Annotated in this window: 49 protein-coding genes and 2 tRNA genes (1 of these 51 running past the window's edge); 29 read left to right on the top strand and 22 right to left on the bottom strand. The window is 47.1% G+C overall.

The genetic code is table 11. From position 1 onward, the window contains the following. Window positions 1–1,423, bottom strand: partial view of a DNA repair protein RecN gene (gene recN, locus B5D26_RS11710; protein ID WP_078745915.1) — the 5' portion only. 284 nt of this gene lie to the left of the window's left edge; the window shows 1,423 of its 1,707 coding nt (coding positions 1–1,423); the start codon lies at window positions 1,421–1,423; the stop codon falls past the left edge of the window. Between the two features lie 206 nt (window positions 1,424–1,629). On the opposite strand from recN, the gene grpE reads away from it, so the two are divergent. The 8 genes from grpE (at window position 1,630) to greA (ending at window position 12,767) form a co-directional block, all read left to right on the top strand. Beyond that, window positions 1,630–2,205, top strand: a complete 576-nt coding sequence (grpE, locus tag B5D26_RS11705; RefSeq protein WP_078745914.1) for a nucleotide exchange factor GrpE — start codon at window positions 1,630–1,632, stop codon at window positions 2,203–2,205. Window positions 2,206–2,357: 152 nt separating this feature from the next. Continuing rightward, window positions 2,358–4,286: a molecular chaperone DnaK gene (gene dnaK, locus B5D26_RS11700; protein ID WP_078745913.1), complete on the top strand. Its 1,929-nt coding sequence runs from the start codon at window positions 2,358–2,360 to the stop codon at window positions 4,284–4,286. Window positions 4,287–4,458: 172 nt separating this feature from the next. Then, the gene (dnaJ, locus tag B5D26_RS11695; protein ID WP_078745912.1) at window positions 4,459–5,592 is read left to right on the top strand and encodes a molecular chaperone DnaJ; all 1,134 of its coding nucleotides are present in this window, start codon (window positions 4,459–4,461) and stop codon (window positions 5,590–5,592) included. 188 nt (window positions 5,593–5,780) lie between these two features. Further along, a complete protein-coding gene (gene cysE, locus B5D26_RS11690; protein WP_078745911.1) occupies window positions 5,781–6,608 on the top strand; it encodes a serine O-acetyltransferase in 828 nt (275 codons plus the stop codon). 36 nt (window positions 6,609–6,644) lie between these two features. Beyond that, window positions 6,645–7,448 carry a 4-hydroxy-tetrahydrodipicolinate reductase gene (gene dapB, locus B5D26_RS11685; protein ID WP_200810671.1) on the top strand — a complete coding sequence of 268 codons (804 nt, stop codon included), beginning with the start codon at window positions 6,645–6,647 and terminating at the stop codon, window positions 7,446–7,448. A 411-nt stretch (window positions 7,449–7,859) separates the two neighbouring features. Continuing rightward, on the top strand, window positions 7,860–9,005 hold the full coding sequence (gene carA / locus B5D26_RS11680) for a glutamine-hydrolyzing carbamoyl-phosphate synthase small subunit (RefSeq protein ID WP_078745910.1): 1,146 nt from the start codon (window positions 7,860–7,862) through the stop codon (window positions 9,003–9,005). A gap of 58 nt (window positions 9,006–9,063) precedes the next feature. Next, entirely contained in the window at window positions 9,064–12,288 is a 3,225-nt protein-coding gene (gene carB / locus B5D26_RS11675) for a carbamoyl-phosphate synthase large subunit (RefSeq protein WP_078745909.1), read from the top strand. 2 nt (window positions 12,289–12,290) lie between these two features. Then, window positions 12,291–12,767 carry a transcription elongation factor GreA gene (gene greA, locus B5D26_RS11670; protein WP_078745924.1) on the top strand — a complete coding sequence of 159 codons (477 nt, stop codon included), beginning with the start codon at window positions 12,291–12,293 and terminating at the stop codon, window positions 12,765–12,767. Window positions 12,768–12,895: 128 nt separating this feature from the next. On the opposite strand, the gene yhbY is transcribed toward greA, so the two are convergent. Then, window positions 12,896–13,219 (bottom strand): ribosome assembly RNA-binding protein YhbY, encoded by a 324-nt coding sequence (gene yhbY, locus B5D26_RS11665; RefSeq protein ID WP_078745908.1) that lies wholly within the window; start codon window positions 13,217–13,219, stop codon window positions 12,896–12,898. Window positions 13,220–13,708: 489 nt separating this feature from the next. Here yhbY and ftsH point away from each other — a divergent pair, with 489 nt between their 5' ends. From ftsH to pnp, 14 genes are all read left to right on the top strand, one after another. Continuing rightward, window positions 13,709–15,688 carry an ATP-dependent zinc metalloprotease FtsH gene (ftsH, locus tag B5D26_RS11660; RefSeq protein WP_078745907.1) on the top strand — a complete coding sequence of 660 codons (1,980 nt, stop codon included), beginning with the start codon at window positions 13,709–13,711 and terminating at the stop codon, window positions 15,686–15,688. A gap of 59 nt (window positions 15,689–15,747) precedes the next feature. Further along, window positions 15,748–16,596: a dihydropteroate synthase gene (gene folP / locus B5D26_RS11655; RefSeq protein ID WP_078745906.1), complete on the top strand. Its 849-nt coding sequence runs from the start codon at window positions 15,748–15,750 to the stop codon at window positions 16,594–16,596. A gap of 26 nt (window positions 16,597–16,622) precedes the next feature. After that, window positions 16,623–17,969, top strand: coding sequence for a phosphoglucosamine mutase (gene glmM, locus B5D26_RS11650; protein ID WP_078745905.1), 1,347 nt, complete (start codon window positions 16,623–16,625; stop codon window positions 17,967–17,969). Between the two features lie 95 nt (window positions 17,970–18,064). Further along, a complete protein-coding gene (tpiA, locus tag B5D26_RS11645) occupies window positions 18,065–18,811 on the top strand; it encodes a triose-phosphate isomerase (protein ID WP_078745904.1) in 747 nt (248 codons plus the stop codon). 21 nt (window positions 18,812–18,832) lie between these two features. Beyond that, window positions 18,833–19,192 carry a preprotein translocase subunit SecG gene (gene secG / locus B5D26_RS11640; protein ID WP_078745903.1) on the top strand — a complete coding sequence of 120 codons (360 nt, stop codon included), beginning with the start codon at window positions 18,833–18,835 and terminating at the stop codon, window positions 19,190–19,192. A gap of 47 nt (window positions 19,193–19,239) precedes the next feature. After that, window positions 19,240–19,326: transfer RNA gene (locus B5D26_RS11635), tRNA-Leu, on the top strand. Window positions 19,327–19,382: 56 nt separating this feature from the next. Then, window positions 19,383–19,459: transfer RNA gene (locus tag B5D26_RS11630), tRNA-Met, on the top strand. Between the two features lie 81 nt (window positions 19,460–19,540). After that, the gene (gene rimP, locus B5D26_RS11625) at window positions 19,541–20,002 is read left to right on the top strand and encodes a ribosome maturation factor RimP (RefSeq protein ID WP_078745902.1); all 462 of its coding nucleotides are present in this window, start codon (window positions 19,541–19,543) and stop codon (window positions 20,000–20,002) included. A 23-nt stretch (window positions 20,003–20,025) separates the two neighbouring features. Next, window positions 20,026–21,519 carry a transcription termination factor NusA gene (gene nusA / locus B5D26_RS11620; protein ID WP_078745901.1) on the top strand — a complete coding sequence of 498 codons (1,494 nt, stop codon included), beginning with the start codon at window positions 20,026–20,028 and terminating at the stop codon, window positions 21,517–21,519. Window positions 21,520–21,547: 28 nt separating this feature from the next. Beyond that, window positions 21,548–24,175, top strand: a complete 2,628-nt coding sequence (gene infB / locus B5D26_RS11615) for a translation initiation factor IF-2 (RefSeq protein ID WP_078745900.1) — start codon at window positions 21,548–21,550, stop codon at window positions 24,173–24,175. 24 nt (window positions 24,176–24,199) lie between these two features. Further along, complete coding sequence (gene rbfA / locus B5D26_RS11610; RefSeq protein WP_078745899.1) at window positions 24,200–24,619, top strand: 30S ribosome-binding factor RbfA; 420 nt, start codon at window positions 24,200–24,202, stop codon at window positions 24,617–24,619. Then, complete coding sequence (gene truB / locus B5D26_RS11605) at window positions 24,619–25,542, top strand: tRNA pseudouridine(55) synthase TruB (protein ID WP_078745898.1); 924 nt, start codon at window positions 24,619–24,621, stop codon at window positions 25,540–25,542. Before rbfA ends, truB begins: the two co-directional genes overlap by 1 nt. Before the next feature lie 66 nt (window positions 25,543–25,608). After that, a complete protein-coding gene (gene rpsO, locus B5D26_RS11600) occupies window positions 25,609–25,878 on the top strand; it encodes a 30S ribosomal protein S15 (RefSeq protein WP_078745897.1) in 270 nt (89 codons plus the stop codon). A gap of 116 nt (window positions 25,879–25,994) precedes the next feature. Further along, on the top strand, window positions 25,995–28,100 hold the full coding sequence (pnp, locus tag B5D26_RS11595; RefSeq protein ID WP_078745896.1) for a polyribonucleotide nucleotidyltransferase: 2,106 nt from the start codon (window positions 25,995–25,997) through the stop codon (window positions 28,098–28,100). 94 nt (window positions 28,101–28,194) lie between these two features. On the opposite strand, the gene B5D26_RS11590 is transcribed toward pnp, so the two are convergent. The 10 genes from B5D26_RS11590 to dksA all read right to left on the bottom strand — a co-directional run bounded on the left by B5D26_RS11590 (window position 28,195) and on the right by dksA (window position 40,567). Further along, window positions 28,195–29,376 (bottom strand): acetyl-CoA C-acetyltransferase, encoded by a 1,182-nt coding sequence (locus tag B5D26_RS11590; RefSeq protein WP_078745895.1) that lies wholly within the window; start codon window positions 29,374–29,376, stop codon window positions 28,195–28,197. A gap of 154 nt (window positions 29,377–29,530) precedes the next feature. Next, window positions 29,531–29,911 (bottom strand): aspartate 1-decarboxylase, encoded by a 381-nt coding sequence (gene panD, locus B5D26_RS11585; RefSeq protein ID WP_078745894.1) that lies wholly within the window; start codon window positions 29,909–29,911, stop codon window positions 29,531–29,533. A gap of 91 nt (window positions 29,912–30,002) precedes the next feature. Further along, window positions 30,003–30,860, bottom strand: coding sequence for a pantoate--beta-alanine ligase (gene panC / locus B5D26_RS11580; protein WP_078745893.1), 858 nt, complete (start codon window positions 30,858–30,860; stop codon window positions 30,003–30,005). Continuing rightward, entirely contained in the window at window positions 30,857–31,651 is a 795-nt protein-coding gene (panB, locus tag B5D26_RS11575; protein ID WP_078745892.1) for a 3-methyl-2-oxobutanoate hydroxymethyltransferase, read from the bottom strand. Before panB ends, panC begins: the two co-directional genes overlap by 4 nt. Window positions 31,652–31,759: 108 nt before the next feature. Then, window positions 31,760–32,251, bottom strand: coding sequence for a 2-amino-4-hydroxy-6-hydroxymethyldihydropteridine diphosphokinase (gene folK / locus B5D26_RS11570; protein WP_078745891.1), 492 nt, complete (start codon window positions 32,249–32,251; stop codon window positions 31,760–31,762). Continuing rightward, window positions 32,248–33,663 (bottom strand): polynucleotide adenylyltransferase PcnB, encoded by a 1,416-nt coding sequence (gene pcnB, locus B5D26_RS11565; protein ID WP_078745890.1) that lies wholly within the window; start codon window positions 33,661–33,663, stop codon window positions 32,248–32,250. The genes folK and pcnB overlap by 4 nt, the downstream gene beginning before the upstream one ends. Window positions 33,664–34,554: 891 nt before the next feature. Continuing rightward, window positions 34,555–35,991, bottom strand: coding sequence for a sigma-54-dependent transcriptional regulator (locus B5D26_RS11555; RefSeq protein WP_078745888.1), 1,437 nt, complete (start codon window positions 35,989–35,991; stop codon window positions 34,555–34,557). A gap of 2 nt (window positions 35,992–35,993) precedes the next feature. Beyond that, window positions 35,994–38,960: a sensor histidine kinase gene (locus tag B5D26_RS11550; RefSeq protein ID WP_078745887.1), complete on the bottom strand. Its 2,967-nt coding sequence runs from the start codon at window positions 38,958–38,960 to the stop codon at window positions 35,994–35,996. 200 nt (window positions 38,961–39,160) lie between these two features. After that, window positions 39,161–40,084 (bottom strand): tRNA glutamyl-Q(34) synthetase GluQRS, encoded by a 924-nt coding sequence (gene gluQRS / locus B5D26_RS11545; protein ID WP_078745886.1) that lies wholly within the window; start codon window positions 40,082–40,084, stop codon window positions 39,161–39,163. Window positions 40,085–40,129: 45 nt separating this feature from the next. Further along, on the bottom strand, window positions 40,130–40,567 hold the full coding sequence (gene dksA / locus B5D26_RS11540) for an RNA polymerase-binding protein DksA (RefSeq protein ID WP_078745885.1): 438 nt from the start codon (window positions 40,565–40,567) through the stop codon (window positions 40,130–40,132). A 289-nt stretch (window positions 40,568–40,856) separates the two neighbouring features. On the opposite strand from dksA, the gene B5D26_RS11535 reads away from it, so the two are divergent. Beyond that, window positions 40,857–42,035, top strand: coding sequence for a pyridoxal phosphate-dependent aminotransferase (locus B5D26_RS11535; protein WP_078745884.1), 1,179 nt, complete (start codon window positions 40,857–40,859; stop codon window positions 42,033–42,035). Window position 42,036: 1 nt separating this feature from the next. Beyond that, the gene (gene sfsA, locus B5D26_RS11530) at window positions 42,037–42,759 is read left to right on the top strand and encodes a DNA/RNA nuclease SfsA (protein ID WP_078745883.1); all 723 of its coding nucleotides are present in this window, start codon (window positions 42,037–42,039) and stop codon (window positions 42,757–42,759) included. Between the two features lie 5 nt (window positions 42,760–42,764). On the opposite strand, the gene B5D26_RS11525 is transcribed toward sfsA, so the two are convergent. The 8 genes from B5D26_RS11525 to B5D26_RS11490 form a co-directional block, all read right to left on the bottom strand. After that, window positions 42,765–43,097, bottom strand: coding sequence for a Rieske (2Fe-2S) protein (locus B5D26_RS11525; protein ID WP_078745882.1), 333 nt, complete (start codon window positions 43,095–43,097; stop codon window positions 42,765–42,767). Window positions 43,098–43,360: 263 nt separating this feature from the next. Further along, window positions 43,361–43,708 (bottom strand): pentapeptide repeat-containing protein, encoded by a 348-nt coding sequence (locus B5D26_RS11520; protein WP_078745881.1) that lies wholly within the window; start codon window positions 43,706–43,708, stop codon window positions 43,361–43,363. Window positions 43,709–43,748: 40 nt separating this feature from the next. Further along, window positions 43,749–45,317 (bottom strand): bifunctional aminoglycoside phosphotransferase/ATP-binding protein, encoded by a 1,569-nt coding sequence (locus B5D26_RS11515; protein ID WP_078745923.1) that lies wholly within the window; start codon window positions 45,315–45,317, stop codon window positions 43,749–43,751. Window positions 45,318–45,447: 130 nt separating this feature from the next. Next, window positions 45,448–46,731, bottom strand: a complete 1,284-nt coding sequence (gene hemL / locus B5D26_RS11510; RefSeq protein ID WP_078745880.1) for a glutamate-1-semialdehyde 2,1-aminomutase — start codon at window positions 46,729–46,731, stop codon at window positions 45,448–45,450. A 65-nt stretch (window positions 46,732–46,796) separates the two neighbouring features. Continuing rightward, entirely contained in the window at window positions 46,797–47,459 is a 663-nt protein-coding gene (thiE, locus tag B5D26_RS11505) for a thiamine phosphate synthase (RefSeq protein ID WP_078745879.1), read from the bottom strand. Next, window positions 47,459–48,280 (bottom strand): bifunctional hydroxymethylpyrimidine kinase/phosphomethylpyrimidine kinase, encoded by an 822-nt coding sequence (thiD, locus tag B5D26_RS11500; protein WP_078745878.1) that lies wholly within the window; start codon window positions 48,278–48,280, stop codon window positions 47,459–47,461. Before thiD ends, thiE begins: the two co-directional genes overlap by 1 nt. 23 nt (window positions 48,281–48,303) lie before the next feature. Beyond that, window positions 48,304–48,735: a protoporphyrinogen oxidase HemJ gene (gene hemJ, locus B5D26_RS11495; RefSeq protein ID WP_078745877.1), complete on the bottom strand. Its 432-nt coding sequence runs from the start codon at window positions 48,733–48,735 to the stop codon at window positions 48,304–48,306. Window positions 48,736–48,776: 41 nt separating this feature from the next. Next, on the bottom strand, window positions 48,777–50,537 hold the full coding sequence (locus B5D26_RS11490) for a chloride channel protein (RefSeq protein WP_139776665.1): 1,761 nt from the start codon (window positions 50,535–50,537) through the stop codon (window positions 48,777–48,779). 117 nt (window positions 50,538–50,654) lie between these two features. Here B5D26_RS11490 and argC point away from each other — a divergent pair, with 117 nt between their 5' ends. The 4 genes from argC (at window position 50,655) to erpA (ending at window position 53,404) form a co-directional block, all read left to right on the top strand. Continuing rightward, window positions 50,655–51,689: an N-acetyl-gamma-glutamyl-phosphate reductase gene (gene argC, locus B5D26_RS11485; RefSeq protein ID WP_078745922.1), complete on the top strand. Its 1,035-nt coding sequence runs from the start codon at window positions 50,655–50,657 to the stop codon at window positions 51,687–51,689. Window positions 51,690–51,721: 32 nt separating this feature from the next. After that, window positions 51,722–52,459 (top strand): DUF6776 family protein, encoded by a 738-nt coding sequence (locus B5D26_RS11480; protein WP_078745875.1) that lies wholly within the window; start codon window positions 51,722–51,724, stop codon window positions 52,457–52,459. A gap of 2 nt (window positions 52,460–52,461) precedes the next feature. Next, the gene (locus B5D26_RS11475) at window positions 52,462–52,983 is read left to right on the top strand and encodes a bactofilin family protein (protein ID WP_078745874.1); all 522 of its coding nucleotides are present in this window, start codon (window positions 52,462–52,464) and stop codon (window positions 52,981–52,983) included. A 70-nt stretch (window positions 52,984–53,053) separates the two neighbouring features. Continuing rightward, window positions 53,054–53,404, top strand: coding sequence for an iron-sulfur cluster insertion protein ErpA (gene erpA / locus B5D26_RS11470; protein WP_078745873.1), 351 nt, complete (start codon window positions 53,054–53,056; stop codon window positions 53,402–53,404). A gap of 30 nt (window positions 53,405–53,434) precedes the next feature. On the opposite strand, the gene B5D26_RS11465 is transcribed toward erpA, so the two are convergent. Continuing rightward, on the bottom strand, window positions 53,435–54,544 hold the full coding sequence (locus B5D26_RS11465; RefSeq protein ID WP_078745872.1) for an anhydro-N-acetylmuramic acid kinase: 1,110 nt from the start codon (window positions 54,542–54,544) through the stop codon (window positions 53,435–53,437). Beyond that, a complete protein-coding gene (locus tag B5D26_RS11460; protein WP_078745871.1) occupies window positions 54,544–55,833 on the bottom strand; it encodes a M23 family metallopeptidase in 1,290 nt (429 codons plus the stop codon). The genes B5D26_RS11465 and B5D26_RS11460 overlap by 1 nt, the downstream gene beginning before the upstream one ends. Before the next feature lie 126 nt (window positions 55,834–55,959). On the opposite strand from B5D26_RS11460, the gene tyrS reads away from it, so the two are divergent. Next, a complete protein-coding gene (tyrS, locus tag B5D26_RS11455; protein WP_078745870.1) occupies window positions 55,960–57,159 on the top strand; it encodes a tyrosine--tRNA ligase in 1,200 nt (399 codons plus the stop codon). The last annotated feature ends 512 nt before the right edge of the window (window positions 57,160–57,671 follow it).

The following is a 57,671-nucleotide window of genomic DNA, read 5'->3' as shown; positions in this document are numbered from 1 at the left end:
CGCTGATGCCGACATCTACTTCGTCAAAAACTAAGGTTGGAATGGCTGAGGTTTGTGCGGTGACCACTTGAATGGCAAGGCTGATACGCGATAGCTCGCCACCCGAGGCAATTTTGATCATAGGTTTAGGCGGTTGGCCGGGGTTGGTGCTGATTAGAAATTCAACATTGTCTAAACCATGGGCTTGAAACTGTTCTGAGTTCTGAATAGAAACTTCAAAGCGTGCGTTGCTCATGCCCAGTAGGCTGAGTTGTTCGTTGATATTTTGATTCAGCTGATAAGCCGCAGTTTTACGTTGTTGGCTTAGTTGTGCCGCCTGTTGGCGGAAGGCTTCAGTAAGCTGCTGAAGCTGTTCGGCAAGTTGTTCTATGTTTTGGCTGCCATTTTCGATGCTGTTGAGTTCTGCTCTTAATTTGAGGCTGTGCTGGTATAGTTCTTCCGGGGTGATGTGATGTTTACGCGCCAGTTGATAGATAGTTGATAGGCGCTCTTCTACAAACTGTAGGCGCTCAGGGTCTAGCTCGCAGCTTGAGACAAAGTGTTCGAGTTCCCGTGAAGCTTCTTCTATCTGAATCAAAGCATCACCTAACATCTGCCGAATGTCGTTCAAGCGAGCATCTTGTGACGGTAGGTGATTGATGCGATTGCAAGCTTGATTCAATAGCTGGCGAGCGCCGCCTTCGTCGCTATCACACAAATTAAAAGCCGCTTGGCCTTCTAGTATTAAGGTATCGACATTGGCAAGGTGTTGTTGCTCCTCTTCTAGGCTTTGTAGCTCTTGCTCCTCAAGGGCGAGCTGTTCTAGTTCCTCTACCTGATAACGCAGTAGCTCAATACGGGCTTGCTGTTTGTCATCTTGGTTTTTTAAGGTTTCTAATTGTCGGCGACAGTGTTGCCAGTTTTTGAAGAGGGCTTGCTGGTCTTGTACTTGTGGCTCTAAATGAGCGAAAGCGTCTAGTAAGCGCAGGTGACTTTCGCGCTGTAATAGTGATTGATGCTCATGCTGGCCGTGAATGTCAATTAAGTGGCTGCCAAGTTTCTTTAGAAGCTGTACAGAGCAAGGCTGGCCGTTGATCCAAGCTTTTGAGCGACCATTGTTGTGAATGACACGTCTGAGTTGGCACTCTTGAGTAGAGGCTGTCTGGTTGGGTTTGTGCTCACCTTCTTCTAGCTCGTTTTCCAGTAGCCAATGTTGTGCCTGTGGTAATTGGCTGATGTCGAATTGTGCCAAAATTTCAGCCTTGGCTGCACCGTGGCGTACGCTGTCTGCGTCGGCTCGGTCGCCTAATGCAAGACCAAGGGCGTCTAGCAGAATAGATTTACCTGCTCCTGTTTCCCCTGTAATGACGGTCATGCCTGAAGGCAGATCCAGCTCAAGTGCTTCAACAATGGCAAGGTTACGAATAGCTAAGTAGGTCAGCATAAATGCACCCTCATTCGGCGCGGTCAATAATAGATGTGTATTTATACAGTATTTATCCTGTATTCGACAATTGCCTCGCAATTTTTTTTATTTGTCTCTGTTTTTGTAGGGTTTGTTAAAAACAGAGGGTTGAAATAGCAGACGCTAACCCCATATCGGTTAGCAGTTGGTGATAACAGATCTTTTAGTGAGAGAGATAAAAGCGCATGACAACAGAAGAGCAGAAATTTCAGGAGCAGGTTGAGCAAGAAGTTAAACAAACTGCTGAACAGGCTGATGCCACTGTTGAAGAAGTTGACGTGAATGAAGCCGCCGAAGACAGCTTAGAAGCGCAGTTGGCTGCCGTGACTCTTCAACTTGAACAAGCAAAAGATCAGGCTTTACGCACTTATGCTGATGCGCAAAATATACGCCGTCGAGCAGAGCAAGACGTTGAAAAAGCGCATAAATTTGCTTTAGAAAAGTTCTCAAAAGAGCTGTTGCCTGTAATTGATAGTCTTGAGCGTGCCGTTGAAACCTTTGCACAGCATGAAGTTGCAGATGCTGTGAAAGAGGGTGTTGTAATGACTCTTGACCTGTTTGCGAGCACGTTAAGCAAATTCAATGTGGAATCGGTCAACCCAGTGGGTGAGCCGTTTGATCCGCAGCAGCATGAAGCGATGGCGATGGTGCCAAATCCAGATGTGGAACCAAACACTGTAATTGCCGTAATGCAGAAAGGTTATCTGCTCAATGGTCGTCTTGTACGTCCAGCAATGGTAATGGTTGCCAAGGCGCCTTAATTACCAAAAAGCAATTAAGAAAAAATTGATCAAGGCGCTTGAAACAAAAAAACAAGGCCTTATATAAGCAAACAAATAGCAAGTAACAGCGGCGAAAATATAAACAACGTCGCTGATATTGACAGAATTAGATTGAAAAATCGGAGAATATCATGGGTCGCGTTATCGGTATTGATTTAGGTACAACAAACTCTTGCGTAGCTATCATGGATGGCGGTAAGCCAAAAGTGATTGAAAATGCTGAGGGTGATCGTACCACCCCATCAATCATTGCATTTACAGATGATAACGAAATTCTGGTGGGTCAGTCTGCAAAGCGTCAGGCTGTGACCAACCCTAAAAATACACTGTTTGCTGTTAAGCGTTTGATCGGTCGTCGCTTTGAAGATGATGTAGTACAGAAAGACATCAAAATGGTGCCTTACACCATCACTAAAGCAGACAACGGTGACGCATGGGTTGAAGTGCGCGGCGACAGAAAAGCGCCACCACAGATCTCTGCTGAAGTGCTGAAAAAGATGAAGAAAACTGCAGAAGATTATCTGGGTGAGCCAGTGACTGAAGCGGTAATCACGGTGCCAGCTTACTTCAACGATTCTCAGCGTCAAGCCACTAAAGATGCGGGTAAAATTGCGGGTCTAGATGTTAAGCGTATCATCAACGAGCCAACCGCAGCCGCTCTGGCTTATGGTATGGACAAAGCCCGTGGTGACCGTACTGTAGCGGTTTACGACTTGGGTGGTGGTACTTTCGATATCTCTATCATCGAAATTGCTGAAGTAGATGGCGAGCACCAGTTCGAAGTATTGGCGACTAACGGTGATACTTTCCTAGGTGGTGAAGACTTTGACCTAGTCTTGATCAACTACTTAGCGGATGAGTTCAAAAAAGACACTGGCATCGACCTGCACAACGATCCTTTAGCGCTGCAACGTCTGAAAGAAGCGGCAGAGAAAGCGAAAATCGAACTGTCCAGCAGCCAGCAAACTGATGTAAACCTACCTTACATCACAGCGGATGCGTCAGGCCCTAAACACCTGAACGTTAAAATGACTCGCTCTAAGTTAGAATCTCTAGTGGGTGATCTGGTTGAGCGTTCTTTGGCACCTTGCGCTATCGCATTGAAAGACTCTGGTCTGTCTAAATCAGAGGTTGACGACATCATTTTGGTGGGCGGTCAAACGCGTATGCCTTTAGTGCAAGCTAAAGTGGCTGAGTTCTTTGGTAAAGAGCCGCGTAAAGATGTTAACCCAGATGAAGCCGTTGCGATTGGCGCATCTATCCAAGGTGGTGTATTGGCAGGTGACGTAAAAGACGTTCTACTGCTAGACGTTACACCACTGACGCTGGGTATCGAAACAATGGGTGGCGTTGCAACTCCAGTAATCGATAAGAACACCACGATTCCAACTAAGAAATCTCAAGTGTTCTCAACCGCAGATGACAACCAAACTGCAGTAACCATTCATGTGGTACAAGGTGAGCGTAAACAAGCGCAGCAGAATAAGTCTCTAGGTCGTTTCGACTTGGCTGACATTCCACCAGCACCGCGTGGCGTACCGCAGATTGAAGTGACTTTTGACATTGATGCGAACGGTATTCTGAACGTATCAGCAAAAGACAAAGCGACAGGCAAAGAGCAGTCTATCGTGATCAAAGCTTCTTCTGGTTTGTCGGATGACGAAATCGAGCAAATGGTACGCGATGCAGAAGCTAACGCTGAAGAAGATAAGAAATTCGAAGAGTTAGTACAGGCACGCAACCAAGGCGATGCGATGGTACACGCCACTAAGAAAACCTTAGTGGACGCAGGTGACAAAGCCTCTGCACAAGAGAAAGAAAAGATTGAAGCAGCTATCAAAGACCTTGAAGAAGCACTGAAAGGCAATGATGTTGAAGAGATCAAAGCCAAAACTAACGCTTTGACCGAAGCTTCTGGTGAGCTGGCGCAGAAACTGTACGCCGAGCAAGCAGAGCAAGCTCAACAAGGCCAAGGTGGCGCGCAACAATCACAAAGCTCAGCTAAAGCTGACGACGTGGTTGATGCTGAGTTTGAAGAAGTGAAAGACGACAAGAAATAAGTCGTTTACACAAGGCTAAAAACGCGCGGGAGTACTCTCCCGCGTTGTCGTCTCTTGTGATTACCTAACTTATTTTATGTACACAGAGGTTTCTCTGTAAGTCGTTAATAAATTTGTGAAAAAGTAGCTTAACCCCACTTCCTTCACCAAGATAAAAAGATGGTTGCTAGCAATGTCAAAGCGTGATTTTTACGAGATTCTGGGTGTCAGTCGCAGCGACGACGAAAAGAGCATTAAAAAGGCTTATCGTCGATTGGCGATGAAGTATCACCCGGATCGTAACCCGGATGACGCAGAAGCGGCAGAAAAGTTTAAAGAAGCCACTGAAGCCTATGAAGTGCTAACCGATGCCAATAAGCGTGCAGCTTATGATCAATATGGTCATGCAGGCGTTGATGGGCAGTCTGGTTTTGGTGGTGGCGGTCAGGGTGGCTTTAGCGACATTTTTGGTGATGTATTTGGTGATATTTTTGGCGGTGGCGGCGGTGGTCGCCATAACCCAAATGCGCCTCAGCGTGGTTCGGATCTGCGTTATCGTTTAGATCTGGATCTAGAAGAAGCCGTTCACGGTACAACCGTCAGCATTAAAATTCCAACTCAAGTGGCTTGTGATAGCTGTGACGGCACAGGTTCGGCAGATAAGTCTAAACCGACAACCTGTTCAACTTGTGGTGGTCATGGCCAAGTACGAATGCAGCAGGGCTTCTTCTCTGTGCAGCAAACTTGCCCAAGCTGTCATGGTCGCGGTACTAAAGTGACCAACCCTTGCCGTAAGTGTCGTGGCGAAGGCCGTGTTCAGGATCAGAAAACCCTGTCAGTTAAAATTCCACCGGGTGTTGATACGGGTGATCGTATCCGTCTGTCGGGCGAAGGTGAGGCGGGTGTTAACGGTGGCCCAACGGGCGACTTATACGTTCAGGTGAGTGTGCGTGAGCACAAGATCTTTGAGCGTGACGGTAAAGATCTGTATTGCGAAGTGCCAGTATCCTTTGTCGATGCGGCCTTAGGTGGTGAGTTGGAAGTGCCGACCTTAGATGGTCGTGTGAAGCTGAAGATTCCAGCCGAAACCCAAACGGGCAAGCTGTTCCGCCTACGTGGTAAGGGTGTGAAGCCTGTGCGTGGCGGTGTGCAGGGTGATCTGCTGTGTAAAGTGTTGGTTGAAACACCAGTCAATTTGACTGAGAAGCAAAAAGCACTTCTGCGTGAATTCCAAGGCAGCGTAGATGAAACCAGCGATCATCATTCACCTAAAAAAGCCAACTGGTTTGAAGGTGTGAAAAAGTTCTTTGAAGATATCAAAGGCTAATTGATAGCGCATTACGATGCAGGGAGTAATGCTCGGGCTAAGTGCTTGAGTGCTAACTCCCTGTTTTTATTTCTACGTTTAGTTTTACACCCTGTTTATCGAAGGCTATTTTAGCCATTATTAAAATAGCAACTTCTCTATTTTCTCAAAGCTAGCGCTGAAGTTTAAGCTGGCGCTAAGGTGATTGTATGGCCCCTATCTCTATCGATAAGCCTGCACTTTGGCAGGTCATTCAAGACGAAGCCCGTCTAGAAGCTGAGCGAGAGCCATTCCTTGCCAGCTATTTTCATTCGACCATTATTGCTCATAGCAACTTGTCGAGTGCGCTTTCTTATCTGTTATCCGTGAAATTGGCGGATGATGTAATGCCTGCCGTAATGCTGCGTGAGCTGATCGACCAAGCACTAGAAAGTGAGTGTGAAATCATCACGGCCACTTGCCAAGACCTTATGGCAGTGCGCGAGCGTGATCCTGCGGTGGATAAGTTATCCACTGTTTTACTGTTTCTAAAAGGCTTTCATGCGTTGCAAGCTTATCGCGTGGCGCACTGTATGTGGTGTCACGGTCGACGCTCCATGGCGCTTTACTTGCAAAGCCGTATCAGCTCAGTGTTTCAAGTGGATATCCATCCTGCGGCTAAAATTGGCCAAGGGGTGATGTTTGATCACGCCACAGGTATTGTCATTGGTGAAACCTGTGTGATTGAAAATGATGTGTCCATCTTGCAGAACGTCACCTTAGGCGGAACGGGTAAAGAGTCCGGCGACCGTCATCCTAAAATTCGGGAAGGTGTATTGATTGCAGCAGGGGCTAAGATCTTTGGTAATATCGAAATTGGCGCAGGTGCTAAAGTAGGCGGAGGTTCGGTAGTGCTTGAAAGTGTACCGCCTCATACCACTGTAGTGGGGGTGCCCGCTAAAATTGTTGGTCGCCCAGAGTGTGAAAAGCCTGCCTTAGACATGAATCAGCAAATCTCCCATTGTGAGGCTGTTGGTCAGCCTGCAAAAGCTGAATAAGCGCACCTAATACATAGACAAAGGAAAGAACAGATTATGATCAGAATTGCGGTAATCGGTGCAGCGGGTCGTATGGGTAAAACCAATATTGAAGCGATCACTCAAGCTGAAGGCGTAGTGTTAGGTGCAGCGATTGTTGAAGCTGACAGCTCGCTTATTGGCGCTGATGCAGGTGAGCTTGCAGGTGTAGGCAAGTTGAATGTTGCACTGGTGGGTTCTTTGTTGGCCGCTAAAGATGACTTTGATGTGCTCATCGATTTTACATCACCCAAGACCACTTTAGAGAATTTGGCATTTTGTGCACAGCATGGCAAAAAGATCATTATAGGCACAACAGGTCTGAATGAGGCTGAAAAAGCAGAGTTAGAATCTTATGCTGATCGTGTGGCCATTATGTTTGCACCGAACATGAGTGTAGGGGTTAACGTCTGCCTTAAACTGCTAGAAATGGCGGCGAGTGTGTTGGGTGATGATTACGATGTTGAAATCATTGAAGCTCACCATCGCCACAAGGTTGATGCGCCATCGGGTACAGCGTTGCGTATGGGTGAGGCGGTTGCAGGTGCTTTGGGTCGTAATCTGAAAGAGTGTGCCGTTTATGGTCGAGAGGGCCAAACCGGAGCGCGCACGCAGAAAGAGATCGGCTTTGAAACCATTCGTGCAGGTGATGTGGTAGGTGATCACACCGTGCTGTTTGCAACAGAAGGCGAGCGCATTGAGATCACTCATAAAGCATCAAGTCGTATGACTTTTGCTAAAGGTGCGGTACGTGCAGCGTTGTGGTTGGTTGATAAAGACGCGGGTTTATTTGATATGCAGGATGTTTTAGCACTGAAATAAGCCATGTCTTACACAACCTTATGAACAACTCTGTGCATAAGGTTGTGCACAACAGCTGTAAAGATTTTAAACAGGGAATAATGCGCGATTAGCCCGTTTAAATCGTGGACAGCGCTTAGGTAAATTGCATAGAATACGGCAGATTAACGGCTTCAGTGCAGGTCGTATCTCATCGAATAATAAAAAAAGCGGGATGGAACATTGTTTCATCTCGCTTTTTTACAACTTAGCTTTTTGTGGCCCAATCTGTAGTGTTCTAACAGATCCTGTGGCGAACCAGCTTTGTCGCTCAGTTTTAAAAACAAATTATTCAGCTTTGACCCTACAGGGTGAAGGCCTAGGATTATCGCAGCTGCGCAAAATGCAGCTCAAAGAATTTAAGTTCAGATCGCGTGACGGGAGGAGGTTGACTTGACTAGACCAGCCATACTGGCCCTTGAAGACGGCAGTGTTTTTCAGGGTATCGCCATTGGAAACGATGGTATTACAAGTGGTGAGGTTGTTTTTAATACCTCAATGACCGGTTATCAGGAGATCCTGACGGATCCATCCTATACCAAACAGATAGTAACGCTAACTTACCCACATATCGGTAATACCGGCACCAACAGTGAAGACGCCGAGTCTGACAATGTTTGTGCTGCTGGTTTAATTATTCGTGATCTTCCTCTTCTTGCTAGTAACTTCCGTAATCAACAATCTTTAGGCGACTACCTAAAAGCCAATGGCATCATTGCCATTGCTGATATTGATACTCGTCGCTTAACACGTATTTTACGTGAGAAAGGTTCTCTGCGGGGTGCGATTGTTGCGGGTGCGGATATTAGCGTTGAATCAGCACTTGAAGCGGCTAAAGCCTTCCCAGGCCTGAAGGGCATGGACTTGGCAAAAGAAGTGACTACCCGTCAGTCATACCGCTGGAACCAATCAAGCTGGGCGCTAGGTAAAGGTCACGCACACCGTGATGATAGCGAGCTGCCTTTCCATGTTGTTGCTTATGACTACGGCGTGAAGCAAAACATTCTACGTATGTTGGTGGAGCGCGGTTGTCAGTTGACGGTTGTGCCTGCGAAAACGCCAGCAAGCGAAGTGCTTGCGTTAAATCCAGATGGTGTGTTCCTGTCGAACGGCCCAGGCGACCCAGAGCCTTGTGATTACGCGATCGCGGCGATTAAAGAGATTCTAGAAACAGATATTCCAGTTTTTGGTATCTGCCTAGGTCACCAACTGTTGGCTTTGGCCAGCGGTGCAAAAACAGAAAAGATGAAGTTTGGTCACCATGGTGCCAACCACCCAGTACAAGATCTGGATACACAAGTTGTGATGATCACCAGTCAAAACCACGGTTTTGCGGTAGATGAGAACAGCTTGCCAGCGACGCTGCGTGCGACGCACAAATCACTGTTTGATGGCTCGCTGCAAGGTATTGAGCGTACGGACAAGAAGGCGTTTAGCTTCCAAGGCCACCCTGAAGCAAGCCCAGGTCCTCGTGATGTAGCGCCACTGTTTGATCGTTTCATTGAAAACATCAAAGCGCACGTGGCCAAGCGCGGCTAGCAGTCTGCCGAAACGCAAACTGAGAGTGATATCAACCTGATTTAGTGTGTGAAGAGCAATGCCAAAACGTACCGATATACAAAGTATTCTGATTCTGGGCGCTGGCCCGATCATCATTGGTCAGGCTTGTGAGTTTGACTACTCTGGCGCGCAAGCCTGTAAAGCGCTGCGCGAAGAGGGTTACCGGGTTATTCTGGTGAACTCAAACCCTGCCACCATTATGACAGACCCTTCGATGGCCGATGCGACTTACATCGAGCCAATCACTTGGCAAACTGTTGCAAAAATTATTGAGAAAGAGCGCCCAGATGCAGTGCTGCCTACTATGGGTGGTCAAACTGCGCTGAACTGTGCGCTTGATCTAGAAAAGCACGGCGTATTAGAGCAATTCGGTGTAGAAATGATCGGTGCTAACGCCGATACCATCGACAAAGCTGAAAACCGTGAGCGTTTCGATAAAGCGATGAAAGCGATTGGCCTAGAGTGCCCTCGCGCAGCCATCGCCCATAGCATGGAAGAAGCGCGTCAAGTACAGGCTGAGCTAGGCTTCCCTTGCATCATTCGTCCCTCATTCACTATGGGTGGCACGGGTGGTGGTATCGCTTACAACAAAGAAGAGTTCGAAGAGATTTGTGAGCGTGGTCTAGATCTGTCGCCAACTAATGAGCTGCTGATTGATGAGTCGCTGATTGGTTGGAAAGAGTACGAGATGGAAGTTGTGCGTGATAAAAACGACAACTGCATCATCGTCTGCGCCATCGAAAACTTTGACGCGATGGGTGTTCACACCGGTGACTCGATCACTGTTGCACCAGCCCAGACACTGACTGACAAAGAATACCAAATCATGCGCGACGCTTCCCTAGCGGTACTGCGTGAGATTGGTGTTGAGACGGGTGGTTCTAACGTACAGTTCGGTATGGATCCGAAGACTGGCCGTATGGTAGTGATCGAGATGAACCCGCGCGTAAGCCGCTCATCTGCACTGGCCTCTAAAGCAACGGGCTTCCCAATTGCGAAAATCGCGGCGAAGTTGGCGGTGGGTTACACCTTAGACGAACTACAAAACGATATTACTGGTGGTCGTACCCCTGCATCGTTTGAGCCGTCTATCGATTACGTTGTGACCAAAATCCCTCGTTTCACTTTCGAGAAATTCCCGCAAGCGAATAGCCGTCTAACTACACAGATGAAGTCTGTGGGTGAAGTGATGGCGATTGGTCGCACACTGCAAGAGTCTATGCAGAAAGCATTGCGTGGCCTAGAAGTGGGTTCAACTGGTTTTGACCCTATTCTAGACATCACTGCTGACGACCATATGGAAGTGCTGATGGGTGAGTTGCAAAACCCAGGTGGCGATCGTGTTTGGTACGTAGGTGATGCTTTCCGCGTTGGTATGAGCATTGATGAGATCTACGCTGTTTCTGGTATAGATCCTTGGTTCTTGGCGCAAATCGAAGACCTAATCAAAGATGAAGCTCGCGTGGCCAAAATGGGCATGGCCGAGCTGACCTATGACGTGGTGTATCGCCTGAAGCGCAAAGGTTTCTCTGATGCGCGTTTGGCAACATTGCTGGGTGTGTCGGAAAAAGAGTTCCGCAAACTGCGTCAGAAATTGGGTGTACGCCCAGTTTACAAGCGTGTGGACACTTGTGCGGCTGAGTTCGCATCTGATACCGCTTATATGTACTCCACTTACGAAGAAGAGTGTGAGGCAGAGCCATCTGACCGTGAAAAAATCATGGTCATCGGTGGTGGCCCTAACCGTATTGGTCAGGGTATTGAATTCGACTATTGCTGTGTACACGCAGCACTGGCCGCTCGCGAAGACGGTTACGAAACCATTATGGTGAACTGTAACCCTGAAACCGTTTCAACGGATTATGACACCTCTGATCGTTTGTACTTCGAGCCGATCACCTTAGAAGATGTGTTAGAGATTGTTGAGAAAGAGAAGCCAAAAGGTGTGATTGTACAGTTTGGCGGTCAAACACCGTTGAAACTGGCGCGTGCTTTGGAAGAAGCCGGTGTACCGATTATTGGTACTTCTCCTGATGCGATTGACCGTGCAGAAGACCGTGAACGCTTCCAGAAAATGATCGAGCGTTTAGAACTGCGTCAGCCGCCTAATGCGACAGTGCGCAGCTTAGAAGAAGCTTTGGTTCAAGCGAAAGAGATTGGTTATCCGCTGGTTGTGCGTCCTTCCTATGTATTGGGTGGTCGTGCAATGGAGATCGTTTACAGCGATGAAGAGCTGAACCGTTACATGAACACTGCGGTGCAAGTGTCAAACGACAGCCCTGTTTTGCTGGATCACTTCTTGAATGCGGCTGTTGAAGTGGATATCGACGCGGTATCTGACGGTAAACACGTGGTGATCGGTAGTATCATGCAGCATATCGAACAGGCGGGTGTTCACTCTGGTGACTCTGCTTGCTCATTGCCACCTTACAGCCTGCCATCTGATGTACAAGATCAGATGCGTGATATGGTTAAGCGTATGGCGCTTGAGCTAGGCGTAGTAGGTTTGATGAACGTACAGTTGGCTTGGCAGGACAATGAAGTTTACGTGATCGAGGTTAACCCTCGTGCGTCACGTACTGTGCCATTCGTGTCCAAGTGTATTGGCGTCTCTCTGGCGAAAGTGGCGGCACGCTGCATGGCTGGTAAAACATTGGAAGAGCAAGGTTTCACTAAAGAGATCGTACCTACTCTGTACAACGTGAAAGAAGCCGTGTTCCCGTTCAACAAGTTCCAAGGTGTTGACCCGATCTTAGGCCCAGAGATGAAATCGACAGGCGAAGTGATGGGCGTAGGCGAAACCTTCGGTGAAGCTTTCCTAAAAGCACAGCAAGGTGCTGGCGAGCGTCTACCACAAAATGGTGGTCGCGTGATTCTGAGCGTACGTGATGCTGACAAGCCTTATGTGGTTGAGCTGGCGCGTTCACTACAGAAACTGGGCTTTGAACTGTTGGCAACCAAAGGTACTGCTACAGTGCTTGAGGCGGCAAACATTCCAGTGAAAGTGGCGAACAAAGTGACTGAAGGCCGTCCGCACTTGGTGGATATGCTGAAGAATGATGAAGTGGCGTACATTGTGAACACCACTGAAGGTCGCAAGGCGATTGCAGACTCTTCCATGATTCGTCGTACCGCGCTACAACATAAAGTACCTTACACCACGACTTTGGCAGCGGCTAAAGCGGTGTGTATGGCGCTAGAATTTGGTAGCGAAATTAACGTGCGTAGCTTGCAAGAAATTCATGCAGGGGTTAAATCATGAGTGTGACTCGTTTCCCGATGACCGTAGCCGGTGAAAAACGTCTACGGGAAGAGTTGGAAGACCTGAAAACAGTTCAGCGTCCGCGTGTGATTGAAGCCATTGCTGAGGCGCGTGCGCACGGTGATCTTAAAGAGAATGCGGAGTACCATGCGGCTCGTGAGCAGCAGGGTTTTATTGAAGGCCGTATTCAAGAGTTGGAAGGCAAACTGTCAACCTCTCAGGTGATTGATATCACGGCGATCCCGAAAACGGGCAAAGTGATTTTTGGCACCACCATTGACCTGATCAATTTGGACACAGATGCAGAAGTGCGTTACCAGATTGTGGGCGATGATGAGGCGGATATTAAAGCTGGCAAAATTTCTGTCAGCTCACCTATTGCGCGTGCGCTAATTGGCAAAGAAGAAGGCGATGTTGTAGTCGTGATCACCCCAGGTGGTGATGTGGAGTATGAGATCGACCAAGTACACCACATCTAACGGCGGTTAGCGGTTAGGATGTGGAACTGAAAGCCGCTGAGTGGATCCCCTTAGTGGCTTTCAGTGCCAAGGCTTGAAATGAAAACAGGGGGCATCAGCCCCCTGTTTTTTTAGTGAATCGGTCAAAATTAGCGATTCAAATAGTGCTCATAACGCACAAGGTTGGATAGCTTAACATTCTGCTCACGTGATTTACGGAACAGGACAGCCATTTTACCAATGGTTTGTACCAGCTCAGCTTTAGTTTGCTGACAAAGTTCCTCAATCAGTAGGCCCTTTGATTCGCGGTCTGCCACACTGATACGGACTTTGATCAGTTCGTGATCGGTAAGTGCGCGGTCGACCTCAGCGATTAGTCCCTCGCTCAAGCCGTTTTCTGATACGATCACAACCGGATTAAGATGATGAGCGATTGAGCGGTACTGTTTTTTTACTGCTGATGTCAGAGACATATAACTTCCTGAAGTGCTTGCCTTGAATTTGGCTTTGGGAAAACCCACATTGTAGCTAAGAGCTGCTCGGTTGATAATAACCAGTAGAGTTATGTTAGCAGGAAAATAGTGTGTCTAGCGCAAAATTTATTCAGGGCAGTCACGCTGAGTAGGCTGTTTTGAAGAAATCATGCAAGCTATTGGCGACTACCCAGTGGATGTCGTACTCTCTGATTAGGAGGCTCCGATTCTTGAGAAAAGGACAACTCTTTGGGTAAAGGCGTTTCATGTGCAAACTTTGATGCAGGCAGTATGCGAACCCAATAAAAATTTAAAGCGATCATGACACTCAAACCTGATGCTTTACTCACTGAAGAGGTGATATTTATTAGCGAAAGGTTTTAAAGGCTAAACACAGGTCGGATGGTTGAACTGAATTGTGTATAGTATTGTCTATTCAAGAGCCTGAATTTACAGGTAACCAAAGCAGTCAAAACAGAGGGTGAGCCCTTGAACGATATGGCAAAAAATCTAATCTTGTGGCTAGTCATTGCTGCAGTGTTGCTTACAGTGTTTAACAACTTCAGCGTTGATTCTTCTCCGTTGAGATTGAACTACTCGAGTTTTGTTGAAGAAGTTCAACAGGACCAAGTCCGAAAGATTGTTGTAGATGGTTACAACATTGCGGGGGAACGTATTGATGGCAGTCGTTTTGAGACGATTCGTCCAGCAATTCAAGATCCAAAGCTGATGGATGACCTGATTCGTCACCAAGTGGTGGTGGAGGGGCGTCAGCCAGAGCAGCAAAGCATGTGGTCACGTTTACTGGTGGCAAGCTTCCCTATTCTGATCATTTTGGGGATCTTCATCTTCTTCATGCGCCAGATGCAGGGTGGCGGCGGCGGTGGCAAAGGCCCGATGAGTTTCGGTAAGTCTAAAGCGCGCTTGTTATCACAAGACCAAATCAAAACCACTTTTGCTGATGTGGCAGGTGTGGATGAGGCGAAGGAAGAAGTAAAAGAACTGGTCGACTTCCTACGGGATCCGGGTAAGTTTCAGCGCCTTGGCGGTAAAATCCCTCGTGGTGTTTTAATGGTGGGGCAACCGGGTACGGGTAAAACCATGCTGGCCAAAGCCATTGCGGGTGAAGCGAAAGTACCGTTTTTCACTATTTCAGGTTCTGACTTCGTTGAAATGTTTGTGGGTGTGGGTGCATCCCGTGTACGCGACATGTTTGAGCAGGCCAAAAAGCAGGCCCCTTGCATCATCTTTATTGACGAGATTGATGCCGTAGGTCGTCAGCGTGGCTCTGGTATGGGCGGCGGTCATGATGAGCGCGAACAGACCCTTAACCAGTTATTGGTTGAGATGGATGGTTTTGAAGGCAACGAAGGTATCATCGTTATTGCAGCAACTAACCGTCCTGATGTGCTCGATGCGGCCTTGCTGCGTCCCGGACGTTTCGACCGTCAGGTGACTGTTGGCTTGCCAGATATTCGAGGTCGTGAACAGATTCTAAAAGTGCATATGCGTAAAGTGCCGATTGCGGATGATGTGGATGCAGCCATTATCGCACGTGGTACACCGGGTTTCTCTGGTGCAGACTTGGCGAACTTGGTAAACGAAGCGGCACTGTTTGCAGCGCGTTCAGACAAGCGTTTAGTACGCATGGAAGAGTTTGATCTGGCAAAAGACAAAATCATCATGGGCACCGAGCGTAAGTCGATGGTGATGTCGGACAAAGAGAAACTGAATACGGCTTATCACGAGGCAGGCCATGCGATTGTTGGGCGCTTAGTGCCTGATCATGACCCAGTGTACAAGGTCAGTATCATTCCACGTGGCCGTGCGCTAGGTGTAACGATGTTCCTGCCAGAAGAAGACCGTTACAGCCACAGTCGTCAGGCTCTGCTAAGCCAGATTTGTAGCTTGTACGGTGGCCGCATTGCAGAAGAGATGACCTTAGGCTTTGATGGCGTGACTACGGGTGCTTCTAACGACATTAAGCGGGCAACAGAGCTGGCGCATAGCATGGTCACCAAATGGGGCTTATCTCAAGAGATGGGGCCGCTCATGTATAACGAAGATGAGTCTCATCAGTTCTTGGGTGGGCCATCGGGTGGTGGGCGTGGCAAGTTTGCGTCGGCAGAAACGGCTAGCAAGCTAGACAAAGAGATTCGTAAAATTACGGACTCATGCTACGCCCGCGCGCATCAGCTGTTGCTTGATAATCGAGATAAGCTGGACAAGATGGCACAAGCACTGATGCATTATGAAACCATTGATGCAAAACAGATTGATGCCATTATGGCCGGACTAGAGCCTGATGCTCCAGAAGGTTGGGTTGAGAAAGAGCGTAAGCCTGATGCTTCAGTCGCATCAACGGTTGTTGAGTTGAAGCCAAGTGCAGACGTGGAGCCTAAAGACACTGATAAAGGTCAAGAGGGGCGAACTCAAAGTGACTCTGACGAAGGTAAACCTGACGCATAAGGTTGCCTAAACGAGAAGGCGTGATTAAAGTGTTCGATTTTCAAGCAGAGTAAACTTGGATGTCGGATCTGGAATCACGCCTTTTTTTTTGTGGTAAGCATTGCCTTGATTTAAAGCAGTCTCAGGTTATGGGTATTTTAAACGTTACCCCTGATTCATTTTCTGATGGTGGTCGGCACCAAGGGTTAGATCAAGCGCTACGCCATGCAGAACAGATGTTAAAAGAGGGCGCTACCCTGATCGATGTCGGCGGGGAATCCACTCGGCCCGGTGCGGCAGATGTGTCAGAACAAGAAGAGCTTGATCGAGTTGTTCCTATAGTTGAGGCGGTTGTAGCGCGTTTTGATGCTTTAGTTTCAGTCGATACCAGTACGGCGGCCGTTATCACCGCGTCTGCAAAAGTAGGGGCAAGCTTGATTAATGATGTGCGTGCCCTAGAGCGTGAAGGCGCGTTGGCAGCAGCAGCGGCAACTGGATTGCCGGTGTGTTTGATGCATATGCAAGGACAGCCTAAAAATATGCAGCTGAATCCGAGCTACAACGATGTTTTGCTCGAAGTTAAAAGCTATTTACAAGCCCGTATTACAGCCTGTCATGCTGCTGGTATCAAAAAGCAGCAGATATTGTTAGATCCCGGTTTTGGTTTTGGTAAAACTGTGACGCAAAACTATAGCCTGTTGAAAAATCTGCAAGAAATTGAAGCGATGGGGTACCCGTTGTTAATTGGCACATCGCGCAAAAGCATGATTGGTGCAGTTACAGGTCGTGAAGTAGATGAGCGTTTGGCGGGAAGCTTGGCGACTGTAGCTTTAGCGGTAGAGCGTGGCGCTTCCATTATTAGAGTGCACGATGTGGCGGCGACAGTTGATGCAATTAAAGTTGCCCACTCTATGCTTATTGCACCTTAAGAATATAATAATTTATAGGTTGAAAAATGAGTCGTAAGTATTTTGGTACGGATGGTATTCGTGGAGAAGTAGGCCAGTTTCCAGTGACGCCTGAGTTTGTTTTGAAGTTAGGCTGGGCTGCGGGTCGAGTTTTTAATCGTAATGGCCATAATAAAATTTTAATTGGTAAAGACACACGTATTTCTGGTTATATGTTCGAGTCGGCACTAGAGGCTGGCTTGTCTGCTGCCGGTGTTGATGTTTATCTGTTAGGCCCAATGCCTACGCCTGGCATTGCTTATCTTACGCGTACCTTCCATGCGCAAGCGGGTATCGTGATCAGCGCTTCCCATAACCCGTTTCAAGACAATGGCATCAAATTCTTCTCTGCAACGGGAACTAAGCTACCTGATGACATTGAGCTGCAAATAGAAGCAGAGCTGGATCAGCCGATGCAGACTGTTGCACCAAGTAAGCTAGGTAAAGCCAAGCGTATTGATGATGCAGCAGGTCGTTATATTGAGTTTTGCAAAAGCACCTTCCCAAATGAGTTTAACCTGAAAGGTCTGAAGATCGCGGTAGATTGTGCACATGGTGCGACCTATCACATTGCCCCTGCGGTGCTTAATGAGCTGGGCGCTGAAGTTATCTCCATTGGCGCGAAGCCTGATGGTTTGAATATCAATGAGGGCGTGGGGTCTACGCACCCAGAGGCATTGGTTGAGGCTGTTCTAGCACACAAAGCTGACTTGGGGATTGCTTTGGATGGTGATGGCGATCGCTTGATAATGGTGGATCAATCAGGTCGCATTCTAGATGGTGATGACCTGTTATATATCATTGCAAAGGATATGCAGGCGCAAGGTGTTTTGAATGGAGGCGTGGTTGGCACTCTGATGAGTAACTACGGTCTAGAGAAAGCATTTGATGAGCAAGGCATCGCATTCAAGCGTGCCAAGGTGGGTGACCGCTATGTCATGGAGTTGCTAAAAGAAAATGACTGGCGTCTTGGCGGAGAGAACTCTGGGCACTTAGTCTGCAAGCATGTACAAACGACAGGTGATGGCATTGTATCTGCGTTGCAGGTGCTTGCGGCAATGAAGCGTAGCGATAAAAGTTTAACGCAACTGTTGCAAGGTCTTGAGAAGTTGCCACAGGTATTGGTGAATGTGCGCTTGGGAGCTGACTCAGCTGCAGAGGTACAGCGTCAGCCTGAGGTGCAGTCTTGTATTGCACAAGTAGAGCAGCAGCTGGCGGGGCGTGGTCGTTTACTTTTACGTGCGTCGGGTACAGAGCCTTTGATTCGAGTGATGACAGAAGGGCAAAATGAAGAAGAGGTCTCTGCTTTAGCGCAACAGCTTGCAGATGTGATTACAGCGGTTGTAAATCGCTGATTAAGGCCGTTAACAGAGCTGTCGACTTGACTATGCAGCTTGTCAGATTGAGGGCTATGCAGTAATATTTTGCGCCCTGAAATACAGGAAATTTTATGCGAAAGAAGATTGTTGCTGGCAACTGGAAAATGAATGGCTCAAATGAGCTGATAAATACACTGTTGCCACAATTGGCTGAAGTAGCAGAGACCTTGAGTGCAGAGGTGTTGGTCTGTCCACCTGCACCCTATCTGGTGTCAGCAAAAGCTCACGCTGGCTCAAGTGTTTTAATTGGGGCGCAAAATTGTCATGATCAGCCATCAGGTGCTTATACGGGTGAAATCTCGGTGGGTATGCTGCAAGAGTTGTCGGTCGGTTATGTGTTAATTGGCCACTCTGAGCGTCGAGCCTTATTTGGCGAAACCGATGCACAGGTCGCTGCAAAAGTTGTTGCTGCGGTTCAGGCTGATTTGATAGCAGTGCTCTGTGTTGGCGAAACCTTGGAAGAGCGTGAATCTGGTCGTACGCTAGACGTGGTATTGTCTCAAGTGGCTGCTGTCACTAAAGTGCTGTCGGTCACGAACTGGTCGAACCTTGTAATTGCCTATGAGCCTGTTTGGGCTATTGGTACAGGCAAAACTGCGACAAGTGAGCAGGCGCAGGCTGTTCATGCTGCAATTCGTGCTGCTTTAGCAGAGCAAAGTGCCGACGCAGCAGCACAGATGCCTATTTTATATGGCGGCAGTGTAAAAGCTGATAATGCTAGTGAGCTATTTGCCCAGCCTGATATTGATGGCGCATTGGTTGGTGGTGCATCGTTGGATGCAAAAGAATTTATTTCAATCTGCCAGCAGGCGGGTTAATTTCTAAAAAGGTCAAAAACGATGGAAACCTTAATTTTGGTTGTGCACGTTATACTTGCTGTGGCTTTGGTCGCGCTGGTATTAATTCAGCAAGGTAAAGGTGCTGAAGCTGGTGCATCTTTTGGTGGTGGTGCCTCGCAAACGATCTTTGGCAGTACAGGAAATACTAGCTTTTTAGGCCGAATCACGGCTATAATTGCGACCCTGTTTTTCGTGACTAGTTTGGCGCTGGCTGTTTATGCCAGTCAGCAGGCTAAATCGGTGAACAGTGCAGCAACAACAGGTATTGTGACTCAAGAAGCAGTGCAGGAGTCTAACGCACTTCCAGTTCTTGAGGAAAATAAAGCGCCAGCAGATGGTGATGTACCTGTAACAAAATAGCCGATAATAAAAGGTTGTTTTATAAGCTTGCTCGCAGTATCGGATATGCCGAAGTGGTGGAATTGGTAGACACGCCATCTTGAGGGGGTGGTGATCGTATGATCGTGCGGGTTCAAGTCCCGCTTTCGGCACCAAATGCAGCTTTCCTTGACTAATGATGAGTTAGTCAATAGAATGCACAGCTTCTTGATGCGGGATGGAGCAGTCTGGTAGCTCGTCGGGCTCATAACCCGAAGGTCGTCGGTTCAAATCCGGCTCCCGCTTCCAATTTTTTAACAAAAAGCCCCTTTTATAGGGGCTTTTTGTTAGCTTCTGAAAATTATCGGTTAACAATTTTGGGGTGAATTGATGGCAAAGAAAGAGACTTTGCTTATCGATCTGGCTAGACCAGTCGTCGAGGCGTTAGGGCTTGAGTTCTGGGGGCTAGAATATAAGCCACAAGGTAATCACTCTCTGCTGAGAATCTATATTGACGGGCCAGATGGCATCACTGTCGAGCATTGTGGAGAGGTTAGCCGTCAGTTGGGTAACGTGATGGATGTTGAAGACCCCATCAGCAGTGAATATACCCTAGAAGTATCATCCCCTGGTATGGATCGCCCGCTGTTCACTATTGAGCAATATGCGCGTTACCGTGGACATAAGGTGAGTTTGCGCTTGAATGTAGCCTTTGAAGGCCGTCGTAAATTCATCGGTATTATAAATGGCACTGAAAATGACGAAGTGCTACTGGTTATCGGGCAGGACGAATACTGTCTGCCGATTGAAAATATAGATCAGGCTCGGATCGTACCACAGTTTGATGACTAAGGACTTTTTGTTGAGGCAATGGCATGAGTAAAGAAATTCTTCTGGTAGTAGATGCCGTTTCGAACGAGAAAGGCGTTTCTAAAGAAGTGATTTTTGAGGCGATCGAACTTGCGCTAGCGAGTGCCTCAAAAAAACGTTTCGAAGATGAAGAAGCGGATGTTCGAGTTTCTATTGATCGTCGCACGGGTGGCTATGAGACGTTCCGTCGTTGGACTGTGGTTGAGGACATCGAGCTTGATGATGTTGACCATGAAATATCGCTGACAAACGCGCTGAAAAAAGACGCCGCCCTAAAGCTGGGTGATGTGATTGAAGAGCAGATTGAATCCATCGCATTCGGCCGTATTGCAGCACAAACCGCAAAGCAAGTGATCGTACAGAAAGTACGTGAAGCTGAGCGTGCAGAGATCGTCAAGCAGTATGCTGAAAAGCAGGGCGAGATTGTTAACGGTACTGTAAAGAAAGTGACCCGAGACGGCATTATCGTTGATCTGGGTGGGAATGCTGAAGCTTACCTACCTCGTGACGAGATGATTTCTGGTGAGAAATATCGCATCAACGACCGTGTGCGTGCGCTATTGGCAGAGGTTAACCCAGAGGCTCGTTCGGCACAGTTATTACTGAGCCGCTCTCGTCCACAGTTTTTGATTGAGTTGTTCCGCATTGAAGTACCTGAAATTGCAGAGCAGCTTATCGAAATTCGTGGTGCAGCGCGTGACGCTGGCCTGCGTGCCAAAATTGCAGTAAAAACCAACGACAAGCGTATTGACCCAGTAGGTGCTTGTGTTGGTATGCGTGGTTCACGCGTGCAAGCTGTATCCTCTGAACTGGGTAACGAGCGTGTTGATATTGTGTTGTGGGATGACAACCCGGCTCAGTTGGTCATCAACGCAATGGCACCGGCAGAAGTGGCCTCGATCATTGTTGATGAAGATAAAAATGAAATGGACGTTGCGGTTGCCTCCGAGAATTTGGCTCAAGCCATCGGTCGCAATGGGCAGAACGTACGTCTGGCCAGTGAGTTAACTGGTTGGAAAATTAATGTTATGACCGAAGAGGAAGCGGACGCCAAACAAGGTGAAGAGTTCGACAGCATTATACAGCTGTTTATTAGCCACCTTGATGTTGATGAAGAGCTTGCCCGTCTACTTGCAGACGAAGGCTTCACCAGCTTGGAAGAAGTTGCCTATGTACCTATCGATGAAATGTTGTCCATCGATGGATTTGATGAAGATTTAGTTAAAGATCTGCGCAGCCGTGCAAAAGATGAGCTGTTAACCCTTGCTATCGCAACTGAAGAGCAGCTGGAAGATTCTGAACCAGCAGAAGATCTTCTGACAATGGATGGTATGGATAAGCATCTTGCATTTACTCTTGCAAGCAAAGGCATCCGTACTATGGAAGATCTAGCCGAACAGTCAATTGATGACTTGCTCGATATTGATGGTATGTCTGAGGAAAAAGCGGGTCAGCTCATCATGACAGCCCGTGCCCCTTGGTTCGAAGGCGGCGAATAAGCGCAGCAAAGTCACAGGAGATTAATGAATGGCAGAAACAACTGTAAAAGAGTTCGCCGAGAGCGTTGGCCGACCTGTGGGACGTTTGCTGGAGCAGATGAGCGAAGCAGGCCTACCACACAAAAGTGAACAGGAAACCGTATCAGAAAAGGACAAGCAGAGCTTGTTAGCATACCTGAAAAAAAGCCATGGTGGTGATGCAGCGGAGCCAGGGAAAATTACTCTGAATCGCCGTACTACGACCAAGCTGAAAACGAATGCAGGTAAAAAGACGGTTAATATCGAGGTGCGTAAAAAGCGTACTTACGTTAAGAACACTGAAGCAGAACAAGCCGCAGAAGCGGCTCGTTTGAAGGAAGAAGAAGCTGCGCGTAAAGCTGCAGAGAACGCTAAGCGCAAAGCAGCTGATGAGGCTAAGCGTAAATCTGCTGATGAAAAGCGTAAAGCAGAAGCACCTGCGCAACGCGCCTCGCAAGATGGTTCAGGTCAGAAAGCTGCCCCGCAGCAGCGCCCTGCTCCACAGCAGCGTCCTGCTCAGCAACCGCGTTCATCACAACCTCCACGCCCAGCACAAGCACCTAAGCCAGTCGATATTGTTGAGCCAGTTGTTGTCAGTGACATAGTTGATATTCCTTCTCCTGAGCGTAAGAAAGAAGAAGTGGCGAAGAAGTTCCGTGACGAGTCCCCTGCTAGCACTAAAGGTGCGGGTGCCGGTAAGTCTAAGAAAACTTCTGGCAAGCCTGAATATGCTGAGCGTAAAGAGAAAGAAATTGCACCTCGTCGCGGTAAGAAGGAAGTACGTAGCGCGAAGAAAACTGCTAAGCGCAGTGGCAGTACTAATGGCAATGATCGTTCTTCTGGGCCAAAGCGTGAGCATGGTTTTGAGCGCCCAACTGCGCCAATCGTACGTGAAGTTGCGATTCCAGAAGCGATTACAGTAGCTGAACTAGCGGAACGTATGACCGTTAAAGCAGCTGAAGTAATCAAAGTTATGTTCAAGATGGGCGCCATGGTGACCATCAACCAAGTGATTGATCAAGACACTGCACAGCTTGTAGTGGAGGAGATGGGTCACAAGTTCAAGCTGCTGAATGATAATGCGCTTGAGGATGACGTATTAGACTCAATCAGCTACGAAGGCCATGAGATGAATCGTGCGCCTGTTGTTACTGTTATGGGTCACGTTGACCACGGTAAGACGTCGTTACTTGATTATATTCGTCGTGCCAAAGTAGCGTCAGGCGAGTCAGGTGGTATTACCCAGCACATCGGTGCGTACCACGTAGAAACTGGTCACGGTATGATCACTTTCTTGGATACTCCAGGCCACGCTGCGTTTACCGCAATGCGTGCACGTGGTGCTAAAGCCACTGACGTTGTAATCCTTGTGGTTGCTGCGGATGATGGCGTGATGCCTCAAACGGAAGAAGCGATTCAACACGCTAAAGCTGCTGGTGTACCCATCGTTGTTGCTGTGAACAAAATTGATAAAGAAGGCGCAGACCCAGATCGCGTTAAGAACGAGCTGTCAGCTAAAGATGTTATCCCTGAAGAGTGGGGCGGTGATGTGCCGTTCATCCACGTTTCGGCGAAAGTGGGCACAGGTATTGATGAACTGTTAGACGCTGTTCTATTACAGTCTGAAATGCTTGAGCTGACTGCTGTACCTGAAGCACCTGCGAAAGGTGTTGTGGTAGAAGCGCGCTTGGATAAAGGTCGTGGCCCAGTTTCAACAGTTCTAGTTCAGAACGGAACGCTGCGTAAAGGCGATATCATTCTTGCAGGTCTGCACTATGGTCGTGTACGTGCCTTGTTAGATGAAAATGGTCAGCAAACAGCAGAAGCAGGTCCTTCTATTCCAGTTGAAATTCAAGGTTTAGATGGCACGCCTAACGCTGGTGATGAGTTCACCGTTGTTAAAGACGAGCGTAAAGCGCGTGAAGTGGCAATGTTCCGTCAAGGCAAGTTCCGTGATGTGAAACTGGCTCGTCAGCAAGCTGCTAAGCTTGAGAACATGTTTGAAAACATGGGCAAAGGTGAAATTGCTAGCTTGAATATCGTACTGAAAACAGATGTACGTGGTTCTTTGGAAGCGATCTCTGCCTCATTGCAAGAGCTGTCTACTGATGAAGTGAAAGTAAGCATTATCTCTTCTGGTGTAGGTGGTATTGCTGAGACTGACGCAAACTTAGCATTGGCATCTAATGCTATTCTAGTTGGCTTCAACGTGCGTGCAGACGCATCAGCACGCGCGATTATTGAGCGTGAAGAGCTAGACTTACGCTACTACAGCGTTATTTATGAGCTGATCGACCATGTGAAACAAGCAATGACTGGTATGTTAGCGCCAGAATTCAAAGAAGAGATCGTGGGTATCGCAGAAGTGCGCGATGTCTTCCGCTCTCCGAAACTGGGCGCTATTGCAGGTTGTTTGGTGGTTGAAGGTAGCGTATTCCGTAATAAGAAGATCCGCGTTTTACGTGATAACGTTGTTATCTACGAAGGCGAACTTGAGTCACTACGTCGCTTTAAAGATGACGTAAACGAAGTTCGTAACGGCGTAGAGTGTGGTATCGGCGTGAAAAACTACAACGATGTTAAAGTCGGCGATAAAATCGAAGTCTTTGACAAAGTTAAAGTTGAGCGCACGCTGTAAGGCGTCACTGAGGAACAAACTCGAATGGCTCGTGAGTTCAAACGAACTGACCGAATCTCTGAGCAGCTCCAAAAGGAGCTGGCTCGGCTGATTCAGTTTGAAGTAAAAGATCCGCGCTTAGGCATGGTGACGGTTAACCAAGTGAAGATCAGTTCTGATTTGGGTTATGCCGATGTTTATATCACCGTACTAAACAAAGATACTGAAGCAGAGGCCAAAGAAGACGTAGAAGTACTGCGTCGTGCTTCTGGCTTTTTGCGTACGCAGATTGGCAAAGCGATCAAGCTGCGTACCGTACCTCAGCTGCGTTTTCATTATGATGCTAGCGTTGTGTATGGTCAGAAACTGTCGAGCTTGATCGATAAAGCGGTGGCCGCTGATAAAGAGCGTATCGCAGATGAGCAGGCTGATGCGGGTGCTGATGATCAGAAGGATGGTCAATAGTGGCTCGACGTCGCAAAGGTCGCGCGATTTCTGGGGTCTTGTTACTGAATAAACCTACGGGTATTTCTAGTAACAAGGCGCTACAGAAGGTTCGTGCGATGCTGTTTGCCAGCAAAGGCGGACACACCGGTAATCTTGATCCAATGGCAACAGGCTTGTTGCCATTGTGCTTTGGTGAAGCCACTAAGTTTTCCAGCTATTTACTTGATGCCGATAAAGCTTATATCGCCTGTGCGCGTTTAGGCCAAGTGTCTGATACTGGCGACGCAGATGGTGAAATTATCCATGAGCGTTCCGTACCGGAGCTGAGCATTGAGCAGCTACAGCAAGTGATGCAAGGTTTTGTCGGCGCTATTGAACAAGTGCCACCGATGTACTCGGCACTTAAGCAGAATGGTCAGCCGCTGTACAAACTTGCCCGAGAAGGCAAAACGGTTGAGCGTAAAGCACGCCCTGTAACGATTTACTCTATTGAGCTTATCAATTGGCAAGCGCCTGACTTAACTTTCTCGGTACGTTGCTCAAAAGGCACTTACGTGAGGACGTTAGCAGAAGACATTGGCGAGCAGCTTGGATGTGGTGCACATCTGATTAGCCTACATCGTACGCATACTGGTGGTTTTGAGGCTGCTGAAATGATCTCAATGGATCAGCTTCAACAAGTACGCGATGATGAGGGGTCTATTGATCACTATTTATTGCCAGCAGATATTTTAGTCAGTCATTTTGCCAAGAAAAATTTGTCTGCAGCAGAAACTGCGCGTATCCTGCACGGCCAAGATATCGCCAATACAGAAAATCTAACTGGAATGGTACGTTTGTACGACCCAGAACAGCAGTTTTTAGGTTTGGCTGAAGCATCAGAGACGGGGCGTTTAATGCCGCGTCGCCTGATTGTTACCGATGAGACGGTAACCGATTAGGTTAGCTGTAAATATGCACGGTTAACCTGAATCTTATTTATTTGCATATTCACTAGGAGATATATCATGGCTCTATCTGCAGCAGAAAAAGCAGCAATCGTTAAAGACTATCAGCGTGGCGAAGGCGATACTGGTTCTCCAGAAGTTCAAGTTGCTCTGTTAACTTTGAACATCAATGGTCTGCAAGATCACTTCAAATCTCACAAGCACGATCACCACTCACGTCGTGGTCTGATCCGCATGGTAAACCAGCGTCGTAAACTGCTGGACTACCTGAAAGGTAAAGACGTTACTCGTTACAGTGATTTGATCAAGCGTCTAGGCCTACGCCGCTAATACGCTGACAATCTTTCAATTGATTGTCTATGGAAGCCCGCTATCTCTTTGATAGCGGGCTTCTTTGTGTGAGAATAGACAAACATGAAAGCAATAGATATTGGAAGGAAATCACCGTGAATCCGGTTATCAAAACATTTACATACGGCAACCAGACCGTGACCTTAGAAACAGGTCGAATCGCACGTCAAGCGACTGCTGCTGTACTGGTAACGATTAATAATACTTCTGTACTTTGTACAGTTGTGGCCAAGAAAGATGCAGCTCCGGATGCGGGCTTTTTTCCACTGTCTGTTCACTACCAAGAAAAAACTTACGCTGTAGGTAAGATTCCAGGTGGTTACTTCAAGCGTGAAGGCCGTCCAACAGAAAATGAAACCTTAACTTCTCGTTTGATTGATCGTCCGATCCGTCCTTTGTTTGCAGATGGCTTCATGAATGAAGTACAGATCATCTGTACGGTGATGTCGGCTGAAAAGAATGAGAACCCAGATATTGCAGCGTTAATTGGTACTTCTGCCGCGTTGAGCATCTCTGGTGTACCGTTCAGTGGCCCTGTGGGTGCCGCTCGTGTGGGCTTCACTGATGATGAAGGCTACATTCTGAACCCGAACAACGACAAGTTGGAAGAATCACTGTTAGACATGGTGGTTGCGGGTACTGAGAATGCCGTACTGATGGTAGAGTCTGAAGCAGAAGAGCTGACAGAAGACGAAATGCTAGGCGCAGTATTGTTTGCTCATAAAGAGATGCAAGCCGTAGTTAGCGCAATTAAAGAATTTGCTGCTGAAGTGGCAACGCCTGCTTGGGATTGGCAGCCGAAGCCAGAAGACACTGCAACCAAGCAACTGGTTGCGATGGCTTATACCAACAAGATCAAAGACGCTTACAAAATTACCGTTAAGCAGGATCGCTATGCCCTACTAGGTGCATTGAAAACGGAAGCTGTAGAAACACTGTCTAATGAAGAAACCAGTGCAGATGCGATTAAAGCTGCATTTGGTAGCTTAGAGAAGCAGATCGTGCGTCAAGCGGTTGTAAACGGCGAGCCACGTATTGATGGTCGTGATCAAGATACTGTACGTGCCATCGCAGTTGAAGTAGGTTTGTTGCAAAAAACTCATGGTTCTGCGTTGTTCACTCGTGGTGAAACACAGGCCATCGTAACTGCGACCCTAGGTACGGCGCGTGATGCACAGATAAGTGAGTCTCTGGCGGGTGAAGTGCGTGATCCTTTCATGCTGCACTACAACTTCCCTCCTTACTCTGTAGGTGAAGCGGGCTTCATGGGTGGTCCTAAGCGTCGTGAAATCGGTCACGGTCGTCTGGCGCGTCGTGGTGTTCAGGCGGTTTTACCGACTGAAGAAGAATTCCCATACTCTATTCGCGTAGTATCTGAGATCACTGAATCAAACGGCTCTAGCTCAATGGCGTCAGTTTGTGGTGCATCTTTAGCCCTGATGGACGCAGGTGTTCCTCTAAAAGCACCAGTTGCGGGTATCGCAATGGGTCTGGTTAAGGAAGGCGAAGGTTTTGCTGTACTGACCGACATTCTGGGTGACGAAGATCACCTAGGCGATATGGACTTTAAAGTCGCGGGTACTGCTGAAGGTATCACTGCATTGCAGATGGATATCAAAATCGAAGGGATCAACGAAGAGATTATGGAAGTGGCACTGAACCGTGCTCACAAAGCGCGTATCCATATTCTTGGTGAAATGAACAAAGTGATCAGCACTGGCCGTGAAACTTTGTCAGAAAACGCCCCAGCGATGACCACGATCAAAATTGATCCAGAGAAAATCCGTGACGTAATCGGTAAAGGCGGCGCAACTATTCGCGGCATCTGCGAACGTACTGGTGCCTCTATTGATATCGATGACAACGGTCTGGTTAAGATCTACGCAGAAGACAAAGCTTCAGCACAAGCGGCAATCAACGAAGTGGCTGGCATCACTGCCGAAGCTGAGATTGGTGCAGTTTACAAAGGCACCGTGGTGCGTTTGGCTGACTTCGGCGCATTTGTTAACTTCCTGCCGGGTCAGGATGGTCTGGTGCACATCTCTCAGATTGCACAAGAACGTGTTAACGCAGTAAGCGATTACCTGAAAGAAGGTGACGTGATTGCAGTTAAAGTGTTGGATGTTGATAACCGTGGCCGCGTTAAGCTAACGGTTAAAGAAGTCACTGAAGAAGAGAAGGCAGCTGCACTGGCAGTGTAGTCCTTGTCTTACACAGGCGAATAAAAAGGCCCAAGCTGATTCAGCTTGGGCCTTTTGTTTATTTGGCAGATTAACCTTGGTTAATCAGAGGGGCTTACGCACGCTCAATTGCCAATGCAACACCTTGACCGCCACCGATGCACAAAGTCGCTAGACCTTTCTTCGCATCACGCTTGATCATTTCATGTACCAGAGAAACCAGAATACGGCAGCCTGATGCGCCAATTGGGTGACCCAGTGCAATCGCGCCACCATTCACGTTAACTTTGCCAGTATCCCAGCCCAGTTCTTTGTTCACGCTTAGAGCCTGTGATGCAAACGCTTCGTTGGCTTCGATCAAGTCTAGGTCGTTAATATCCCAACCTGCTTTTTCCAAGCACAGCTTAGTCGCAGGTACAGGGCCGATACCCATGATCGCAGGATCAACACCGGCGTTAGAATAGGCTGCGATTTTAGCCAGAACAGGTAAGCCCAGTTCTTCAGCCTTTTTCGCGCTGCATAGAATAACAGCAGCTGCACCGTCGTTCAGTGTAGAGGCGTTACCTGCTGTAATAGTGCCGTCCTTTTTGAATGCAGGACGCATCGCCGCTAGCTTCTCAGCGGTGGTACCAAAGCGAGCGTTTTCATCCGTGTTGAATACTACTGGATCGCCTTTGCGTTGTGGAATTGAAACAGGGATGATTTCATCAGAGAAGCGACCGCCTTTGATCGCCTCTTCTGCTTTTTGCTGTGACATTGCAGCAAATGCATCTTGCTCTTCACGGCTTAGGCTATATTTTTCTGCTAGGTTTTCAGCAGTGATGCCCATGTGGTAGTCGTTAAATGCACACCATAGGCCATCAACAATCATAGTGTCCTGTAGTGCCCAATTGCCCATGCGCTGACCGTTGCGAGAGTTAGGCAGCACGTGAGCTGACTGAGACATATTCTCTTGGCCACCAGCAATGATCATATCGGCATCGCCTAGACGAATCGCTTGAGTTGCTAAATGCAGTGCTTTCAAGCCAGAGCCACAAACTTTATTAATGGTCATCGCTGGTGTTGTTTCAGGCAAGCCGCCTTTGATGCAGGCTTGACGTGCAGTATTTTGGCCTTCACCTGCAGTTAGTACTTGGCCTAGTAACACTTCATCAATTTGTTTTGGATCAATACCAGTTTGTTCTAACAATCCTTTGATGACGGCCGCGCCTAAGTCAACAGCTGATACTGAGCTAAGGCTGCCATTGAAACTACCAATAGCGGTACGACCTGCTGCGACGATTACAACTTCTTGCATAAGTATTTCCTTCCTAGCAGTGGCGGTTTTATTGTGCTTTGCAACATAGCATAATGCTACAGGCACGGTAAAAAGAAAATACACTAAAATGATGACAAAAAAAAAGCCGACCTTAGGTCAGCTTTAGAAAAATCAGATATTGCTCAATACAGGATTAAGCTACCTGTACAGGAATGGCGTTACTTGTGTGTGTAACTTCATTGCCTGCCGCCAAATAGATCAGAGCTGGTTTGAATGTTGCCAATTCAGCTTCTGTGTAGTTGGCATATGCACAGATAATGACTCGGTCACCGACCTTGGCCTGATGAGCCGCAGCACCATTTACAGAAATGATACCTGAACCCTCTTCACCACGAATCGCGTAGGTCGTGAAGCGTTGGCCGCCTTCGATGTTATAGATCTGGATCTGCTCATATTCTCGGATACCGGCCATATCTAGCAAGTTGCCGTCAATAGCACAAGAACCCTCATACTCCAGTACCGCGTGGGTTACACGAGCCTGATGCAGTTTTGCTTTCAGCATGATGGATTGCATGATTCTTAACCCTTGACCACTGTTTTCCTGATTTTTGAGCGAGCACACGTTGACCGCACTAGGCGGGCAAGTCGCGCAGTATGCCCGAATATTAGTTTTGATTCAACGCAAACGCGATGTTATCAATAAGGCGGGCACTGCCCAAGTTTGCTGCTGCTAAGATGACCAGCTGGTCGTCATTTGCGGTAGCATGTTTGAGGTCAGACTGACGTCTAACACTCAGGTAATCTGGCTTAAAGCCTGCGCTTGCTAAGGCCGAGTTACCTTGATGACACAGTGTGTCAAAATCTTTGCTGCCTGCTTCAATAGCATCTTTGATTTGAACCAAAGTGCGATATAAAGTGGGTGCTGTAGCTAACTCTTGTTCCGTCAGGTAACCGTTACGAGAGCTTAGCGCTAGTTCAGAGGCCGCACGTACTGTACTGATGCCAATAATCTCAATTGGCATACATAAGTCTGCGGCCATTTTGCGAATAACAGCTAGTTGCTGAAAATCTTTTTGGCCGAACAGTGCGATATCAGGTTGGACAATGTTGAATAGCTTTGTCACAACTGTAGACACTCCGGTGAAGTGGCCTGGTCGGCTAGCACCGCAAAGCTCGTCTGTCAGCTCTGGTACAATCACTTGCGTTTGTACGCCTGTACCATTGGGGTACATCTCGCTGGCATTAGGGGCAAATAGCACCTGACAGCCTGCGTCAGTAAGCTTTTCTTTGTCGGCTTCTAATGTTCTTGGGTATGCGTCCAAATCTTCGTTTGGGCCAAATTGCATTGGATTAACAAAAATGCTACTGATCACTACGTCAGCCACTTTTTTGGCTTCGTGCACTAGCTGGATGTGGCCTGAGTGCAAATTACCCATAGTAGGTACAAATGCAATTTTGTTACCGGACTTACGATAAGCCTGTACCGTTTCGCGTAATGACAGAATGCTGTGACAGACGATCATGAAAAACAATGCTCCTCAGCTGGAAAGGTACCTGCTTTAACTGCCTGATGATATTGGCTAAGTGCTTCAGGAATTGAGCGAGCATCAGCCATAAAGTTTTTCACAAATTTGGCAGTATGCCCTACGGTGATCCCCAGCATGTCATGGAGTACCAGTACCTGCCCATCGGTATAAGGGCCTGCACCAATGCCAATTACGGGTACGTTAACGGCCTCTGTAACTAGGCGACCAACTTCTGTGGGAACGCACTCCAACAGAATCACACTGGCGCCTGCATCCACCAGTTGTTGGCTGGCGCTTATAATCGCTTGAGCAGCCGCTTCTGTTTTACCTTGCACCTTATAGCCGCCAAACTGGTTGACCATTTGAGGTGTTAACCCCAAGTGTGCGCAAACAGGTATGCCGCGACGAGTCAATTCGGTAATGCCTTCTGCTAGCCAAGCTTCGCCTTCAATTTTCACCATATGCGCGCCAGCCTGCATTAATTTGCCAGCATTAAGCAGTAGTTGCTCTATTGAAGCGTTACTCATAAATGGCATGTCTGCCATGATTAGCGCGCCTTGATTACCACGGGCAACACATTGCGTGTGGTAGGCGATATCATCAACACTGACTGGAAGTGTGCTGTTATGTCCCTGTAGTACCATGCCCATCGAATCACCAATCAGTATGACCTCAATACCGGTGCTGCTGATTTGATGAGAGAAGGTTGCATCGTACGCTGTTAAACAGCTGAACTTTTCGCCCGCTGCTTTCAGTTTGTTCAGGGTACTGATTGTCACTGTCTTCATTGTTATCTTCCGCCATTACAATAACGCCCACGGCTTTTGACCAGTGGGCGTTTCGAAATGTGTTACTTTGACGTTACCTGCATCTTAAGGTAACAAGTTGTCGTAACTTTACTCTGTCTTTAACAATATCTGCAAGTCATCTATGGTGATATTCGACAGAATAGTTGTAATAGATCCTTTACCCGGTATCACAATTTCGGGGCTAATTTCTGCCAATGGTAGCAAAACGAAGCCTCTGAGGTGCATTTGTGGGTGTGGTACGCTGAGTCTTGGTAGTGCTATCTGCTGTTGATCATAAAGTAACAAATCAAGGTCTAGGGTGCGTGGTCCCCAGTGTCTTAGGCGTACCCTTTGATGCTGTTGCTCTAGTGCTTGTAGTGCATCAAGTAGCGCAATTGCAGATAGTTTGGTCTCTAGCTTTACAACCGCATTAACAAAGTCAGGTTGGTCTTGGGGGCCTACAGGCTTACTAGAATATAAAGAGGAGCCTGCCAAGAAAGTTGTTTCAGGTAAATTTGCAAGTTCTTGATAGGCTGTAAGAAGCTGTTGTATAGGCTGGTCAAGATTGCTGCCCAGCCCTATATAGGCGATAGCGCTCATTCGTGGATGTTTCTATCATGTTGAGGTTTGTTATTTCGATAACGGCTACGCTTACGGCGCTTTTTAACGGGTTCGCTGTTGATCTCAACATCGTCTAGGACGAGCGACCGTTTTCCGCTGTGATTGCTCTCTTGATAGGCGGTCCACCAGTCTGCAAGTGGTTGCACTTTCTCACCGGATTCAGCACGTAACACTAAAAAGTCGTAAGCGGCCCTGAAACGAGGGTGTTCTGCCGTTTGGAAAGCCCGCTTGCCTTGCCGACGCTCTAGACGCAACTGAAACTCCCAGATCTCACGCATTGGCTGGCTGAAGCGCTTGGGAATAGAAGTGAAGTCAGACTGAGCTGCTAACACTTGCTGACCAGCCTGCTGCATGGCGGGTACAGGGGGAAGACCACCCTTTTGCGTCAATTCAACAAAGGCTTTTTGTACTACAGGCCACAGCAAGGCGGCGAACAAGAAAGCTGGGGTGACAGGCTTGTCTTCAGCTACTCTCAAGTCAGTACTTTCTAGCGCCTTGATGATAAATTGCTCTTTATGCGGCTGGGATTGAAGTTGCTCAGCAGCATAAGGGAATAGTTGTTCAAGGAGGCGATATTCTTTGAGTAGCAAGAACGTTTGTACTGACTGTCCTGATAAAAACAGTTTTAGCACTTCTTCAAATAATCGTGCGGCGGGTATTTGACGCAGTAGGCTTGCCATCGGACGAATAGGGGCTTCTGTTACTGGCTCAATATTAAAATCAAGCTTAGCAGCAAAACGAACAGCCCGTAACATACGAACAGGATCTTCTCGGTAACGAGTTTCAGGATCACCAATCATGCGAATGCAGCGATGCTGAATATCTCTAATGCCATCAGCATAATCATAAATGGCAAAATCAGCGATATTGTAATACAAGGCATTAATAGTGAAGTCACGGCGTACCGCATCTTCGTTGATTGTCCCATAGACGTTATCGCGCAATAACAAGCCATGCTCAGATTGTGAAGCAAGGCTCTTCGCAGAGTCTTCAGCTGGTGGTGCACGAAAGGTTGTCACTTCTATGACTTCACGACCATAACGCACATGAACAATACGAAATCGACGACCAATAATGCGGGCATTATGGAAAAGAGATTTTACCTGTTCTGGTGTGGCGTTGGTGGCAACGTCAAAGTCTTTTGGGTGTAATCCGAGCAGGGCATCCCGAACGCAACCGCCTACTAAAAAAGCATCATAGTTGGCTTTTTTGAGGCGATAAAGTACCTTTAAGGCGCTGTCTGAAACATTGCTTCGGCTGAGGGGGTGTTCGTCACGGGACACAATACGCAATTCAAATGGGGAGGATTGCGGTTCACTGCCATTTGATTTTAGCAGCTGCTTGATCGTCTTACCGGGACGCTTTAGAAATGAATGAATTCCTTTTAGCATCTCTGGATCTTGAATCTCTGAATAGGAGCAGGGAGTGTACCCTAAAAACAAAAGCGGAGCCAAATTGGCTCCGCTATAAAATTGTCTGCATCCATGCAAACGATATGTCAGACTTCGGTAAATCGCTCTGAATGCGCAATGACAGTCAATTACAAACTTTGGTGGCTTGGCCTAGTTATTTTTATTTTCCAATTCAAAACTCTATACAGAGATTTCTAGTTTGGACCGCCTCGTATTCAAAACAATTATCCAATGATTCTTTCTCAGCCCGCTTATTGTTTTTATTGCAGGGCAGGCACATCGCTATCTGTTTTATTATTTTTGTTACAAATAATCTTTTGTGCATCAGTTCGCTACGGTTAACTTTTCATCCTGACTTATTGTTTTTATTTCAGGGTTGGTCATCTTGTTGGGTGTTTATTGTTGTTTTCCCAGTGCCGACCTGTTTTTTCGCTCGCTTATTGTTTTTATTTTTTGAGCTTAATTTTTATTGCCGCTTATTGTTTTTGTTTCGGCTAGAACGTTAACCGCCGTTCTTGTTGTTCTTGACTAGGTAGTTGCAGATGCTGTGCCAGTTTTTAAAAAACCTTTAAAAAACATTGAGTTATAGATAATTGTACGGATATGGTTTTGGTAGGCTACTGAGATTGTTACCAGTGAAACAATCTTATTTTACTGGTGCTGTGTGTTACGGTAACACTCAGTCACAAAAATAATTATTAAAAAGTGAACAGGCTAAAAGGATTAGAAAAGGCAATACTTAGGCGTACTCTACTTTAGGTTAACCTCTATTTGATCAAGGTCAAAAGTATGATGTTTAGAGGTTTGTAGCGCTTCGTCTCTGTGTAAAAAAGGGATGCAGTTAGCATCCCTACGATAGCTCTTCACCAGTTAGGCTTTGCGAGTTGGGCTTTTTCTTCGTGGAATTCCTAAGCGCTGGCGCCGCTCCCATAAACATTTTCGACTAATGCCCAGTTTTTGTGCCAATTCGGTTTCGCTCATCTGATCTTGGTGCTCTAAGACAAAGTGTTGAAAATAGTCTTCAAGAGAAAGATCTTCAGGTGCTTTAGTGCCATCATTACGCGGAATCACACGTGAGGGCGCACCAATAGAAGGCAATGCAGACTGTACTTGTGGGATTGAAGGACGATGAGCAACAGTGGATACTGGCTCAATGCCCAAGTCATCAGTATGAATCAGATTACCTTCAGCTAGTATCACACCTCGCTCAATGGCATTCTCCAGCTCACGCACGTTTCCAGGCCAGTCATATTGTGAAATCGCATCCGCAGCGTGCTTGGATAGACGAAGGTTGGGGCGCTCCATTCTTTTGCAGGCATTGCTGAGTAAAAACTCTGCGATCTCTAAAATATCATCTCCACGCTGCTTTAGTGGCGGCAGGGTGAGTTCCATTACATTTAGACGGTAGTAGAGATCAAGGCGGAAATCACCTTCGCTGGAAAGTTTCTTTAAATTGCGGTGTGTTGCAGCGACTAGGCGTACATCAACCTTCTTAGAGTGCACTGAGCCAATGCGACGAATTTCACCTTCTTGGAGTACCCGCAGTAAGCGTGCTTGTGCTTCTAGTGGCAGTTCGCCAATTTCATCTAAGAAAAGCGTGCCGCCATCTGCCGCTTCGACTAAGCCGCAACGATTGGTGTTTGCACCAGTGAAAGCCCCTTTCTCATAACCGAAAAGTTCGGATTCAATAAGGGTTTCAGGAATTGCGGCACAGTTAACGGAGATCAGTGGTGCATTTCGGCGACGACTGTTGTTATGGATCGCCTTGGCAATCAGTTCTTTACCTGTACCTGATTCGCCTTGGATTAGGACGGTCGCGTCGGTTGGTGCAACTTTTCGGATGCGCTGATAAACCACCTGCATGGTGGGGCAATGTCCAATCATGCCCATTGTGCCGGGTTCACTGTTTTCCTCTTCCACGATGCTGGCGGCATCCGCTTCTTGTAAACGCTGATTGGCATGGTTGGCAAGGATGCGATTGACTGCGTTGAGCATCTCTTCGTGATCAAATGGTTTGGCGATATAGTCCACCGCCCCCATTTTCATGGAGTCCACCGCTGAGCGTAGACTGGCGTAGCTGGTCATGATCAGTACGGGAATACCTTCTGCCAATTTGATTAGGTCTGTGCCTGGTGTTTTAGGTAAACGCAGGTCAGAAATAATCAGATCAAAATCTTTCAGCTTGAAGCGTGACAAAGCCTCATCAACGGAGGCGGCCTCTTGAACTTCAAACTGATGCCGTTCCAGCAATCTTTTCAGAGCGGAGCGGATAATGTCTTCGTCTTCTACTACCAATATTTGGGGCATGTTTAAGTCCACGCAGATTCGCTTTTGGCTTCAGCATGGTGAAGAGGCAGGGTGATATCGACCTGAGTTCCTCTACCTTGCATCCGGTCCGCAGGGCTAATGATATGGATCTGGCCATAGTGTTCTTCCACTATGCTGTACACCAATGCCAGCCCAAGTCCGGTTCCTTCACCCGGTTCTTTTGTGGTGAAGAAGGGTTCAAAAATATGTTCAAGTTGGTCTTCTGGAATACCGCAGCCTTGATCAGTTACCGAGACTGTTACGGTATGTTCCGAAACCTGTGCGCTAATAGTAACACTATCTCCCACTTCTGAGGCATCTCTTGCATTACCTAAAAGGTTAACAAAGACCTGTACCAGCTTTTGTATGTCGGCAATAACGATGATGTCATCGGAACAAAGGTTGATAAACTCAAGCTCTTTACCCTTATCTGCTAAGGAGATGAGATTGATCGCCTCTGTGATGGCCTGATTCAGCTGCATCGGTTCTTGCTGGTTTTGTCCAGTATGACGACCTGCATGGGCAAAGCTGACCAGCGAATGCACAATGCGTGTGACGCGCTTAGTGAGTTGTAGAATTTGCTCAGAGGTTTGAATCACCTCGGGGTTATCGGTTTCATACTTCATATTCTGCGCAAGTGAAGAGATGCCGGTAATAGGGTTGCCAATTTCATGAGCGACCCCAGCAGCCAAGCGCCCAATACTGGCCAATCGTTCGCTGTGTACCAGCTCTTCCTCTAAGCGTTGAGTTTCAGTATGGTCTTCTAACAAAATCACCATGCCTCCCATATGAGACAGTGGCTCTTCTATTCGAGCTTTGTGCAGAGAAAACCAGCGGGGTTGTCCATTTTTCTGGCTGACTTTCTGGAACATATGGTGGTTGTGATTCTGCTGGATAAAGTCATCTAGTAAGTTTTTCCAAGGCTCCGGCAGGGCATCAAAGCGTGAGCCGATCACCTGCTCACCTGAGATACTGGTCAGCTCAGCCATTGCGTTGTTCCACATTAAGACTTCGCGGTCTGTACCTAAGGAGCAAACACCAATTGGCAAATACTGTAGCGTTTGGCGGTGATAGCGACGTAGGCTGTCCAGCTCTTTTGCTAACCCTGTCAGCTGCGAGCGGTAGCTTTCCAAGCGACTTTCAACGAAGTGAATATCTTCGGTGTGTCCTTGAACATTCGCGGGTTGATAAGGTAGGTATTGATCAACAATTTCTTGTGCAATGGCAGGCCCCATCAACCCTGATAAGTTGGCTTGAATCCGATCACGCAAACGCCGCATAGCGTAAGGCCGGCTGTCTTCCATCTCCAGTTTGAGGCCGTTCAATGCGGTTTGAACCTCTCGTTTGGCAGTGCTTTCACCGAGCGGAACGCTGAGAAAGGTGACAAAGTCTTGGCAGGTTCGTGCATTCAGTTGTAAACGGTGTGGGCGTGACAGTGCATCAACAGAGCAACTGCTGGCGCCCTCTTTTTCCTCTTCACTGGGCTGGATAAACAAGGATGTGACAATAAAAACAGTAATATTCAGTGTGATCGATACCAGCGCAACTTGATACCAGCCCTCACTTCCCGAATGAAAAACCAAATTGGATGCAGGTAATGTGACCTGTTCAAGGTTGTATAAAAGCGGGATGACTTGACCAAAGATCCAGATGCCAATACCACTGCACAGGCCTGCAATTAGGCCGATGCGATTGGCCGTTGGCCAATAGAGTACCGCTAAGATGCCGGGTAGAAACTGAAGGATGCCAACAAAAGAGGTTAAACCCAAGCTGGCCAGATTGTGGCGTACGCCCAATGTGCGATAAAACAGATAAGCTGCAACAATAATAGTGCCGATTAATAATCGGCGGAACCAAAGTAGCCAATTGTAAATGTCAAACTTGGCACCGGGCTGGTAAACCGCTAATACCAAGTGGTTCAATGTCATTGCCGCAAGCGCCAGTGTGACCAAAATAATGGTGCCGCTGGCCGCCGAGAGACCCGCAATAAAAGCTAAAATGCCGAGGAGGCCTTGCGTCTCCTCTTTTCCTAACCCCAAGATCATATATTCAGGTTTTAAGTTAATGCCTTCAGCCATACCGGCCCAAAGGATTAGGGGGACGGGTAAACTCAGCAGCAGTAGGTAGAGCGGTACGGCCCAACTGGCGCGAAATAGCACTTCTGTAGATTGGTTCTCTGTGAAAATAATGTGGAACATATGGGGCATGGCCACTGCTGCTGCAAAGAACAGTAGCAACATGGTGCGCCACTGCCCCGCTTCAAGCGGCTTTTGTAGTGCTTGTAGTTGGTCGCTGTGGCTTTGCAGCCAAACCTCTAAGCCTTGAAAGCCATCAAAAACTTCAAATAATGCATAACTGCCAATAGCCAACATAATGGCCAGTTTGATAATGGACTCAAAAGCGATTGCCGCCACTAAGCTCTCATGTTTTTCCCTTAAGGAGGTGTGGCGAGCACCGAATAAAATCGCAAATGTGGTGATCACCAAGCAGAAGGCTAACGCTAGGGTATGAGGGGAGGCCTCGTTGGTTAAAATATAGATTGAGTCCGCCACCGCTTGAATCTGCAAGGCCAATAATGGCATTGACGCCATCAGCATGAAGACGGTGACTAAACTACCGATCCAGCGGCTTCGAAAGCGAAAAGCAAACAAATCTGCCAGGGATGACAGTTGATAGGTGCGGCTGATGCGCAAAATGGGCACCAACAGCACAGGGGCTAATACAAAAGCGCCCGCCACGCCTAAATAGTAGGATAAGAAGCCATAGCCATATTGATTGGCCAAGCCTACGGAGCCATAGACTGCCCAAGCACTGGCGTAAACCCCCAGTGAGAGGACGTAGACAACAGGATGGCGTGTCAATTTGCGTGGTAGCCACTGTCTCTCCGTTGCGTAAGCGCAGGCAAATAAAATCAGTAGATAGCCAACGCCAATGGCGAAGATTTGCCCAAGGCTGAAGCTAAAGTTCATCTAACTTCCTCTTCTGCTCCAACCAGATGGATAGTCCGATCAGCGAAGCCCAAATCAGATAGGGGCGATACCAACTGCCGTTGCTGTCTCCCCACCAATCCATCAAAACCGGTGAATACAGGTAGCCCGCAAAGACTAAAAAGAGAATTAGGCGGTACATATACATAAATCACCTTAAAAAGGGTTGAGATGGGTGGAGATTAACAGCGCGAAAAGGGGCGTTGTAAGCTAGCTTCCGTAATTTCAGCCACCGCTTTGATGCGCTGGATATTCCAGTTTGCAACCGCCCAATGTAACAACTCTGAGTAGGATGCCTCTTGTTGCGCTTGGGATAAAGGCAGTCCCAATGCAAGCAAGGCTTTTTGTAAGAGTTTGAGGCGTTCTGGCGGTGAGATGGCGGGCGCTAAGTTTTGCTTGCTTAGTTTCTGTCCATCAGTACCAATGATCACGGGAATATGCGCATAATCAGGTGCAGGTGTATGGATCAGTTTAACCTCATTGAGCTGCTCAATCAGCTGTAACTGACGGGGGGTGCTGTCTAATATGTCGTAGCCTCGCACCACTTGATTGACCCCTTGTTCGGCATCATCTAAGACAACCGCCAGTTGGTAAGCGAATAAGCCATCTCGACGTTGGATAATGAAGTCGCCTAGCGCAGCCATTGCCCAGTGGCACTCGCCTTGAATGCGATCAACCAGTGTAAAGTCGCCATCGGTTTTCAGTCGAACAGCATTGTTGTGGGCGCTCAAGTCGTGACGATCTCGGCACCAGTTAGGGTAAACCGGATGGGTCTGTAGCTGTTTGCGGCTGCATTGGCAGTAATAGGCTTTTTGAGCGCTGAGTAAAGCATCGACAGCGGCCTGATAGCGCTCAGTTTGCTGGCTTTGATAGAACACTTCGCCATCCCAGTGCAGTTCAAATGCATCTAAGGTGCTTAAGATGAGATCCGAAGCCCCTGCTTGCTCTCTGGGAGGGTCAATATCTTCAATACGCAGTAACCACTGCCCTTGAGCAGATTTTGCATCTAGATAGCTGGCTAGAGCCGCTACCAAGGAGCCAAAATGTAGCGGGCCGGAGGGGGTTGGGGCAAACCGGCCTACATAATCTGGGGCAGTGGGACGCATAAGGTAAAAAGACCTGTTGATGAGCGGGTCTTTTAGCAGGAAAACTTAGCCGCCAATTTGACGCTCTTTGATTTCAGCCAGCGTTTTGCAGTCAACGCACAAAGTAGCCGTTGGGCGAGCTTCTAAGCGGCGAATACCAATTTCAATGCCGCAAGATTCACAGTAGCCGTAATCTTTGCTGTCGATATCTTCAAGAGCTTCATTGATCTTTTTGATCAGTTTGCGCTCACGGTCACGAGTACGCAGTTCTAAGCTGAACTCTTCTTCCTGTGTTGCGCGATCAGCCGGATCGGCAAAGTTAGTTGCATCTTCTTGAAGGTGTTGCACCGTACGGTCAACCTCTTCCATTAGCTCTTGTTTCCAAGTCAGAAGAATCTGACGGAAATGCTCAAGCTGACCTTCATTCATGTACTCTTCGCCATCTTTGGCTTCGTACGGAACGAATGATTTCAGATTGATGTTTTTGTTAGCGTTGTCTGGCATACGACTGCCCCATATTTAGAGTTTATAGGTGATCTGGGGGATGCCTGCCGATATTGAGTCCATCATTGGCACCCTCAGCAACGGACAAAAAATGTGCCACGTCTTTGAAAGCTTTGCTTATTTAGCGGAAAAGCGTTCGGAATGCAACCTGATCCAACAAACCCGCATCAAGTTTAGTGTGCTTTTGTTGTTTTGTCAGATCTTATCATTCGTCTGAATGGTGCATGAACTGGCGCTTTTCTCTATTATAAGCAGCAATTGTAACTGTTTTCCCGGTTTGGAGTAGTTTATGTCTCTGTCAGAATTCAAGTGGGCAGCCCGTGTTACCGATATTGCACCTTTTCATGTGATGGCTATTCTGGAAGAGGCGAAGCGACTACAAGCATCCGGCCGCGACATTATACACATGGAAGTGGGTGAACCCGACTTTTCTACTGCTGCTCCTATCATTGCTGCGGGGCAAGAAGCATTGGCAAAAGGGTTAACTCAATATACTCCAGCTGCGGGTTTGCCAGAGTTACGCCAAGCGATTGCAGGGCATTATCAAACAGCCTACGGTATTGATGTTGACCCTAAGCGTATTATTGTAACGCCAGGTGCATCCGGCGCGCTGCTATTATTGGCAGCGTTATTGGTGAATCCAGGTGATCAGGTGATGATGGCGGATCCGACCTACCCTTGTAACCGTAACTTTATGCGTATGTTTGAGGGTAAGCCTCAGCTGATCCCTGTTGGTGCAGAGTCCGATTACCAGTTAAGTGCAGCTCATATTGAGCAGTATTGGCAGCCGAATACCCGTGCAGCGATGTTGGCAACCCCTTCAAACCCGACAGGTACTTTGGTTAACAAGGCAGCGTTGAAGGCGATCAGTGAAGCAGTAGCCGCTCGCAAAGGGGCTTTGATTGTTGACGAGATCTATCAAGGCTTAACTTATGGTGTAGATGCTCTGACGGCGCTCTCAGTGAACGACGATGCCTTTGTGATTAATAGTTTTTCAAAGTACTTCGGTATGACGGGCTGGCGCTTGGGCTGGTTGGTGGCACCGGAGTGTGCGATTTCTGATTTAGAAAAACTGGCTCAGAATGTGTTCTTATCGGCACCAACCCCTTCTCAGTACGCAGCATTGGCGGCTTTCCAGCCAGATACTATTGCGATCTTAGAAAGCCGTCGAGCGGAGTTTGCCAAACGTCGTGATTATTTGTTACCTGCGTTGCGTGACTTAGGCATGTCTGTTCCCGTTACTCCTGAGGGCGCGTTCTATATTTATGCGGGTATTGATCATCTGACAGATGACAGTTATCAATGGTGCCTTGATCTGCTTGAGCAGGAAGGGGTGGCCGCTACACCAGGGCTAGACTTTGGCATTGAAGGCGCACGTAAAACGGTTCGTTTTGCGTATGCGACTGACCTTGCCAAGCTAGAGCAGGCCGTCGAACGTATCGCGCGCTTTATTCAAAAGGCGGCTTAAGATGCAATGGGTGTCGACGCTAAAACCTGCCACGTTAATTCGGCGTTATAAGCGGTTTATGGCGGATGTGGAGTTGCCTGATGGGCAGCTTCTCACCCTGCATTGTGCCAATACGGGCTCTATGCGTAACTGTATGGGTGAAGGTTGGCGGGTTTGGTACTCTGACTCGGGCAGTGCCAAGCGTAAATACCCTTGTTCGTGGGAGTTAAGCGAAACACCTGCGGGTGATTTGATCTGTATTAATACGGCTCAAGCTAACCGTATTGTATCTGAAGCACTTTTATCTAAAGTAGTCGTTGAACTAGCGGCATATGAGACCATTCAAGCCGAGGTCAAGTATGGTACAGAGAACAGTCGGATCGATTTTCTGCTGACTGCTTCGAACTTGCCAGATTGTTACCTTGAGGTGAAAAGCGCCACCTTGCTTGATGATCAGTATGGTACTGGGCAGGGTTTTTTCCCTGATGCAGTAACAACTCGAGGAGTTAAACATCTACGAGAGTTACAGCAGATGGTGCAGCAAGGCTACCGAGCGGTACTCCTCTTTTGTGCTAATCATACGGGCATTCAACAGGTCAGCCCTGCGGCGAATATTGATCAGGCCTATCATGATGCGCTTGTTGAGGCTATGGCCTCAGGCGTCGAGGTTTTGGCATATCAATCTAAAATTGACCAGCAGCAGATTGTTTTGAGTCATACCATTCCAGTCATCACTCATGTGTGACAGTGTTAAGCAGTAGCGTTCACCAATAAGCAAACATTGTTATTGGCATCTAGCTCGTAGGGAATAGGACGCAGTTTCTGCCCTTTGCAGGGGCCATAAATGCAACTGCCATTTTCAATCAAAAATTGAGCACCATGAGTAGCACATTGAATTAACTGCTTGGAACTGTCTAAAAAGCGATCAGCTTCCCACTCCAGCGTAATTCCCATATGAGGGCAATTATTGGCATAGAGATAGAGTTTCTGCTTTTTTTTAACGGCAAAAATAGGACCTAGAGGACTGCTAAAGCCTTTGCTATCACCTTCTTCGATCTCATCTAGTGTGCAAAGTGTATACATGATGTTCTCCATAATAAGGCTGAGTACGCACAGCAGTGATTATTGTAGGTTTAAATTTTTGCTAATGGCTTTTTAGGAGAAAGCGCTCGCAATAAAAAAGCCGCTTGCAAATGCAAACGGCAGAAGTTGGAATCAGTTGCCTGCTTCCTGAACGCTACTTTCTAGCTCGAACTTAAGAACCCCTGTTCGGACGACAGGGATTATTGCGTTAAACAATGACAGTAAAATGACAAACGCCCACATAGCGCTATGGCTTCGCTGACCTAACGACTGTCATAGCGCATCCGCGTACCATGGTTTAGCGATAGCAATAGCTCGTCGGCAGAAAGTTCTTTTGGGAATAAACAGCCAGAGATATTAGCAGCAGCAATACTGGCGCCTTCCAAGCGCGCATGGCTGAAGTCTATGCCTCTCAAGTCTGAACCTCGGAAGTAAGCGTTGCTGAGATCTAACCCATGTGCATCAAGCCCTCGTAGATCAAGACCTCGGAAGTCACAGCCCCTAAGGTCGCAACCCTCACCGCTGGCGCGAGCACGATTAAATGTTTCAGTGTCTTCGTTGCGTAACATCTGATACATCGGGTTATCACTGATTTTTGGCGCGGCAGTCATAATGCAGCCCTCTTAAATAAACAGTCCTTGATACTTGTACTTATTGCAAACCGAAATTCCGGCGAATACTGTCCAGTAACCGTTGGCTGGCGTTGTCTTCATCGGTATTGATAGTGACAGTATAGCTGGCTTCCTCTGCACTGATTGTTTCTTGTTGTTGCAGCTGTTTTTCCAATACGGCAACATCCGCCTCTGAAGCATCGTCGCCTTTTGCGTGACGCTTCAGTACGCGACGACGTAAAGTTTCTTCGCTGGCGGTGAAGGACAGGATTAAGACTGGCACCGCCAGTTGCTCTGCTTTTTCACGCAGTGCTTCTCGCTGCCAAAGCTTTAGATTAGTGGCATCAATAATCACAGGGGTTGCTGATTGAATCACAAAACCTGCCAGCTCGGCTAAACGCTGATAGGTTTTTTCAGTGGCTTCTGGAGTGTAGATGCCTTGTTCTAACTCTGAGTGGCTATCAGCATTCGCTTCTAGGCCAAACAGGCGTTTACGTTCGACATCAGAGCGAATACGAATGACGCCAAGCTCTTTAATCACCGCACGGCTGATCCAACTTTTTCCGGAGCCTGATACACCGTTGGTGATCAACATAAATGGGTGTTTAAACACGGTGTAAGCTTCAGCCAGATCAATGTAGCGCTGATAATCGGCTTCTAGATTGGCGCGTGCTTCATCGCTAAGGCTTGGATCACCCAACATAAAGCGGCTGACTTTAGCGCGTACCATCGCACGATAACTTTTATAGAAACTCAGTAGCTGAATACCTTCGTAGTCGCCTGTCAGTTCTAAATAGTGATTGATAAAGTGACGGGCAAGGGCTTGCTCGCCACGGGATTCTAAATCCATCACCAAAAAGGCGACCTCACTGATCACGTCGATCCAGCGGAATTCGTCGTTAAACTCGATGCAGTCAAACAAGGTAACTTGATCGCCAATTAGCGCAACGTTACCTAAGTGAATGTCACCGTGACATTCGCGAATCATACCTTCCTGTTTACGGCGCTCAAAAAGTGGGCGCAGGCGGGTAAAGGTATCTTGTGCCCAACCTTCCAGCTGCTCTAGCTGTGCCAGTGCGGTTTTCTTGGTGAGTAACGCACGGACTTGATCAAAGTTTTGCTGAACGGGCAGCATCACTTGATCAGCATCCCCTAGAACTGTACTGCTGTCAGCTTTGTTGATGCGTTGATGGAACTGAGCAATCTGCTCTGCCATCACGTCAATGTGGTCTTGATTTAAACCACTTTCTGCCTGCAAATTGCTCAGTAAGCGCTCGGCATCAAACTGTTTCATGCGTACGGCATATTCAAATGGGGCGCTGTCATCACCTAAACGAGGCTCAGACTCTGTACCTGAGATAGGCAATACATCTAGATAAATTTCTGGCGCTAGACGTTGATTTAAGCGCACTTCTTGTTCGCAGAAGAAGCGTCTTTTTTCAAGCGTAGTGAAGTTCAGAAAACCAAAGTCCATCGGCTTTTTAATTTTGTAGGCATAGTCACCCGTCAGTAGCACCCAAGAGATATGGGTTTGATAAAGACGGAACTCCGATGTTGGATGGTTATACAGTGCCGGATTTTGCAGGGCTTCAATCAGCGTCTGACTCACAGGCATTCTCCTAAATAGGTTTTCTAAAAACTACTTTGTACTTTATCGGCTGTTCACAATATAAGTAAAGTCACCCGAAAGCAGGGGGTGACTTTACAGTTGTGCTGTATCAATAGCCAGTTATAGCGGATTAGGCTAGCTTTGCAAACGCGCGTCGTGCTGCTGCGATGGTGTTGTCTAGGTCTTCATCGGTGTGTACTGAAGACACAAAGCCAGCTTCGTAAGAAGCGGGGGCAAAATAAACACCCTCTTCTAACATGGCGTGGAAGAACTGGTTGAAACGCTCAATATTACAGTTCATTACATCAGCAAAGCCGTTTACCTCAGGTTTGTCTGTGAAGAAAATACCAAACATACCGCCCACTTTTTGAGTGATAAATGGAATGTTAGCGTCTTTGGCGGCGGCTTCTAAACCTGCACAAAGTTTGTCAACTTTGGCGGTGAGGGCATCGTAAAAACCGGGCGCGCTGATGCCATCCAGTAGAGCTAAGCCTGCTGCCATTGCTAAAGGGTTGCCAGATAAAGTACCGGCTTGGTACACAGGGCCTAAAGGTGAGATTTTAGACATAATCTCTTTGCGGCCACCAAATGCACCGACTGGCATACCGCCGCCGATGATTTTCCCTAGGGTGGTGAGATCAGGTTTGATGTTGTACAGCGCTTGAGCGCCGCCCAGTGCGACGCGGAAGCCGGTCATCACTTCATCAAAAATCAGCAACGCGCCATGTTCGTCACAGACCTCACGCAGACACTCATGAAAGCCCGCAACAGGCGGGATGCAGTTCATATTGCCCGCAACGGGTTCCACAATGATACAGGCGATTTGATCGCCCATTTTGGCAAAGCACTCACGCACATTGTCGATGTCGTTATAGGTCAGCGTGATGGTGTGTTCTGCCAGTGCCGCAGGTACGCCCGGAGAGCTAGGTTCGCCATAAGTTAAAGCACCAGAGCCAGCTTTCACTAATAGTGAATCAGAGTGGCCATGGTAGCAGCCTTCAAACTTTACAATTTTGTCACGCCCCGTGTAACCCCGTGCCAAGCGGATGGCGCTCATGGTGGCTTCTGTACCGGAACTCACCATGCGAATCATTTCGATGTTGGGCATCAGTTGGCAGATGCGTTCAGCCATTGTGGTTTCGATAGCGGTTGGCGCACCGTAGCTCATGCCATCATCTAGACGGTCACGTACCGCTTGTAAAACCTGTGGGTTGGCGTGTCCCATAATCATTGGGCCCCAAGAGCCTACGTAGTCGATGTACTGGTTGCCGTCTTCATCGTACAAATAAGCACCTTTGGCGCGTTTGATGAAAACAGGTGTACCGCCCACGCTTTTAAACGCACGTACCGGAGAGTTAACGCCACCTGGAATATATTGTTGGGCCTTGGCAAAAAGTTGTTCTGACGTAGACATGGAGTTCCCTGTATTCAACAAAAATAGAGCAGATTAAAAGGGTTATTTTAATGCGTAATCTGGTGCTAATAGCCTTCGTGTAGGGCTGGTGACAGCGCCTGTTGGAAGCCTTTGACCGCTTGATCGGGCTGATCTGAGGCAAAGAGGCTGTGCACTACGGCGATATAGTCGGCACCATTTTCGATTAGTTGCTGGGCATTGTCCTGATTGATTCCGCCAATAGCAACCACTGGGCACTGAAATCGTTGTTTGGCTTGCTGCAATATTGCTAAATCTGCTGGGCGTGCGTTGGGTTTGGTGTTCGATGGGAAAAATCGGCCAAAGGCGATATAAGACGTGCCCTCTTGAACCGCTTGTTCTGCTAACTCAAGAGAATCATGACAGGTTGCCCCAATAATTTTATCCACACCCAGTCTCTGGCGCGCTTCTTTGATTGAGCTGTCTGTTTGTCCCAAATGTACGCCATCTGCATCAATGCTGAGGGCTAACTCAAGGTCGTCATTAATAATCAAAGGGGTGTTGTAGCGCCTGCATAGTGTCAATAATCTGCGAGCTTGTTGCTCCCGTTCCACAAAGGTGCCGCTTTTCTGGCGATATTGTAAAAAGGCCAAGCCTGCCTTTAATGCGGCTTCAACTTTGGAAAAGAGTTGCTCATTAGGCATTAAGACATCATCGGTGATGCCATATAGTCGTGATTGATGGGGTGCGTGGAGATTGAGCGTTGGCATCAAGAGGGGGTACTCCAGAAAAAACGGTTGGGTAAATATTGGCCTTTACCTAACTGATAGGCGTGTTTCAGGCTGTTCCAAGTGAATTGTTGCGCCATCTCCACAGCGTTACAAATATCAGCGCCTTGAGCTAGCAGCGCAGCGGTTGCTGAGGCAAAGGTGCAACCGCTGCCGTGGTATTCGCCAAGTAATCGAGGCCAGTGTTTGCGCTGTAGTTCACCGTGAGCACTGAACAAAGTGTTGATCACATCCTCAGTTGCCGCATGGGTGCCTGTGGCAATCACGTACTGACAGCCTCTTTCAATCAGTTGCTGGCAGCCAGCGCCGATGGAGTCTGCCTCTGGACTGAGTTGACGCAGCTCGTTGGTGTTAGGTGTTAATAAGGTCACATAAGGCAGTAGCAGGGTTTTAATAGCATCGATCATCTCCTGATTGCTGAGATTGGAGCCGCCCCCTGCGCGCAAAATTGGATCTAGAATCACAGGAAGGTCGCGGTAGTCTCTCAATAAGGTATGAATCGCCTCAATATTGTTAATACTGCCCAGTAAGCCAATTTTGATGGCGGCGACGGGTAGGTCATCCAAAATCATCCTTGCCTGAGTGATCAGGTCATTGGAGGATACGGGATGTATCGCCTGTACGTTCACAGTGTCTTGGCTAGTGGTCGCGGTGATTACGGTTGCGGCATATCCGCCCATTGCTCGAATTGATTCAATGTCGGCATGAATACCTGCACCACCAGAAGGGTCATGGCCAGCGAGTACCAAGGTGACGGCAGGTTTGATCGGTTGGGTATAATGCTGCGTTACATGAGAGGGCATCGAAGAGCTCCTTATAGTTAGCCTCAGCCAAAAGGCTTAACCACAACCAAAATCACGATGCCGATTAGAGCAAACACGGGCAGCTCGTTGAATATTCGATAATAGACATGGCTGCGTTGATTCTGGTCTTGGGCAAACTGTTTTAGGTGATAGCCGCAATAAAAGTGATAAACCACCAACAGGCTTACCAATAGCAGTTTAGCGTGCATCCAAGGTTGTGACAGGTAATAGCCAAAGTTTGTGCTCAATAATCCTGTGCCCAGTAGTAGCACAACAATCATTGAGGGGGTTGCGATGCCTCGATATAGCTTACGCTCCATAATTTTAAAGCGGGCATTTCCAGCCTCATCTTGTGTGTCTGCATGGTAAACAAACAGTCTTGGCAGGTAAAAAAGCCCGCTGAACCAAGTGACAATAGCGATAATGTGAAATGCTTTTAACCAGAAAAAAGCCATGTTGAACAGTCCTTGCTCTAATCCGTATTAGAGTGGTTGGGTTAACGATAATATTGTTCGATCATCGAACGTGTGAGAATGCCCTGTATCTTGCGATTGCTTTGTATCACAAATAAGGCTTCAGCCTGAGTTTGTGTAATCTGCTTTAAGGCTTGGTCTAAAGTGGCTTGCAATGGAATCTCTTGCACGCTGAAGCGTTGATCCGCTGGTATGTTGGACAGCTTCAGTGACAGCTGCTCAGAGGGGGCTTTTGTATCACTTTGTTGCTCAATCAAATAAAAATAGTTTGCCAGTTCAGCTGTTGCCATTAAGAAGCGTGGTGCTTTTTCCTCGTCTAACATCAAAATCCAGTCTGGCTTGTGTGTTAAAAGAATACGAACAGCATCATAGGTTAATACATTCTCGGTGGTAACAAAGCTGCGACTCATTGCTGCGCCTACACCTGTTCTACTGAGCAACTGAGATAAAGGCGTGTGCTCCAAGCTGACGCCTTTCACACGGGCGATGTAATGAAACAGGGATGGTTGCCCAATCAGGTAGCGGCATGACAGCGTTGCGGAAATCACGGCCAACATGCCTGGTAAAATAATATGAGAGTTATTTGTTAGCTCAAGTAGCGCCATAAGCGCTGCCAATGGTGCTTGGAGAGAACCGGCCATCATCGCCGCCATACCTATCATCGTATAAACGCTGATATGTGAAACAGGAATGTCTACAAGATAACCACCAATCTGACCTAATGCAGTACCCAGTAGCGCACCAATCACCAATAGTGGGCCAATAATTCCTATAGGTACACCTAACCCCATTGTTGTGGCCGTTAATACTAGCTTTCCGATCGCTAGTAGCAGCAAAAACAACAAAGAGAACTCACCAGATGATGATAAGTTAACTAAGTCATAGCCTGTGCCTAATAGTGTTGGCAGTAACCATGCAGCCAATGCAGTTAAAGCACCTGCCAGTAAAAAGCGTAGTTCCAAAAGCCAATGGTGCTTGCTATGTAGCTGTGCGGCAATAGTCATAAAAACACTGGCAAATATACCAATAATAATGCCGCTTGCAGTTACCCAAGGGAGCTCTGCAAGGGTGAATAACTTGCTGGGTGTAAGCGCAAACAGGCTGTCAGAACCAAGAAACCACTGGCTAACCGCAGTCGCACTGACGGAGGCGATAATAATTGGTGTAAAGCCCACCAGTGTGTACTCTGCCATAATCACCTCCATCGCAAAGATAACACCAGCAATAGGGGTATTAAATGATGCACCAATGGCTGCCGCTGTACCACAGCCTACCAATAACCTAATGCTATTGTTAGGCAGCTTAAATAGTTGGCCTAAATAACTGCTGACTCCTGCGCCTAAGTGTACGGCAGGGCCTTCTCTTCCTGCCGACAATCCTGAGGCAAGAGCAACTAATGCACTGAAGAACTGGTGTAGGGTGTTTTGCCAAGGTAAATAACCTTGATAAAAGGTAAATCGCTCAATGACATGCCCCAATCCCTGTGGGCGCCAAGCTTGCTTGCTCAGTCGAATTACAGCCGCAAGTAACAAACAGCCAATTACAGGCGCAAGAGCCCTAATGTGCAAAGGGAGTGACTCATAGTTTTCTGGATCAGTTGAAAATAGTTGATGCGCGAGTAGGTTTAATGCCCACATAAATAGCATCATGATTAATCCAGTACTTAATCCTGATATTAAGCCCAAGATAGCCAGTTGTGGAAGCGCATCTAAATGTGCCAGCTGTGCTCTAAAGTCATTTAGTGAGAGCGCTTGTCGCCAAGTCCTTCTTCTTTTATTTACCAAAGTGACATCCTTGATACTATAGGTCGCAGAGACATGATCAATAATATTTGTGTATTATACCGAGAATACAAACCTCAGGTCATAATATAGACAACAGCTTTTTAATGGAGAATGACAGTGATAAAGGTCGGCATTGTTGGTGGTACAGGTTATACCGGTGTTGAGTTGTTGCGTTTACTGGCACAGCATCCTGAAGCGAATGTTGACGTTATTACTTCTCGTTCCGAGGCGGGGCAGGCCGTTGCAGATATGTATCCAAACTTGCGTGGACACTATGATCTGCGTTTCACCGAGCCTGATGCAGACCGACTAGCAGCCTGTGACGTGGTTTTTTTCGCGACACCGCATGGTGTAGCACATAGTTTGGCGGGTGAGATCTTAGATAAAGGTGGTCGAGTGATCGATTTATCGGCAGATTTCCGTATTCGTGATCCTGAGCTATGGGCAAAATGGTATGGTCAACCACATGGTGCGCCTGAGCTTTTAAAAGAAGCGGTTTATGGTTTGCCAGAAGTGAATCGTGAGAAGATCAAACAAGCGCGTTTAATTGCGGCTCCAGGCTGCTATCCAACAGCAGTCCAATTGGCGACAATTCCATTGCTTGAAGCAGGGTTAGTCAGTGCTGATGATATTATTGCAGACTGCAAATCAGGTGTGAGTGGAGCAGGTCGTGGCGCAAGTGTTGGTTCTTTATTATGTGAATCAAGCGAGTCTATGATGGCTTATGCTGTGGCAGGTCACCGTCATTTGCCTGAAATCCAGCAAGGTTTAGAAGAAGCGGCTCAGTCTGATGTTGGCTTGACGTTCGTGCCTCATTTAACACCGATGATTCGTGGTATTCATGCAACTGTTTACACGCAATTGCTTGATGATGCAGAGGTTGATCTGCAAACTCTATTTGAGAAGCGTTACGCAAATGAACCATTCGTCGACGTAATGCCTGCTGGATCACACCCTGCAACACGTAGTGTAAAAGGTGTGAATATGTGTAGAATTTCGATACACCGCCCACAGAATGGTAAGCGAGTAGTGGTACTATCGGTGATCGATAATTTAGTCAAAGGTGCTTCAGGCCAAGCAATTCAGAACATGAATTTAATGTTTGGTTTGCCAGAAGCGACGGGCTTAAATCAGGTTGCCCTGATGCCTTAATGGAATTGGTTTGATGATTACCGGATATGGCTATGGTCAAAGGAAGTAAACAAGATCAGCTAGAAATCGTTGCCTATAGTCCTTGGCAACGATTTTTTATACGCTTGGGGATCATACTTATTTTAGTTGTGGTTGTGCTGGCGGGCTATGGCTATGGTCAGCGTCAAAGCTGGGATGAGCGCCAAAGTGCAGTCTCTGAACGAGATGAGCTTAGAGTGAAGGTGTCTGAGTTCAGCCAAGAAAATGAGGCTTTACGGCAAGAAGTTGCAGTACTGTCTCGTAGTAACCAGATTGATCAGAAGAGTTACGCTGAAGTACGCAGTACCATTACTGAGCTGAATGCGCGTATTGCTCAGCTTGAAAATGAGGTGTCATTTTATAAGCGAGTTATGGCGCCTAGCGTAGAGGATAAAGGTTTAAGGGTTGAAAGCTGGGCGTTAAATAAAACTTTAGATCCAGCTCGTTACAATTACAAACTAGTGTTGACACAGGTTGCCGATAATAAAAATTTCATTGAAGGGCGTGCACTCATTAGTGTGATTGGTTCACAAGGGGATGATCGTAGAGTGCTACCACTACGCGATGTTTCTGACGATATAAAAGATTTAGGAATACGGTTTCGCTTCCGATTTTTCCAAGATATCAGTGGAGAGCTAGTGTTACCTAAAGGATTTAAACCCGAGAAAATAGAAGTGATTTTACAGTCCACTGGCCAAAAGGCGATGCGGGTTGAGAAGAATTACGAATGGTCAGTTCAGGAGGCCGTTTAATTATGTTTGGAAGTAGCAGCAAACCCTCATCCCACCATTTTGACACCCTTATTTCTGCAAAAGCAGAATTGGTTGGTGATCTGCATTTTAGCGGAGGCTTGCATATTGATGGTAAAGTCTTCGGTAATATTATCGCTGAAGATGACTCAAAAGCGGTTGTTCGTATTAGTGAAAAAGGTATGGTGGTAGGTGAAATATCTGCGCCACATATTATCATCAATGGGCAGGTTATTGGCGATATTCACTCGTGTGAACATATTGAGTTAGCATCAAAAGCAACTGTTAAGGGCAATGTGCACTATAACATGATAGAGATGGTTATGGGGTCACAAGTCAGTGGCACGCTTATGCATCGCTATCGTGGTAAGCCGGAAAATAGGCCTGCGATGCCAAAAAATGTGACACAAGAGAAACCTAAAATTTCGGCAGCTGATGCTGAACCAGAAAAAGCTGTTGCACCTGTTAAGCTGGCTGCTGCCAATGCAAAAACAGATGCTGCGGTAGTAAATGAGAAAAAATCTTAAGCAGTTATAGTTGACTGTTTTGGTTGGATAAGCGGATAATTCCCTCTGAAACTAAAACTCGGAGTGAAGTATGACGGCGGATGTGTTTATTCCACAACCTATGATTTTGACAGATGCTGCAGCTCAAAAAGTTCGGGATCTGATAGAGTCAGAGCAAAATCCGGAGTTAAAGCTGCGAGTTTATGTTACTGGCGGCGGCTGCTCTGGATTTCAATATGGCTTTGACTTTGACGAGTCAGTTCAAGACGATGATGCCGTTATTGAAAACTCTGGTATTAAAATGGTGGTTGACTCGATGAGCTATCAATATTTGGTTGGCTCAACGGTTGATTATCAAGAGGGGTTAAAAGGCGCAGAGTTTTTGGTTAAAAACCCTAATGCCACAACGACTTGCGGTTGTGGATCTTCCTTTACAATTTAATCGACTTTTCCAGTTTGCTTTCAGTGACAGTTAAGCGGGGTAGATCGCACCTAGTATGCGATAGCCTCGTGCTCCTGTTGCCGATGGTAAATTCCCTGAAAGCCCTGCTTTAGTACGATATGCCAGCCATGCAAAAGCAGCAGCCTCGACCCAGTCAGGATCTAACCCCAAAGTTTCGGTTGTATCTGTAAAAATATTTTTAGTAGCGCATATTGCTGCAATACGCTCAACTAGAAACTGATTGTGTGTACCGCCTCCGCAGATAAAAAGCCTTTCACAGCCTTCCGCTTGAGCGCAGTTTGCGATCACTTGTGCCGAGAACTCTAAAAGCGTTCGAGCGACGTTATGCCATATAGTTGCTTTTGTAGTAAGTCTTGCTTGCTTCTGATTGAGCCAGTCTAAATTGAAATATTCTCGTCCAGTGCTTTTAGGTGCAGGCTTATTGAAAAAGTCATCATCTAATAGAGTTTGGAGTAGTTCTGGTATGACCTCTCCTAAGCGCGCATTTTCCCCGCTATGGTCAAAGTATTCACCTGTATGCAGTTGATGCCAGCTATCTAATAAACAATTGCCTGGGCCGATATCATAGCCAACAGAGTCCGTGCGATGCAGAACAGTAATATTACTGATTCCACCGATATTGATAATGGCGCTATTAGCATCACAGCTCTTGAATAACCACTGATGGAATGCAGGTACCAATGGCGCGCCTTGTCCACCTGCTGCAATGTCTCGACTTCTAAAGTCTGAAATGGTCGTGATTAATGTGCGTTCAGCGAGAGCGGCATGATTACCAATCTGCATGCTATATGGAGAGTCAATCGAGGGTGCATGGTCTATAGTGTGTCCATGGCTGCCAATAGCAATAACTTGGCTAGGCTCTACATTACATTGCTTTAATAGCAAATGGCAGGCTTTGGCTGATTGCTCTGCTAACAGAGTACTAACCTGTCCCAGTTCAGAAAGGCTGACCTGATCATTAAGTGCTAAGGCTAATAAGCGAGTCCGAAAGTGGTCTTGATAGGGCCAGCTATAGCTACCTATCAAGTGAAAGCGTTCCTCTTTATCGAACTCAACTAAGACTGCGTCAATTCCATCTGCGCTAGTGCCAGACATTAAACCAATATAAAGCCCGTGCATTAGTTTTTCTCTAGGCTTGCTAGCTGAATATTAGGATAGCTGTCTAAGTTGGCAATGATATTTTGAGTATACTGTTGAAAACGTTCGCGCTCTTTGTCTGAAATAGGGGCTACGTCAGGTAGTTGTACTGTAACGGGGTTCTTATGAATGCCATTAACACGGAACTCATAGTGTAAATGGGGGCCGCTGGCTAAGCCTGTACTACCTACATAACCAATCATTTGCCCTTGTTGAACACGCTCGCCTCTACGAACTCCTTTTGCAAAGCCATTTAAATGGGCGTAAAGCGTCGTGTATCTCGTACCGTGCTGAATTACAACATGTTTACCGTAACTTGAGTTATAACCTGCGGTAATCACCTTCCCTGAGCCTGTTGACTTAACAGGAGTGCCTCTCGAAGCGGCATAGTCAGTTCCTCTATGAGACCTGAACTTGTGTAATACAGGGTGAAAGCGTCTAGTGGTAAAGTGAGAGCTGATACGGGTGAAATCTACTGGAGAGCGCAAAAACTGCTTTCGCATGTTGCGCCCATCAGGTGAGAAGTAGTCAATGTTACCCTTAGAATCTACATAGCGTACTGCTCGATAACTTTTCCCTTGGTTGATAAATTCAGCGGCTAAAATATCACCATCCTTAAAAAACTCACCATCCAGAAACTCTTGGTAATACAAAACCTTAAAGCTGTCATTGGGGCGAGTGTCTAATGAAAAATCAATATCCCAGCCAAATAGATTTGCCAAAGCCATAATTGATTGTTGGCTCAAATTTGCATTTTCGCCTGCTGCAAAGAAAGAGTCTTTAATGCTGCCTTGACGATATTGCAGTACCTTCTCTGTTTCTCTAAAAAATGGCTTCTCAGTGAACTTTTCGCCAGCCAATGAGAACAGTACAACTGATTGAGCCGAGTGATCTAAGCGAATTGCTTTAATAGCACCAGAGTGATCTGTTTGAACGTGTATTTTTTGTTTCGGGCGTAGATGAGATAGATCAGTTTTTATTGGGCTGTAGATTAAGCGATAAAGATCATCTAAAGGCAGTTTTGCCCTTACAAAAAGATCTGTTAACGTTTCACCGCTTTTAATGGAATAGCTAGCCCAGTCATCAGACAGAGTCGGCCAGTTAGAAATAGGTTCTTCTATATGCTTTGAGCTAGATACGTTTAATGGAAGATCTATTTCAATACGTTTTGCAGAGACATCTTGACTGATAATCAGCATAGAAAGTGCCGCAACAATGGCTGTAGCGGTAAGAAAAAGGGTGTGGAGTAACTTTGTGCGGTATGAATTCATAGCAAAAAAACCAAAAACGAAACTGAAACTTGGGTAACCCTACCTGAATGCTATAATGTACGCTATTTTTTCCGAGTTACAATTAGTGATCTAGTTGATAGCACAAACTTGAATAGGACCCTATAAATGACATCCGTAGCAGATGCTTTAGCGCTGATTAAGCGTGGTACAGAAGAGATATTGGTTGAAGATGAGCTGATTAAAAAGCTTGAAAGCGGGCGAGTGCTACGAGTAAAGGCCGGTTTTGACCCAACTGCGCCTGATTTGCATCTGGGGCACACCGTGCTAATTAATAAGCTACGCCACTTCCAGGAGCTTGGTCATCATGTCATGTTCCTTATAGGTGACTTTACTGGTCGTATAGGTGATCCAACTGGTAAAAATGTTACTCGTAAGCCGCTAACAGAAGAAGATGTCGCTAAAAACGCTAAAACCTATACCGAGCAAGTCTTTAAAATTCTTGATCCAGCCAAAACAGAAGTTTGCTTTAACTCAACTTGGATGAGCAAGATGAGTGCTGTTGATATGATTGGTTTAGCCGCTCAGCAAACTGTTGCGCGCATGTTGGAGCGTGATGACTTCAGTAAGCGTTATAAAGGCAATCAGTCAATCTCTATTCATGAGTTTTTATACCCCTTAGTACAAGGTTATGACTCTGTTGCGATGAAAGCTGATATAGAGCTGGGTGGTACAGATCAAAAGTTCAATTTGCTGATGGGGCGAGAGTTGCAAAAGAATGCAGGTCAAGAGCCTCAGATCTGTATTACTGTACCAATCCTTGAAGGGTTAGATGGTGTCCAGAAGATGTCAAAATCGCTGGGTAACTATGTGGGGATTAATGATGCGCCAGGTGAAATGTTTGGCAAAATTGTATCAATGCCAGATGCGTTAATGTGGCGTTATTTTGAACTGCTTAGTTTCCGCCCTATGTCGGAAATTGAGGAGTTAAAAGTACAGGTTGCAGCGGGAGCGAATCCTAGAGATATTAAAATGGACTTGGCGCGAGAGCTTGTTGCGCGTTTTCATGGTGAAGAAGCTGCGGCAAATGCGCATAAAGGCGCAGGTAATCGCTTGAAGGAAGGCGAGCTGCCAGATGATTTGCCAGAAGTGGAGTTGGTTTTTGAAGATCAGTCTGAAGTACCTGTAATGGCGGTATTAAACAGAGCTGGTTTGGCTAAAAACTCCAATGCAGCGCGCGATATGTTAACTGCAGGTAGCGTAAAAGTTGATGGCCAGGTTGTAGATCGTGATTTCAAAATGCAACAAGGTCAGACATATGTTTGTCAGGCAGGTAAAAAGCAATTTGCTAAAGTCACTATTCGATAAGTGAAACAAGCCTATTGGTTTGCCGCACCCCAAAGCCCGCGTAGCGGGCTTTGGGGTGTCTTTTGTATGGCTCGCGATAATCTGTAGAGAGTTTGATTACCATTGAGTGGCTTTTGGGTTGGCTACATAAGGAAGAAGCCTGATTGGCCCCATTTTGAAATAAAACTACAAAAGTTTAATAAAACAGTTGCTTAGTGCTCAGAGGTGCGTATAATTCGCCCTCGTTGTCAGGCAGAGATGTTCGGCAGCTTGTGTAACCGCTTGTTTTCTTTAAGTTTTCGAAATGATCACTGAAAAGAAAGTTGAAAAAAGTGGTTGACAATACGAGGTTCGGTTCTGTAGAATACGCAGCCTCAGTTGAGCGAAGTGATCGAGATTCTGTCTCTCCTTCGATTAACTAAATTGCTCTTTAAAAATTCAATCAGATAATTCGTGTGGGCGCTTGCTTCGATGGTCTTGGAAAGTCACAAGATTATCAAGGTAAGCAAACTCGAATCAATTCAAAATTTGTT

The organism is Oceanospirillum multiglobuliferum, assembly GCF_900167095.1.
Taxonomy (GTDB): Bacteria; Pseudomonadota; Gammaproteobacteria; order Pseudomonadales; family Halomonadaceae; genus Oceanospirillum; species Oceanospirillum multiglobuliferum.
Note: the sequence above shows the minus strand (reverse complement) of the source record. Positions and strands in the feature narration are given on the sequence as shown.

Coding starts and splice junctions, on each gene's coding strand:
- rpsO (WP_078745897.1), top strand. CDS start 25,609: ATGGCTCTATCTGCAGCAGAAAAAGCAGCAATCGTTAAAGACTATCAG.
- panD (WP_078745894.1), bottom strand. CDS start 29,911: ATGCAATCCATCATGCTGAAAGCAAAACTGCATCAGGCTCGTGTAACC.
- B5D26_RS11475 (WP_078745874.1), top strand. CDS start 52,462: ATGTTTGGAAGTAGCAGCAAACCCTCATCCCACCATTTTGACACCCTT.
- thiE (WP_078745879.1), bottom strand. CDS start 47,459: ATGCCAACGCTCAATCTCCACGCACCCCATCAATCACGACTATATGGC.
- infB (WP_078745900.1), top strand. CDS start 21,548: ATGGCAGAAACAACTGTAAAAGAGTTCGCCGAGAGCGTTGGCCGACCT.
- rimP (WP_078745902.1), top strand. CDS start 19,541: ATGGCAAAGAAAGAGACTTTGCTTATCGATCTGGCTAGACCAGTCGTC.
- B5D26_RS11460 (WP_078745871.1), bottom strand. CDS start 55,833: ATGAATTCATACCGCACAAAGTTACTCCACACCCTTTTTCTTACCGCT.
- yhbY (WP_078745908.1), bottom strand. CDS start 13,219: ATGTCTCTGACATCAGCAGTAAAAAAACAGTACCGCTCAATCGCTCAT.
- B5D26_RS11590 (WP_078745895.1), bottom strand. CDS start 29,376: ATGCAAGAAGTTGTAATCGTCGCAGCAGGTCGTACCGCTATTGGTAGT.
- tyrS (WP_078745870.1), top strand. CDS start 55,960: ATGACATCCGTAGCAGATGCTTTAGCGCTGATTAAGCGTGGTACAGAA.
- B5D26_RS11555 (WP_078745888.1), bottom strand. CDS start 35,991: ATGCCCCAAATATTGGTAGTAGAAGACGAAGACATTATCCGCTCCGCT.
- nusA (WP_078745901.1), top strand. CDS start 20,026: ATGAGTAAAGAAATTCTTCTGGTAGTAGATGCCGTTTCGAACGAGAAA.
- hemL (WP_078745880.1), bottom strand. CDS start 46,731: ATGTCTACGTCAGAACAACTTTTTGCCAAGGCCCAACAATATATTCCA.
- dksA (WP_078745885.1), bottom strand. CDS start 40,567: ATGCCAGACAACGCTAACAAAAACATCAATCTGAAATCATTCGTTCCG.
- pcnB (WP_078745890.1), bottom strand. CDS start 33,663: ATGCTAAAAGGAATTCATTCATTTCTAAAGCGTCCCGGTAAGACGATC.
- sfsA (WP_078745883.1), top strand. CDS start 42,037: ATGCAATGGGTGTCGACGCTAAAACCTGCCACGTTAATTCGGCGTTAT.
- dapB (WP_200810671.1), top strand. CDS start 6,645: ATGATCAGAATTGCGGTAATCGGTGCAGCGGGTCGTATGGGTAAAACC.
- folP (WP_078745906.1), top strand. CDS start 15,748: ATGTCGGATCTGGAATCACGCCTTTTTTTTTGTGGTAAGCATTGCCTT.
- panB (WP_078745892.1), bottom strand. CDS start 31,651: ATGAAGACAGTGACAATCAGTACCCTGAACAAACTGAAAGCAGCGGGC.
- tpiA (WP_078745904.1), top strand. CDS start 18,065: ATGCGAAAGAAGATTGTTGCTGGCAACTGGAAAATGAATGGCTCAAAT.
- B5D26_RS11480 (WP_078745875.1), top strand. CDS start 51,722: ATGGTCAAAGGAAGTAAACAAGATCAGCTAGAAATCGTTGCCTATAGT.
- thiD (WP_078745878.1), bottom strand. CDS start 48,280: ATGCCCTCTCATGTAACGCAGCATTATACCCAACCGATCAAACCTGCC.
- gluQRS (WP_078745886.1), bottom strand. CDS start 40,084: ATGCGTCCCACTGCCCCAGATTATGTAGGCCGGTTTGCCCCAACCCCC.
- B5D26_RS11520 (WP_078745881.1), bottom strand. CDS start 43,708: ATGACTGCCGCGCCAAAAATCAGTGATAACCCGATGTATCAGATGTTA.
- dnaJ (WP_078745912.1), top strand. CDS start 4,459: ATGTCAAAGCGTGATTTTTACGAGATTCTGGGTGTCAGTCGCAGCGAC.
- hemJ (WP_078745877.1), bottom strand. CDS start 48,735: ATGGCTTTTTTCTGGTTAAAAGCATTTCACATTATCGCTATTGTCACT.
- B5D26_RS11525 (WP_078745882.1), bottom strand. CDS start 43,097: ATGTATACACTTTGCACACTAGATGAGATCGAAGAAGGTGATAGCAAA.
- B5D26_RS11550 (WP_078745887.1), bottom strand. CDS start 38,960: ATGAACTTTAGCTTCAGCCTTGGGCAAATCTTCGCCATTGGCGTTGGC.
- rbfA (WP_078745899.1), top strand. CDS start 24,200: ATGGCTCGTGAGTTCAAACGAACTGACCGAATCTCTGAGCAGCTCCAA.
- carB (WP_078745909.1), top strand. CDS start 9,064: ATGCCAAAACGTACCGATATACAAAGTATTCTGATTCTGGGCGCTGGC.
- cysE (WP_078745911.1), top strand. CDS start 5,781: ATGGCCCCTATCTCTATCGATAAGCCTGCACTTTGGCAGGTCATTCAA.
- dnaK (WP_078745913.1), top strand. CDS start 2,358: ATGGGTCGCGTTATCGGTATTGATTTAGGTACAACAAACTCTTGCGTA.
- panC (WP_078745893.1), bottom strand. CDS start 30,860: ATGATCGTCTGTCACAGCATTCTGTCATTACGCGAAACGGTACAGGCT.
- B5D26_RS11465 (WP_078745872.1), bottom strand. CDS start 54,544: ATGCACGGGCTTTATATTGGTTTAATGTCTGGCACTAGCGCAGATGGA.
- glmM (WP_078745905.1), top strand. CDS start 16,623: ATGAGTCGTAAGTATTTTGGTACGGATGGTATTCGTGGAGAAGTAGGC.
- B5D26_RS11535 (WP_078745884.1), top strand. CDS start 40,857: ATGTCTCTGTCAGAATTCAAGTGGGCAGCCCGTGTTACCGATATTGCA.
- erpA (WP_078745873.1), top strand. CDS start 53,054: ATGACGGCGGATGTGTTTATTCCACAACCTATGATTTTGACAGATGCT.
- secG (WP_078745903.1), top strand. CDS start 18,833: ATGGAAACCTTAATTTTGGTTGTGCACGTTATACTTGCTGTGGCTTTG.
- grpE (WP_078745914.1), top strand. CDS start 1,630: ATGACAACAGAAGAGCAGAAATTTCAGGAGCAGGTTGAGCAAGAAGTT.
- folK (WP_078745891.1), bottom strand. CDS start 32,251: ATGAGCGCTATCGCCTATATAGGGCTGGGCAGCAATCTTGACCAGCCT.